Annotated in this window: 57 protein-coding genes (1 of these 57 running past the window's edge); 30 read left to right on the top strand and 27 right to left on the bottom strand. The window is 43.5% G+C overall.

Features of this window, described 5'->3' with window-relative positions:
* The 4 genes in view from dusB to purD are tightly spaced (at most 44 nt apart) and all read left to right on the top strand, a layout consistent with a single transcriptional unit that may run on beyond the window.
* Positions 1-556, top strand: partial view of a tRNA dihydrouridine synthase DusB gene (gene dusB / locus ABXT41_RS00285; protein WP_415390844.1) — the 3' portion only. The gene continues 434 nt to the left of window position 1, outside the view; 556 of the gene's 990 nt are visible here — the last part of the coding sequence; its start codon lies off the left edge, out of view; its stop codon occupies positions 554-556.
* On the top strand, positions 553-861 hold the full coding sequence (gene fis, locus ABXT41_RS00280; protein WP_415390843.1) for a DNA-binding transcriptional regulator Fis: 309 nt from the start codon (positions 553-555) through the stop codon (positions 859-861). The genes dusB and fis overlap by 4 nt, the downstream gene beginning before the upstream one ends.
* A gap of 44 nt (positions 862-905) precedes the next feature.
* Positions 906-2,480 (top strand): bifunctional phosphoribosylaminoimidazolecarboxamide formyltransferase/IMP cyclohydrolase, encoded by a 1,575-nt coding sequence (purH, locus tag ABXT41_RS00275; protein ID WP_415390842.1) that lies wholly within the window; start codon positions 906-908, stop codon positions 2,478-2,480.
* Between the two features lie 33 nt (positions 2,481-2,513).
* Positions 2,514-3,806 (top strand): phosphoribosylamine--glycine ligase, encoded by a 1,293-nt coding sequence (gene purD / locus ABXT41_RS00270; RefSeq protein ID WP_415390841.1) that lies wholly within the window; start codon positions 2,514-2,516, stop codon positions 3,804-3,806.
* 12 nt (positions 3,807-3,818) lie between these two features.
* Here the strand turns inward: purD and ABXT41_RS00265 are convergent, their stop codons facing one another.
* Positions 3,819-4,787 (bottom strand): MBL fold metallo-hydrolase, encoded by a 969-nt coding sequence (locus tag ABXT41_RS00265; RefSeq protein ID WP_415390840.1) that lies wholly within the window; start codon positions 4,785-4,787, stop codon positions 3,819-3,821.
* Between the two features lie 73 nt (positions 4,788-4,860).
* Between ABXT41_RS00265 and coq7 the strand changes: the two genes are divergently transcribed.
* Positions 4,861-5,505: a 2-polyprenyl-3-methyl-6-methoxy-1,4-benzoquinone monooxygenase gene (coq7, locus tag ABXT41_RS00260; protein ID WP_415390839.1), complete on the top strand. Its 645-nt coding sequence runs from the start codon at positions 4,861-4,863 to the stop codon at positions 5,503-5,505.
* Positions 5,506-5,526: 21 nt separating this feature from the next.
* Here coq7 and ABXT41_RS00255 read toward each other — a convergent pair whose 3' ends face one another.
* From ABXT41_RS00255 to rpe, 7 genes are all read right to left on the bottom strand, one after another.
* The gene (locus tag ABXT41_RS00255; protein WP_415390838.1) at positions 5,527-6,480 is read right to left on the bottom strand and encodes a LysR family transcriptional regulator; all 954 of its coding nucleotides are present in this window, start codon (positions 6,478-6,480) and stop codon (positions 5,527-5,529) included.
* Between the two features lie 337 nt (positions 6,481-6,817).
* Positions 6,818-7,243, bottom strand: a complete 426-nt coding sequence (locus tag ABXT41_RS00250; protein WP_415390837.1) for an OsmC family protein — start codon at positions 7,241-7,243, stop codon at positions 6,818-6,820.
* A gap of 65 nt (positions 7,244-7,308) precedes the next feature.
* Entirely contained in the window at positions 7,309-8,124 is an 816-nt protein-coding gene (gene trpC, locus ABXT41_RS00245; protein WP_415390836.1) for an indole-3-glycerol phosphate synthase TrpC, read from the bottom strand.
* A 35-nt stretch (positions 8,125-8,159) separates the two neighbouring features.
* The gene (gene trpD, locus ABXT41_RS00240) at positions 8,160-9,194 is read right to left on the bottom strand and encodes an anthranilate phosphoribosyltransferase (protein WP_415391483.1); all 1,035 of its coding nucleotides are present in this window, start codon (positions 9,192-9,194) and stop codon (positions 8,160-8,162) included.
* A gap of 11 nt (positions 9,195-9,205) precedes the next feature.
* Positions 9,206-9,784 carry an anthranilate synthase component II gene (locus ABXT41_RS00235; RefSeq protein WP_415390835.1) on the bottom strand — a complete coding sequence of 193 codons (579 nt, stop codon included), beginning with the start codon at positions 9,782-9,784 and terminating at the stop codon, positions 9,206-9,208.
* A 12-nt stretch (positions 9,785-9,796) separates the two neighbouring features.
* Positions 9,797-11,263, bottom strand: a complete 1,467-nt coding sequence (gene trpE, locus ABXT41_RS00230) for an anthranilate synthase component I (RefSeq protein ID WP_415390834.1) — start codon at positions 11,261-11,263, stop codon at positions 9,797-9,799.
* Positions 11,260-11,943: a ribulose-phosphate 3-epimerase gene (gene rpe / locus ABXT41_RS00225; protein WP_415390833.1), complete on the bottom strand. Its 684-nt coding sequence runs from the start codon at positions 11,941-11,943 to the stop codon at positions 11,260-11,262. Before rpe ends, trpE begins: the two co-directional genes overlap by 4 nt.
* A 172-nt stretch (positions 11,944-12,115) precedes the next feature.
* Between rpe and ubiD the strand changes: the two genes are divergently transcribed.
* The gene (gene ubiD, locus ABXT41_RS00220) at positions 12,116-13,585 is read left to right on the top strand and encodes a 4-hydroxy-3-polyprenylbenzoate decarboxylase (RefSeq protein WP_415391482.1); all 1,470 of its coding nucleotides are present in this window, start codon (positions 12,116-12,118) and stop codon (positions 13,583-13,585) included.
* 45 nt (positions 13,586-13,630) lie between these two features.
* Here the strand turns inward: ubiD and ABXT41_RS00215 are convergent, their stop codons facing one another.
* Entirely contained in the window at positions 13,631-15,532 is a 1,902-nt protein-coding gene (locus ABXT41_RS00215; protein WP_415390832.1) for a beta-ketoacyl synthase, read from the bottom strand.
* A gap of 91 nt (positions 15,533-15,623) precedes the next feature.
* Between ABXT41_RS00215 and ABXT41_RS00210 the strand changes: the two genes are divergently transcribed.
* On the top strand, positions 15,624-16,640 hold the full coding sequence (locus tag ABXT41_RS00210) for a GlxA family transcriptional regulator (protein ID WP_415390831.1): 1,017 nt from the start codon (positions 15,624-15,626) through the stop codon (positions 16,638-16,640).
* On the opposite strand, the gene ABXT41_RS00205 is transcribed toward ABXT41_RS00210, so the two are convergent.
* The 3 genes from ABXT41_RS00205 to ABXT41_RS00195 all read right to left on the bottom strand — a co-directional run bounded on the left by ABXT41_RS00205 (position 16,637) and on the right by ABXT41_RS00195 (position 18,537).
* Positions 16,637-16,762 carry a hypothetical protein gene (locus ABXT41_RS00205; protein WP_415390830.1) on the bottom strand — a complete coding sequence of 42 codons (126 nt, stop codon included), beginning with the start codon at positions 16,760-16,762 and terminating at the stop codon, positions 16,637-16,639. The genes ABXT41_RS00210 and ABXT41_RS00205 overlap by 4 nt on opposite strands.
* Positions 16,749-17,036, bottom strand: coding sequence for a MaoC/PaaZ C-terminal domain-containing protein (locus ABXT41_RS00200; protein ID WP_415391481.1), 288 nt, complete (start codon positions 17,034-17,036; stop codon positions 16,749-16,751). The genes ABXT41_RS00205 and ABXT41_RS00200 overlap by 14 nt, the downstream gene beginning before the upstream one ends.
* 130 nt (positions 17,037-17,166) lie before the next feature.
* On the bottom strand, positions 17,167-18,537 hold the full coding sequence (locus ABXT41_RS00195; protein ID WP_415390829.1) for a methyl-accepting chemotaxis protein: 1,371 nt from the start codon (positions 18,535-18,537) through the stop codon (positions 17,167-17,169).
* A 308-nt stretch (positions 18,538-18,845) separates the two neighbouring features.
* On the opposite strand from ABXT41_RS00195, the gene gshB reads away from it, so the two are divergent.
* The 5 genes from gshB to ABXT41_RS00170 all read left to right on the top strand — a co-directional run bounded on the left by gshB (position 18,846) and on the right by ABXT41_RS00170 (position 22,570).
* The gene (gene gshB / locus ABXT41_RS00190) at positions 18,846-19,790 is read left to right on the top strand and encodes a glutathione synthase (protein WP_415390828.1); all 945 of its coding nucleotides are present in this window, start codon (positions 18,846-18,848) and stop codon (positions 19,788-19,790) included.
* Between the two features lie 89 nt (positions 19,791-19,879).
* Positions 19,880-20,326: a Holliday junction resolvase RuvX gene (ruvX, locus tag ABXT41_RS00185; protein WP_415391480.1), complete on the top strand. Its 447-nt coding sequence runs from the start codon at positions 19,880-19,882 to the stop codon at positions 20,324-20,326.
* 47 nt (positions 20,327-20,373) lie between these two features.
* A complete protein-coding gene (locus ABXT41_RS00180) occupies positions 20,374-21,066 on the top strand; it encodes a YggS family pyridoxal phosphate-dependent enzyme (protein WP_415390827.1) in 693 nt (230 codons plus the stop codon).
* A 45-nt stretch (positions 21,067-21,111) separates the two neighbouring features.
* Positions 21,112-21,927 (top strand): pyrroline-5-carboxylate reductase, encoded by an 816-nt coding sequence (gene proC, locus ABXT41_RS00175; protein ID WP_415390826.1) that lies wholly within the window; start codon positions 21,112-21,114, stop codon positions 21,925-21,927.
* Between the two features lie 55 nt (positions 21,928-21,982).
* Positions 21,983-22,570: a YggT family protein gene (locus ABXT41_RS00170; RefSeq protein WP_415390825.1), complete on the top strand. Its 588-nt coding sequence runs from the start codon at positions 21,983-21,985 to the stop codon at positions 22,568-22,570.
* A 7-nt stretch (positions 22,571-22,577) separates the two neighbouring features.
* Here ABXT41_RS00170 and rph read toward each other — a convergent pair whose 3' ends face one another.
* The gene (rph, locus tag ABXT41_RS00165; RefSeq protein WP_415390824.1) at positions 22,578-23,300 is read right to left on the bottom strand and encodes a ribonuclease PH; all 723 of its coding nucleotides are present in this window, start codon (positions 23,298-23,300) and stop codon (positions 22,578-22,580) included.
* A gap of 107 nt (positions 23,301-23,407) precedes the next feature.
* Here rph and ABXT41_RS00160 point away from each other — a divergent pair, with 107 nt between their 5' ends.
* From ABXT41_RS00160 to ABXT41_RS00140, 5 genes are all read left to right on the top strand, one after another.
* Entirely contained in the window at positions 23,408-24,271 is an 864-nt protein-coding gene (locus tag ABXT41_RS00160) for a YicC/YloC family endoribonuclease (RefSeq protein WP_415390823.1), read from the top strand.
* A gap of 41 nt (positions 24,272-24,312) precedes the next feature.
* A complete protein-coding gene (gene gmk, locus ABXT41_RS00155; protein WP_415390822.1) occupies positions 24,313-24,930 on the top strand; it encodes a guanylate kinase in 618 nt (205 codons plus the stop codon).
* A gap of 88 nt (positions 24,931-25,018) precedes the next feature.
* Entirely contained in the window at positions 25,019-25,363 is a 345-nt protein-coding gene (rpoZ, locus tag ABXT41_RS00150) for a DNA-directed RNA polymerase subunit omega (RefSeq protein WP_415390821.1), read from the top strand.
* Between the two features lie 21 nt (positions 25,364-25,384).
* Positions 25,385-27,496 (top strand): RelA/SpoT family protein, encoded by a 2,112-nt coding sequence (locus tag ABXT41_RS00145; protein WP_415390820.1) that lies wholly within the window; start codon positions 25,385-25,387, stop codon positions 27,494-27,496.
* Between the two features lie 12 nt (positions 27,497-27,508).
* Positions 27,509-27,892: a RidA family protein gene (locus ABXT41_RS00140; RefSeq protein ID WP_415390819.1), complete on the top strand. Its 384-nt coding sequence runs from the start codon at positions 27,509-27,511 to the stop codon at positions 27,890-27,892.
* A gap of 6 nt (positions 27,893-27,898) precedes the next feature.
* On the opposite strand, the gene ABXT41_RS00135 is transcribed toward ABXT41_RS00140, so the two are convergent.
* A complete protein-coding gene (locus ABXT41_RS00135) occupies positions 27,899-28,804 on the bottom strand; it encodes an NAD-dependent epimerase/dehydratase family protein (protein ID WP_415390818.1) in 906 nt (301 codons plus the stop codon).
* Positions 28,805-28,858: 54 nt separating this feature from the next.
* On the opposite strand from ABXT41_RS00135, the gene ABXT41_RS00130 reads away from it, so the two are divergent.
* The 7 genes from ABXT41_RS00130 to ABXT41_RS00100 all read left to right on the top strand — a co-directional run bounded on the left by ABXT41_RS00130 (position 28,859) and on the right by ABXT41_RS00100 (position 36,708).
* On the top strand, positions 28,859-29,794 hold the full coding sequence (locus ABXT41_RS00130; RefSeq protein WP_415390817.1) for a LysR substrate-binding domain-containing protein: 936 nt from the start codon (positions 28,859-28,861) through the stop codon (positions 29,792-29,794).
* Positions 29,791-31,863 carry an ATP-dependent DNA helicase RecG gene (gene recG / locus ABXT41_RS00125; protein ID WP_415390816.1) on the top strand — a complete coding sequence of 691 codons (2,073 nt, stop codon included), beginning with the start codon at positions 29,791-29,793 and terminating at the stop codon, positions 31,861-31,863. Before ABXT41_RS00130 ends, recG begins: the two co-directional genes overlap by 4 nt.
* A gap of 64 nt (positions 31,864-31,927) precedes the next feature.
* The gene (locus ABXT41_RS00120; RefSeq protein ID WP_415390815.1) at positions 31,928-32,515 is read left to right on the top strand and encodes a chorismate--pyruvate lyase family protein; all 588 of its coding nucleotides are present in this window, start codon (positions 31,928-31,930) and stop codon (positions 32,513-32,515) included.
* Between the two features lie 51 nt (positions 32,516-32,566).
* Complete coding sequence (gene ubiA, locus ABXT41_RS00115) at positions 32,567-33,448, top strand: 4-hydroxybenzoate octaprenyltransferase (protein ID WP_415390814.1); 882 nt, start codon at positions 32,567-32,569, stop codon at positions 33,446-33,448.
* A 79-nt stretch (positions 33,449-33,527) separates the two neighbouring features.
* Positions 33,528-34,226: a phosphate regulon transcriptional regulator PhoB gene (gene phoB, locus ABXT41_RS00110; protein ID WP_415390813.1), complete on the top strand. Its 699-nt coding sequence runs from the start codon at positions 33,528-33,530 to the stop codon at positions 34,224-34,226.
* A gap of 14 nt (positions 34,227-34,240) precedes the next feature.
* Positions 34,241-35,548: a phosphate regulon sensor histidine kinase PhoR gene (gene phoR, locus ABXT41_RS00105; protein ID WP_415390812.1), complete on the top strand. Its 1,308-nt coding sequence runs from the start codon at positions 34,241-34,243 to the stop codon at positions 35,546-35,548.
* 11 nt (positions 35,549-35,559) lie between these two features.
* The gene (locus tag ABXT41_RS00100) at positions 35,560-36,708 is read left to right on the top strand and encodes a GNAT family N-acetyltransferase (protein ID WP_415390811.1); all 1,149 of its coding nucleotides are present in this window, start codon (positions 35,560-35,562) and stop codon (positions 36,706-36,708) included.
* A gap of 5 nt (positions 36,709-36,713) precedes the next feature.
* Here ABXT41_RS00100 and ABXT41_RS00095 read toward each other — a convergent pair whose 3' ends face one another.
* From ABXT41_RS00095 to ABXT41_RS00060, 8 genes are all read right to left on the bottom strand, one after another.
* Positions 36,714-37,319, bottom strand: coding sequence for a DUF938 domain-containing protein (locus tag ABXT41_RS00095; RefSeq protein ID WP_415390810.1), 606 nt, complete (start codon positions 37,317-37,319; stop codon positions 36,714-36,716).
* A gap of 6 nt (positions 37,320-37,325) precedes the next feature.
* Positions 37,326-38,102: a peroxide stress protein YaaA gene (yaaA, locus tag ABXT41_RS00090; protein ID WP_415390809.1), complete on the bottom strand. Its 777-nt coding sequence runs from the start codon at positions 38,100-38,102 to the stop codon at positions 37,326-37,328.
* 29 nt (positions 38,103-38,131) lie between these two features.
* Complete coding sequence (gene can, locus ABXT41_RS00085) at positions 38,132-38,788, bottom strand: carbonate dehydratase (protein ID WP_415390808.1); 657 nt, start codon at positions 38,786-38,788, stop codon at positions 38,132-38,134.
* A gap of 138 nt (positions 38,789-38,926) precedes the next feature.
* On the bottom strand, positions 38,927-39,601 hold the full coding sequence (phoU, locus tag ABXT41_RS00080) for a phosphate signaling complex protein PhoU (RefSeq protein WP_415390807.1): 675 nt from the start codon (positions 39,599-39,601) through the stop codon (positions 38,927-38,929).
* Between the two features lie 53 nt (positions 39,602-39,654).
* Positions 39,655-40,401: a phosphate ABC transporter ATP-binding protein PstB gene (gene pstB, locus ABXT41_RS00075; RefSeq protein ID WP_415391479.1), complete on the bottom strand. Its 747-nt coding sequence runs from the start codon at positions 40,399-40,401 to the stop codon at positions 39,655-39,657.
* Between the two features lie 147 nt (positions 40,402-40,548).
* On the bottom strand, positions 40,549-41,838 hold the full coding sequence (gene pstA, locus ABXT41_RS00070; RefSeq protein ID WP_415390806.1) for a phosphate ABC transporter permease PstA: 1,290 nt from the start codon (positions 41,836-41,838) through the stop codon (positions 40,549-40,551).
* Entirely contained in the window at positions 41,831-43,219 is a 1,389-nt protein-coding gene (gene pstC / locus ABXT41_RS00065) for a phosphate ABC transporter permease subunit PstC (protein WP_415391478.1), read from the bottom strand. Before pstC ends, pstA begins: the two co-directional genes overlap by 8 nt.
* A 159-nt stretch (positions 43,220-43,378) precedes the next feature.
* Entirely contained in the window at positions 43,379-44,458 is a 1,080-nt protein-coding gene (locus ABXT41_RS00060; RefSeq protein ID WP_415391477.1) for a substrate-binding domain-containing protein, read from the bottom strand.
* 229 nt (positions 44,459-44,687) lie between these two features.
* Here ABXT41_RS00060 and ABXT41_RS00055 point away from each other — a divergent pair, with 229 nt between their 5' ends.
* Both ABXT41_RS00055 and ABXT41_RS00050 read left to right on the top strand, forming a co-directional pair.
* Complete coding sequence (locus ABXT41_RS00055) at positions 44,688-45,239, top strand: TRAP transporter small permease subunit (protein WP_415390805.1); 552 nt, start codon at positions 44,688-44,690, stop codon at positions 45,237-45,239.
* On the top strand, positions 45,239-46,609 hold the full coding sequence (locus tag ABXT41_RS00050; protein ID WP_415390804.1) for a TRAP transporter large permease: 1,371 nt from the start codon (positions 45,239-45,241) through the stop codon (positions 46,607-46,609). Before ABXT41_RS00055 ends, ABXT41_RS00050 begins: the two co-directional genes overlap by 1 nt.
* 23 nt (positions 46,610-46,632) lie before the next feature.
* Here the strand turns inward: ABXT41_RS00050 and ABXT41_RS00045 are convergent, their stop codons facing one another.
* A complete protein-coding gene (locus tag ABXT41_RS00045; RefSeq protein WP_415390803.1) occupies positions 46,633-46,878 on the bottom strand; it encodes a glutaredoxin domain-containing protein in 246 nt (81 codons plus the stop codon).
* Between the two features lie 199 nt (positions 46,879-47,077).
* On the opposite strand from ABXT41_RS00045, the gene glyQ reads away from it, so the two are divergent.
* Genes glyQ through ABXT41_RS00025 form a run of 4 tightly spaced genes read left to right on the top strand, consistent with a single transcriptional unit; the run spans position 47,078 to position 51,432 of the window.
* A complete protein-coding gene (gene glyQ, locus ABXT41_RS00040; RefSeq protein ID WP_415390802.1) occupies positions 47,078-48,028 on the top strand; it encodes a glycine--tRNA ligase subunit alpha in 951 nt (316 codons plus the stop codon).
* On the top strand, positions 48,025-50,118 hold the full coding sequence (gene glyS, locus ABXT41_RS00035) for a glycine--tRNA ligase subunit beta (RefSeq protein ID WP_415390801.1): 2,094 nt from the start codon (positions 48,025-48,027) through the stop codon (positions 50,116-50,118). The genes glyQ and glyS overlap by 4 nt, the downstream gene beginning before the upstream one ends.
* A gap of 28 nt (positions 50,119-50,146) precedes the next feature.
* Entirely contained in the window at positions 50,147-50,710 is a 564-nt protein-coding gene (gene gmhB / locus ABXT41_RS00030; RefSeq protein WP_415390800.1) for a D-glycero-beta-D-manno-heptose 1,7-bisphosphate 7-phosphatase, read from the top strand.
* Complete coding sequence (locus ABXT41_RS00025) at positions 50,707-51,432, top strand: lysophospholipid acyltransferase family protein (protein WP_415390799.1); 726 nt, start codon at positions 50,707-50,709, stop codon at positions 51,430-51,432. Before gmhB ends, ABXT41_RS00025 begins: the two co-directional genes overlap by 4 nt.
* Before the next feature lie 14 nt (positions 51,433-51,446).
* On the opposite strand, the gene gyrB is transcribed toward ABXT41_RS00025, so the two are convergent.
* The 4 genes from gyrB to dnaA all read right to left on the bottom strand — a co-directional run bounded on the left by gyrB (position 51,447) and on the right by dnaA (position 57,571).
* Entirely contained in the window at positions 51,447-53,864 is a 2,418-nt protein-coding gene (gene gyrB / locus ABXT41_RS00020) for a DNA topoisomerase (ATP-hydrolyzing) subunit B (RefSeq protein ID WP_415390798.1), read from the bottom strand.
* Between the two features lie 37 nt (positions 53,865-53,901).
* Positions 53,902-54,990, bottom strand: a complete 1,089-nt coding sequence (gene recF, locus ABXT41_RS00015) for a DNA replication/repair protein RecF (protein ID WP_415390797.1) — start codon at positions 54,988-54,990, stop codon at positions 53,902-53,904.
* Positions 54,991-55,013: 23 nt separating this feature from the next.
* Positions 55,014-56,114, bottom strand: coding sequence for a DNA polymerase III subunit beta (gene dnaN / locus ABXT41_RS00010; protein WP_415390796.1), 1,101 nt, complete (start codon positions 56,112-56,114; stop codon positions 55,014-55,016).
* Between the two features lie 65 nt (positions 56,115-56,179).
* Positions 56,180-57,571, bottom strand: a complete 1,392-nt coding sequence (gene dnaA, locus ABXT41_RS00005; protein WP_415390795.1) for a chromosomal replication initiator protein DnaA — start codon at positions 57,569-57,571, stop codon at positions 56,180-56,182.
* Positions 57,572-57,671: the final 100 nt, after the last annotated feature.

Below are 57,671 nucleotides of genomic sequence, written 5' to 3'. Positions count from 1 at the left end.
GAATGAAGAAAACCGAAATGCTTTGAAAATTGCATTAATTGCAGAAGATTCAGGAATACAGGCATTAGCCATCCATGGTCGTACACGTGCATGCCGTTTTCTAGGCCATGCAGAATTTGATACTATCGCCTCTGTAGTAGAGGCCTTATCAATACCTGTTTTCGCAAATGGCGATATATGCACGCCACAAGATGCCAAAAAAGTACTAGACTATACTGGCGCAGCTGCAGTTATGATAGGTCGTGCTGCTCAAGGAAATCCTTGGATATTTAGAAAAATTAATCACTACCTTGAACAGGGAAAAATTCCAAAAGAACCCACAAATAGTGAAGTAGTAGGTATAATCAGTTCACATATAAAAGCCATTCATAACCACTATGGGGAATACTTGGGGGTTAGGATTGCCCGAAAACATGTGGGTTGGTATGTTAATGCCTTATCCGATTGTCAGCAATTTCGGCATCATTTTTGTCGATTAGAGGAGCCTGGGCAACAAATACAAAGCTTGCATGAGTTTTTTAAAGCAATAAAAATTACATGGAACGAAGCAGCATGAGCACTAGTAAAGCACTGAAAGTACAATTAGAAAAAAATTCTAAGCACATAAGGGCGCATAGGCATGGATCTATGCGCGAGTGTGTAGAGCATGCATTAGAAGAGTACTTTCATGATCTGGGTGATCAGGCTGCTCGTGATCTATATCATTTAGTTGTTAGCGAAGTCGAGTCTACTTTGCTTGAGGTAACGCTACAATATACCCTACAGAACCAAAGTAAGGCTTCTGAGATGCTTGGGCTCAACCGCGGAACGCTAAGAAAGAAGCTTAAACAATATAATCTCTTGCAGTTAAAACCTGTCTAGAACTAACTATTTTGCAATAAGAAAAAATTATTAATGAGAGTATTATGAGCGACCTACGTAAAGTTTCACGTGTTCTTATAAGCGTATCTGATAAAACTGGAATAGTTAAATTTGCCGAATCACTAAGCATGCTGGAAATTGAAATTCTATCTACTGGCGGAACCTATCGCTTGCTTAAAGAGAATGGCATTAACGTTCGAGAGGTTTCAGACTACACCGAATTTCCAGAAATGATGGATGGTCGGGTAAAAACACTTCATCCAAAAATTCATGGCGGCATACTGGGTCGTCGCGGTACTGATGAAACTGTCATGAGCGCACATGGAATCCTAGGGATTGATATGGTAGTGGTCAACCTCTATCCCTTTGCTGCTACTGTTGCCGATCCAGACTGTAGCTTGCCTGCCGCAATTGAAAATATAGATATCGGCGGTCCAGCTATGGTCAGGTCTGCAGCAAAAAATCATAAAGATGTGGCAATAATTGTTAACGCCCAAGACTATGATTTAGTGCTAAATGAGATGAACAGCAAAAATGGCTACACATGCTACAAGACTCGTTATGACCTAATGGTAAAAGCATTTGAACATACAGCCGCCTATGATGGCATGATTGCTAACCATTTTGGTGCTCGTAACACTAATAACGAAAAACTTGGCTTCCCTAACACCTTCAATATGCAATACATGAAAGCCCAAGAAATGCGCTACGGAGAAAATCCACATCAAAATGCAGCATTTTATGTAGAGAAGAATGTAACTGAAGCCAATATTGCAACTGCAAAACAACTACAAGGCAAAGAGCTTTCTTATAACAATATCGCTGATACAGATACTGCACTAGAGTGTGTCAAACAGTTCGATCAGCCTGCCTGTGTCATCGTAAAACACGCCAATCCTTGCGGTGTTGCAGTCGCGAAAAATATCAGTGCAGCCTATGATCTAGCTTTTAGCACCGATCCAGAGTCAGCTTTTGGTGGAATTATTGCCTTTAATCGAGAGCTCGATGAAAAAACTACTATGACTATATGCGATCGTCAGTTTGTAGAAGTCATCATAGCGCCAAGTATTTCTGAAAAAGCTAAACGCGTCATCAGCAGCAAACAGAATGTTCGCCTTTTAGAATGTGGAGAATGGAAACAAGAAAGACCTCAAGGTTTTGACTTTAAACGCGTCAATGGAGGCCTGCTCATTCAAGACAGAGACAACGAGATGATCACTCGAGAAGATTTGAGGGTGGTTACCCAGCGAAAGCCTACTGAAAAAGAACTTGATGAAATGATTTTTGCCTGGAAAGTCGCAAAAATGGTCAAGTCTAATGCTATAGTTTATACAAAAAATAATCGGACTATTGGCGTTGGTGCTGGCCAAATGAGCCGTATAAATTCGGCGCGAATTGCTGGTATAAAAGCAGAGCATGCAGGTCTTAAAATCAAAGACTCGGTTATGGCGTCTGATGCATTTTTTCCTTTTAGAGATGGTCTCGATAATGCTGGCAGCGAAGGTATTAGCTGTGTGATTCAACCAGGTGGCTCAATTAGAGATGAAGAGGTTATCGCTGCTGCAAATGAGTACGGCATGGCAATGGTCTTTACCGGGATCAGACATTTCCGCCACTAAGAATAGATCCTTCCTTTGCAAAGAGAAAAATCCATGAATATTTTAATAATTGGCTCTGGGGGACGAGAGCATGCCTTGGCATGGAAAGTCGCACAAAATCATGCCGTTAAAAAAGTTTTTGTGGCGCCAGGGAATGCCGGTACTCAGCTAGAACCAAAAGTAGCCAATTTAGCTATAGATCCAAGCAACTTCGAAGAGTTAGCTTTTTTTGCCGAAAGCAATGAGGTGAATTTAACTATCGTAGGCCCAGAGCAACCTTTAGTAGATGGTATTGTAGATTTTTTTTCAGACCGAAATCTACCCGTTTTTGGTCCAAACAAGAGGGCTGCGCAGCTAGAAGGCTCAAAAGCTTTTGCTAAGGATTTTCTTGTCAGGCACGGTATTCCTACTGCCGAATATCAGAAATTCACTGAAATAGAGCCGGCTATTGCTTATCTTCATACAAAAAATATGCCTATCGTAGTGAAGGCTGACGGATTAGCTGCAGGAAAGGGTGTAGTGGTTGCAATGACACTTGATGAAGCACAGCGAGCTGTCAATGACATGCTGGCTGGCAATGTTTTTGGTGAAGCGGGCCACCGAATTGTCATAGAAGAGTTCTTAGCAGGAGAAGAAGCAAGTTTTATTGTTATTGTTGACGGAAAAAATATACTGCCAATGGCAACCTCACAAGACCACAAGGCTCGAGATAATAATGACAAGGGTCCAAATACTGGAGGCATGGGCGCCTATTCTCCAGCACCTGTTATAACAACTAAAATCCATAATCGTATTATGAAGGAGGTAATCAGGCCAACCGTTTTGGGTATGGCGGCAGAGGGTAATCCTTACACAGGTTTTCTTTATGCCGGCCTAATGATCATGTCAGATGGCACGCCCAAAGTAATAGAGTACAACTGTCGCTTTGGCGACCCAGAAACACAACCCATCATGATGCGCCTTAAATCAGACCTAGTTTTCCTATGTGTTGCGGCGCTAAACAAAAAACTAGATCAGCATAGCCTTGAATGGGATCCCAGGTCAGCGCTGGGCGTTGTGCTTGCCGCAGGAGGCTATCCTTATGAATATGATACAGGCGATATAATATATGGATTGCCAGAAAAATCATCAGGCGCGGAAAAAGTGTTTCATGCGGGAACAAAGTGTATTGACGGCAAGACAGTAACCAATGGCGGCAGAGTGCTTTGTGTAGTTGGTTTAGGAGATAACGTCAGCGAGGCACAAAAAAAAGCCTATCAGCTCACTAATCAGATTTCTTGGAATAATGTTTTCTTTCGTGATGATATTGGATATCGGGCAGTAGGCAGAGAGAAATTAACTTTATAGTGTCTATTTTGTTCACACGTCTGACTTCTTTTTCTGCTCTTGTTTAGATGCCCATATGTTTATACCTTGAGCATTTAGGATAAAATCTAGTTCTAATAACTTTTCTACTGCCTTTAAGTCTAAGCTCGGTTGGGCAGAGGAGATTCTAGTTAACGTCATCTTCTTCACTGCAAGTAAAATTTTCTGCTCTCTATCCGGCTCATGGCAAAGCGAATAGGCAATCTCTCGATAGCATTCAATCTGCTCGCGCAGCAAATCAGCTTTTTTTCTTGGCTCCTCAACAACACTGTAGTGAGTTAAAAAAAACCTTTTAGGGCCATAGCTCATCAACAGATCTATAGAAGCTAATAATTTATCTGGATCAAACTGCACTGGCGACGTGGTAGGTATAATGAATCGATCTAGATCGCTCGCCATTGCTGCATATGAAATCCCAAATGTATCTCCGGAAAACCATCCTTGGCTAGCTTGATCCCAGATACAGAAATGATGCTCTGCATGCCCAGGAGTATGGCGAAACTCTAGAACTCTATTTTCCAAATAAAGCTTTTCTCCATCTTCGATGATCAAAACTCGATCCGCAGAGACTGGGATAATTTTTCCATAAAATTGGGTAAATTTTTCTTCCCCGTATACCGCTTTTGACCCCTCAATCAGCTTGTCTGGATTGATCATATGTCGCGCACCTCTAGGGTGAATAGCTAGCTGTGCATTAGGGTACCTTTGCATTAACACACCAGCTCCTCCCGCATGATCTAAATGCACATGAGTTGGAACAATATATCGAACTGATTCAATTCCGAATCCCAGTGATATCAGGGCCTCATGAATTCCCTCTGCTGTATAGGCTGTTCCCGTTTCTATTATGGCGACTTGATCGCCTTCGATCATCAAATAGCAGCACGCATTACCTGGACAGATATATCGAGCATCAACGCTATAAATTCCATTGCCCAGATTTACATGTTTGTTAACTTTCATTTTTAACGCCCAACTATATAGTTTATAATTTTGCTATAATCCTTTATCTTTACATAGTAATTTGGAAGCACTGATGAACTCAAGACGACTTTCATCCATTGATGGTTTTTTAGCTCAAGTGGACTTGGCTCTAAAAACAATAACATCCGAGAACCCTGTCCATAATCGACCCTCTCCAGCAAAAAATACTTCTGAAGAAGCACTAACTAGCGAAGAAAAACGCCAATCTGCAGCATTAATGCGAGTCAACCATACTGGAGAAGTTTGTGCTCAAGCCCTATATCAAGGGCAAGCCCTAACAGCAAAACTCACTACTGTTCGGCATGAAATGGAGCATGCAGCCAGTGAGGAGGTGGACCATCTGGCTTGGTGTCGAGAACGCGTGGTTCAACTTGGGGAGCAGCCCAGCACGCTAAACCCCCTATGGTATGTTATGTCTTTTGGTCTTGGCGCCATCACCGGTCTTGTTAGCGACAAACTTAGCCTAGGATTTGTTGCAGCCACAGAACATCAGGTTTGCGAACACCTAAGTATTCACCTACAAAAGTTACCCTCTAATGACATCAAGAGTCGGATAATTGTTGAGAGAATGCTCGAAGATGAAGCCCGTCACGCAGAGTCAGCCTTAAAGGCTGGAGGGGTAGCATTCCCCTCACCAGCCAAATCACTTATGACTACTGCGTCTAAAGCGATGACAAAAATTAGTTATTTTATCTAAGAGTCTAGATTTATCTTTACGTTATTTAGCGGTTAATAGTGGGCAAACCACTTCTATAATTTTCTGTTTAATCCAGTCATGTGCTGCAGACTTAACGCTCCTAGAATGCTGTACTAACACTATTGGTACAGAGCTATCAAAGTCTAATTCTTTTGGATAGGCCTTACGGACAATTCCATAAGTAGCGCCATCGCTTTTTAAATCATGCATAGTCCCCATCATCAAGCAATCTGTTACCCGCAAAACATTTAAGGCGGTCATCAGCTGATCGGTTACCATTGCTTTTTTTCGCTTCAGACCTTTCTCTTTTAATTGTGAGTCAAAGCGTGTTTGTTGGGCCGTATCGCCAGATGGTGACCGAAGCAGGGCATACTGAACAAAGGGGTAATTTAGCATTTCATTCAGTTTAAGCTGCCTTTTCTCTGCCAAAGGGTGCCCAGTGTTCATCCATACAGCCGGCGTAAAACTCCCTAGCGAGGTCTCGTGGTAGTCTTCAGTGTATGGGCGTGCAATTTCAATAGCAAAATCCAAATCACCTTTTTCTAGGCCTGATACCTTGGTGTTAGAGTCTTCACCCACCAGCCGGATGGTCATTAACGGTGCCTCCTTAACTAGCTTTTGAGTTAAGGCTGGCATCACTTGAACGGCAATAAATTCAGCAGCCATAATAAATATCTCTCCCTCAAAGGTTAGGGGATCAAACTCTTCTTTTAGCATCATGGTTGCTATAGCTGCTAAAACTGCTGGCAATTGTTTTTTTAGCTCGATCGCTCTTGGGGTAGGAGACAATCCTCGCCCACATCTGACAAACAAGGGATCATTAAATGTTTCTCGCAAACGTTGTAATGTTTTGCTCATAGCCGGTTGTGTGATAAACAGCCTTTCGGCAGCCTTAGTCACACTCTCTTCCTCTAAGAGTCGCTGTAGTGCTACTAATAAATTAAGGTCTACGCGAGATAACAGTTTTGCATCCAAGATCATACTCCAAACTAGATAGCACTAAAGAGGTAAACTGCCATCTTAGATAGCAGCAGATGAATGCTGGCAACAGCATTATATAAGCATGGTAGGCGCACTCTATATCTATAGAGTAACCCATTAATTGTTATTCCTAAAAATTATAGATAACATAATATATATACATTTTAAGAATGTGTGTCAAGTGCTGTATATTTATTTTGTTGATGAGTAGATTATTGAATCGCTTTCCAGGACCGATTCCACCAAATTGAAAATCTTGTTTGTTCTTCTCCCTCAGTATTCTTTTATAGGCGGCATAAGCTGCCTTTTTTTAATTGCTAATTTTTGACAATCAGACTTTAGGGCTATTAATCTCGAATGTGTGAGTAACCTCGACGCCACCCTTGGTGAGCATAATAGAAGCGGAGCAATATTTTTCAGCGGACAGCTTAACTGCGTTACGCACTATGCTTTCTTTTAGATTGTCGCCTGACACCAGAAAATGTAGATGTATTTTAGTAAATACTGCAGGAACCTCTTTGGCTCTGACTGCAGTAATTTCTGCCACGCAAGTCGCTACGCTTTGATGGCTTTTCTGCAAAATATGAACCACATCAAAAGCTGAGCAACCTCCCATCCCCATCAGCATCATCTCCATAGGTCGAGGTCCTGCATTTCCACCGCCATAATCTGGAGGACCATCCATGATAATCCTGTGTCCAGACTCAGACTCGGCTATAAATTTAACCTCTCCACCCCATGTAATCTTTGCTTTCATAAAAATAAAAGGCCTCAAGAAATTTAAAAAATTCATGTACTTATAGCTAAGCTAAAAATCCTAGTCTACATAAACATTTCAGATAATTTTAATCCTGGATCATCTGCACGCATAAATGTTTCACCCACCAAAAAAGCATTTACATCATGATCTTTCATGGTGGCAACATCGTCTGAATTGAGTATGCCGCTTTCAGTAATAATAATTCTATTTTTTGGAATCTTATTCAAGAGCTGAATAGTTGTATCAAGACTTGTTTCAAAAGTATGCAGATTACGATTATTGATTCCAATCATTGGATTATCAATCAACAGGGCTCTATCAAGCTCTTCTTCATTGTGAACCTCCATCAACACATCCAGGCCAAGCTGTCGGGCAACTCCATGCAGCTCCTCTATGTCTATCTGGCTCAAAGCTGCAACAATCAATAAAATACAATCTGCGCCTAGCGCATAAGACTCATAGACTTGATAAGGATCAACTATGAAATCCTTTCTTAAAACTGGCAAACAGGTGGCGTTTCTGGCTATTTTTAAATAATCATCTGAGCCTTGGAAAAAAGCACTTTCCGTCAAAACAGACAAGCAAGCTGCGCCGCCTTTCTGATAACTTATAGCAATTTTTTCAGGGTCAAAATTTTCTCTGATCACCCCTTTGCTAGGTGATGCCTTTTTAATTTCGGCAATAACTGCAGATACTCCTGTATTTATTTTTGCAGAAAGGGCGCCTGAAAAACTTCTTACTTCTCTGTTTTTTAGCTCTCCGCAACATTGCTGCTCTAACTCGGCCAGCGACACATTTCGCCGTCGACTAGCGACCTCTGCTATCTTTTTAGTTAGAATTTTTTTTAAAACTGTTGGAGTATCCAATGCTGCATCCATGATATTTTGACTACGATTTGTAATATTTTTCTTGCCTAAAAACAACGAGTAAACGCAGCAAGCTCAGAAATTTTTTCCTTAGCTAAGCCACTACCAATAGCGTCTTGCGCTAAAATAACACCTTCTGCTAAATTATTCGCGACGCCGGAAACATAAAGTGCTGCTCCAGCATTTAACGCAATTATATCAGATGCAGACTCAACCTTAGAAGAAAAGACGCGCTGCTTAGACAGCGCTAACTTTATCAAATCCAAGCTTTCTTTTGCATCAGAAATCTTCAGGTCGTCAAGATTACCTTTGCTCATTCCAAAATCTTCTGGCATTAAAGTGTATTCGCTAATTTCGCCGTCTTTGAGTTCTACAATCCAGGTATCAGACGAAATACTAATCTCGTCCAATCCATCCTGAGAATGAACAACAAGTACATGTTCGCAGCCTAGTGCCCTCATTACTTCTGCAAGCGGGATTAACCATTTGCGATCATAAACGCCCAGCAGCATATTGGGAACTTTGGCTGGATTGGTGAGCGGACCCAGCAGATTAAAAATAGTACGTACGCCAAGCTCTTTGCGTGCACCAACAGCATGCTTCATTGCGCCATGATGATTAATGGCAAACATAAAACCAACCCCAACCTCTTCTACGCAAAGGCCTATCTGTTCTGCTGATAAATCTAAATTTACCCCCGCATACTCTAGCAAATCTGCGCTACCACTGCTGCTACTAACCCCTCTATTGCCATGTTTGGCAATGTTCGCACCTGCTGCTGCCGCAACAAAAATACTTGCTGTAGACACATTAAAGATCCCTGCGCTATCGCCACCTGTTCCAACGATATCCACCAAATGCTCATTTGTTAAGTGTAATGGCACTGATAGTTCACGCATTATTTGGGCCGCACCAGTAATCTCTTCGACCGTTTCACCCTTCATGCGCAGTCCGATCAAAAATCCACCTATCTGAGCATCGGTAGCTTTTCCCGTCATAATCTGCATCATTGCTTCACGCATGTCACTGATCGAAAGATTATGGCCATTCAAAATTTTGTTAATTGCCTGCTGAATGTCCATCATAGCCTTTTTTAGTTTTTCAAAAAATTTTCGAGCAAGTCGTGCCCATTTTCAGTAAGAATCGATTCTGGATGGAATTGTACGCCTTCTACTGCAAAATCGCGGTGACGAAAACCCATAATTTCATCAATCTCTCCTGTCGATTTTTTAGTCCAGGCAGTCTCTTCAAGACAACGCGGCAAACTTTCCCTTTCGACAATTAAGGAATGATAGCGAGTTGCCTCAAAAGGATTGGGCAAGCCTTTAAATACTCCCTTGTTGTTATGATAAATAAAGGACGTTTTCCCATGCATTACATTTCTGGCTCGTATAATTTTTCCACCAAAAGCTTGGCCAATACTTTGATGGCCCAGACAAATGCCTAGGATAGGGATTTTTCCAGAAAAATGTTCAATCGCCGCAACAGAAATGCCTGCTTCGTTAGGGGTACATGGTCCAGGGGAGATAACAATTTTTTCTGGGGCTATTGATTGGATTTGGTCTAATGTCAGCTCATCATTACGGATGACGCGCACCTCAGCCTTGAGTTCTCCCAAGTACTGCACTACGTTATAGGTAAACGAATCATAATTGTCAATCATTAAAATCATAGCCAGGGTGCCTTAGACGACTAAATCAACAGCACGAAAAATAGCGCGTGCTTTATTTATAGTTTCTTTCCATTCCAGTTCTGGAACCGAATCTGCTACTACTCCGGCGCCAGCTTGCACATAAAGCTTACCGTCTTTAATTACTGCGGTTCTGATGGCAATAGCAGTATCCATATTGCCATTCCAGCCAATATAGCCTACAGCTCCCCCATACACCCCGCGCTTCACTGGCTCAAGCTCGTCAATTATTTCCATAGCACGAATTTTTGGAGCTCCGCTCAAAGTACCAGCCGGTAACGTTGCTCGCAGCACGTCCATAGCCGTAGTGCCTGGCTTCACCTGACCAGTCACATTAGATGTAATGTGCATAACATGCGAATAACGCTCTACTAGCATCTGATCAGTGACTTCTACTGTTCCTATTTGGGCAACTCTTCCCACATCGTTGCGACCCAAATCAATGAGCATCAAATGCTCTGCAATTTCTTTGGGGTCACTTAGCAGCTCTTTTTCTAGGGATAGGTCTTCCTCGGAGGTGTGTCCGCGACGACGAGTTCCGGCGATAGGTCTCACTGTTACCGCTCCATCCTCTAGACGAGCTAAAATTTCTGGCGATGACCCTGCTATATGAAAGGAGTCTAGATCCAGAAAGTACATATAAGGGGATGGATTAAGGCAGCGTAATGCCCTATAAAGATTCAAGGGTTCGGCATTAAAGTCTAGAGATAACCGCTGCGATGGAACAACCTGCATTGCATCGCCGGCTAACACGTAGTCTTTTATCTTGCTGACTGCTTCCAGAAAATTCTCTTCGCCAAAACTAGACACAAAAGCAGATTCACTTTGTTCTTTACTATCTAAGTTCAATGATGGCAGATCCGGAACAGAATTTTTGAGTTTAGCTTCAAGCTCATCTAGTCGTTGCTGGGCCTTACCCCAGGCGTTTATATCACAAGCATCCTGGTGAACAACAAAAATTAGTTTTCCCAGCAGATTATCAAAAATTACCACTTCATCAGACACCATCAATAAGATATCTGGATTGCCTAAATCATCTTTGGGTGCCGATTGCTTTAATCTTTCCTCAACATAACGTACGGTATCGTAGCTAAAATAACCTACAAGTCCTCCTGTGAAGCGAGGCAACTCAGGTAACTCAGGTATCTGGTATCTGGACTGAAAAGCTTCAATATCACTTAGAGGATCTATCGTAGTCTTAGATTCTATAATTTGATTATTTTTTTCTATCACCAATTGATCGCCGAAGACCTTTATAATGGTACTTGATGGCAGGCCTATGAGGGAATAACGCCCCCATTTTTCGCCACCATGAACAGATTCAAATAAATACGAGTATGGCCCTCTTGCTAGCTTTAAATAACAAGACAATGGTGTTTCTAGATCGGCCAGAACTTCTCGTATCACTGGGATTCGACTGTAATTTTGCTTAGCTAGCTCGGCAAAATGCTCAGGGGTCATGACTGCTCAAACTCCAATTTGGATAATTCTGCACGCATACAATTAATGGCTTGACGATAATCATCAGAACCATAGATGGCTGAACCGGCAACAAAAGTATCTGCCCCTGCTTCAGCAATTGCTCTAATATTTTTAGTGGTAACACCCCCATCGATCTCCAGGCGAATGTCTAGCCCACTGTTATCAATAAGGGTACGAGCTTCACGCAACTTACCTAATGTCGCTGGAATAAATTTTTGTCCCCCAAAGCCAGGGTTTACAGACATTAGTAGAATTATATCCACTTTTTTTAAAAAGTGTTTTATCTCATCAAGCCCCGTTTCGGGATTTAACGCTAAACCACCTTTACATCCTGCATCTCTTATCAGTTGCAGGGAGCGATCAACATCCTGAGAAGCCTCCGGATGAAAGGTTATCCAGTTAGCGCCGGCAGCAGAAAAACTGTTAATAAGCTGGTCTACGGGGTCAACCATGAGGTGCACATCAATAGAGGCTACTATCCCATGGTCACGCAACGCCTTGCAAACCATGGGGCCAATAGTCAAATTAGGCACATAATGATTATCCATTACATCGAAATGGACTAGGTTAGCACCTGCATCAATAACAGCCTCTACCTCCTCTCCCAATCGAGCAAAGTCTGCGGACAGGATTGATGGTGCTATAAGAAAATTATTCATGTATTTCTCTTTTTGGAGCTCAGAATATACTTATAAATCGATTATTTAGCGCTACGATCTAGAATTTCAGATACAATTTTAGCTTACTTAACAACTTGTAAGAAGTTGCAATTACAAGTTTTTATCGTAACACTTGGAGTATACCTATTTCTAACTATTATCTAACATGACAATAAAACACTCAGATCTTAGGGAGTTTATTAAATTCCTAGAAAAGCGCGGCGAATTAAAGCGCATTAAAGTCGAAGTTGATCCTGTTCTAGAGATGACGGAAATTTGTGACCGTACCCTTCGCGCTGGCGGCCCAGCTCTATTATTTGAAAATCCCAAAGGATTCGATATTCCTGTGTTAGGCAATCTTTTTGGTACGCCAGAAAGAGTTGCGATGGGCATGGGAAAAGAAACTCTTCTTGCCCTGCGAGAAGTAGGAGAGTTGCTCGCTTTTCTAAAAGAGCCAGAACCGCCGAAAGGAATAAAAGACCTCTGGGGAAATCGTGATAAGTTTAAACAAATTCTAAACATGCCAGCACAGGTTGTAAAAAAAGCTGCCTGCCAAGATTTTATCATTGAAGGTGCAGATGTTGATTTAAACAAACTACCAATTCAGACCTGCTGGCCAGGTGATGCGGGGCCACTGATTACTTGGCCGCTAGTTATCACCCGAGGTCCAGAGAAAGAAAGACAAAATCTAGGTATTTATCGCCAGCAGGTAATAGGGAAAAATAAACTAATCATGCGATGGTTGTCTCATCGAGGAGGGGCGCTTGATTTTCAAGACTGGCAACTAGCCCATCCTGGAGAACCATTCCCAATTGCTGTAGCTTTAGGTGCTGACCCCGCAACTATACTAGGTGCAGTCACACCTGTGCCAGATACTCTCTCAGAATATGCTTTTGCAGGACTACTAAGGGGTGAAAAAACAAAGGTGGTGGGCTGTTTGGGCAGCGACCTTCAAGTGCCAGCAAGCGCTGAATTTATCCTAGAAGGCTTTCTTTATCCAGACGAAATGGCGACTGAAGGCCCTTTTGGAGACCATACTGGCTACTATAATGAAGTGGATCAATTTCCAGTTTTTACGGTGGAAAGAATCACTCATCGCAAAAACCCGATCTATCATAGTACTTATACTGGCAGACCTCCTGACGAGCCAGCCATTCTGGGGGTAGCACTGAACGAAATATTCGTTCCTATTCTACAAAAACAATTTCCAGAAATTATTGATTTTTATCTTCCACCTGAAGGTTGCTCCTATCGCATGGCTGTTGTTTCGATGAAGAAAAAGTATCCTGGCCACGCCAAGCGAGTGATGATGGGAGTTTGGTCTTTTTTACGACAATTCATGTACACGAAATTTGTAGTTGTTGTAGATGACGATGTGAATCCTCGCGAGTGGAGTGATGTAATATGGGCCATTACAACTCGAATGGACCCTAAGCGAGATATGGTGATAATTGATAACACCCCCATTGATTATTTAGACTTTGCTTCTCCTGTCTCTGGATTGGGCTCAAAGGTAGGGTTTGACGCCACTAATAAATGGCCGAGTGAAACAGATAGAGAGTGGGGGAAACCAATCGAAATGGATACCAAAATAAAAGAAAAAATTGACAGGCTGTGGGAATCCTTAGGCATCGAAAAATAAACTTATTCTCTGCGCAAAATAGACTGATTTAGCTTTGCATGCCTTTCAATCCATGTCCGCCCATGGATTTAATTTATCAAATATTACGTCCTGTTTATGCCCAGGCATATGTATGCCATCACAAGAAATATCAATATCTTGTTCTTGAACTAGAGCTTCCCCGAAGCGATAGACAACTGGAATATTGCCTTTATCTGCTTTTTCGGCATAATTTTTTGCTGCTTGACGAGTTTCTTCTCGACGGCTTTGGTAATCTGCCATCACTGATCCATACCTAGCAGACAGCATATTCTCCACTTTGCGCGGAGAAAGGACTACTGCTGTAGCATTATTACCACCAAATCCTTTTGAATTTACAAATGCTACATCCATTTTTCGATTAACAAGATCCATGTCCTGTAAAGGGAAAAACAAGCGTTTTTGAGCAACATCGTCAGCAATCTTATCGACTGTTTTAATGCCAGGAAGTATGTCGTACTTAAATGTCCCCAGTGCAAAGGCGAGTTGATCGCCACTAGCTGCTGCCAAAGAGTGCCCTACGAAAGCTTTTGCAGCCGTAATAGGCCAATCCTTGATAGAAAAAGCTTCTGCTACACGATCAAATATTCTAGATTCTGTAACTCTATTTGCAGGGGTACTAGAGCCGTGTGCATGAATGAAACTGTGTTTGCGAACGGTTGATTCACCTACAATTGCAATTGCTGATGCTACCGCTTTAGAAAAAGAAACATAATTGCCAGCACCAGGCGCTGATATAGATCTCTTGATGCCGTCTGCATTGATAAACACATCAGAAACAGCACCATGTACGTCTGCCGCAAGATCTATAGCAAGGGCGTCATCCATAAGAACTATGTATTGGGTAGCCTCACCAATTGTAAATCCACAATTTTCTCCAAATGGTCTGCTAGCTTTTCGCCAATTTGGTGTTTTCGATGAATCCAACTTACAAAGATTAATATCAGTGCCTAGAGCGCCCATACTGGTAAAACCCTCCATGATTTCTGGAGTCAACCCGGCCTCAGCGCTGCCAACTATCGCCACCCTTCTTCGCCCGCTTCTGATATCTTGAATTGCTGCCTGCAAAACATAAAGAAAAGATGCGCAAGCTCCTGTTATTGCAGCCGTGTGGCCCACACTGCCTATTACGTAAGCGTTCACAAAATCTGCAGGCATTGTATTCAGGCCCATGGCATAATGCTTTGAGGTCGCCCGCTCTCCCAAAAGTCTTGCCTGTAGTAACCCGCCCAGCCCCTCTTTAGTGACTTGTCCCATAATGCTAGTGCAATAAACACCAACTTCATCAGGGCGAATGCTGGCTGCTATTTTGTCCCATGGAATCCCGATAGAAGCTAGCGCATCACTGGCCCCCAGTAGCGCCAACTGAAGTCCTCTGGGATGAAAACGCGAGCTATATTGCGCAGCAGGATCAAAGCCTGAGGGGAGCTGTCCTGCAGCTTTGGCTGCCTGTTCAGAATATGTCGGTACTAAAAAATCTGCAGCGCCTTTAATGCTGACCTCGCAAAAAGCTTCATCCAAATATGTAATATTCCAGTGCTCAGGAATCGATGCAGGTATATCTTTTTTGGCTAGCCTGAAAACTACAGCTTCTCCATTTTGAGGCTCTATTTTTATTCGTTTGTGGCCGTATATTTTTTTGGGATCAAATAAAGAATCCTCCAGACGACGGATTAAGGTGCCTTTAAGCACTAAATTACCAAAGGCCTCTACCACCTGCTTCGGGGTACACTGTTTGTTTTCTGCATCGACATAAAGCTCCCCGTCCCATGAGACCAGCTTCATCAGGCAAGCCAAGCCAACTATGGTTTGCTCTTGCTGATACTCCGAAAGAGACTCAATAACTATGCGGCGAAAAGCCTGATGAGACGAACTTCTTCCAGCAGCATTATAACCACCAAAACCTACTATAATTGGCAAAGCTTGCATCGGCTGACACTCTTGTTTATATAGATATAAGTAAGTTTATCAGGCTACAGTTCATTGACTTTTGTCATTTATAGCCATATATTTTGTCATTATGGCCATAGAAGTAACATCAAAAGAACCCCCTCTACGGATAGCAACGCTGCTCTATGATAATATCCTTGGCACTAGCGCTACACTTCCAGTGGAAATGCTACGAACAGCAGAGGCCACCGTTCGGCCTAAATACCCAAACACTAGAAGAATTGAAGCACTTACTCTGTCTATTGATGAATGTTCCATTACATCGCCGTCTGGTTTTGATATTCGGCCATCCGCAACTATTGATGACTCACAAAATTTTGACATTATTAACTTACCTGCGTTATGGCGAAATCCAAGACCAGCTCTAATAAAATACAAAGATTACATACCTTGGCTGCAACAACAAGTTGCTCAAGGGGCCATAGTGATAGCAGTAGGAACTGGTGTCTGTTTTCTTGCCAAATCTGGTCTCCTCGACAAACAGCCGGCAACAACACATTGGCACTATTTCGATCAATTCCAAAAAGATTATCCAAACGTTCTATTAAAACGACAGTACTTTATTACTCAGGCAGGGAACCTTTATTGTGCTGCAAGCGTTAATTCTATGGCTGAACTAATGGTTCATCTTTCAGCTAGGCTCTATGGCCGAAATGCTGCAAAGCAAGTGGAAAGGAACTTTTTCCATGAAATTCGCAGCTCTTTTAAGCCTACTAGTTATTTTTCTGATGATGTACAGCGGCATCCAGACGAACAAGTGGTTCAAGCGCAGATTTGGCTGGAAGATAATTACAATAGGACTATCTTGATAAGTGAGGTGGCAAAAAAATTTGAATTTAGCACTAGAAACTTCAACCGACGATTCAAGAGCGCCTTAGGAAAAACACCTCTAGAATATTTACAGTCTATCCGGTTGAACAACGCAGGAGAGTTACTACAAAAATCCAATCTTCCTATTTTCGAAGTAGCCCTCCATAGTGGGTATCAGGACACTGCTTCATTCAGTAAAATTTTTAGTCAGCACTTTGGTGCTTCGCCAACAAAATATAGGGAAACTGTACGAGCTAAATTATTTAGTGCACATTAAACATGTTCGATGGAGGTCAACCCTAAAGAGGGAATATTTAGTCGATGATATACAAGCCATTCGGCTGCTAGTGCTGGTTTTTCCTCACCTTTAGCCTCGATGACTGCGTCAACAGTCAGCAACAGGCCATTTTTTCTGCCCAGTACATGCAATATTCCAATTAAGGCGAATAAAGTTACATGGACGAATAAGCAAAATAAATCGCAATCGATTCACCCCATAATTTAGCACCGTAGACGGCCCAATCTGATCAACTAGTGCCTCCATCATCAGATGAGGTATCAGCGAAAGCGATAGAAATCCGTGTACTGTCGGACCACCAAATTTTTTTGCTGCGCGCTCTGGGCTAACATGTATGTATTGATGGTCTCCTGTCACATTTGCAAATTGATTGATCTATTCTTGAGAAATTTTAATCCATTCTGATTGTCCGCTTATCTGCTCTGCCATATCAATACTCTTATGAATTTAAATGGTGGTTGCATACCTCCTATCTTGGACCTAGAATCAATGATTGGCACAGTTATTATTTGCCTAAATCAATCTGATTTTCTCTGGCGCTAAAACTAAAATCTGGGGTTGAAATTGATTGCGATTGGTCATCGGTCAGATCTTCACAAACAGCAGGCCGCCTAAATCCAGACACAGCATTACTCAGACCCAAAGATACATCAGCAAGCTCATTCATAATTTCAGCCGTATTATTTGTACCGAAGAGCAGCTGGGATGATATATCCTGTATCACATCCATCGTTTTTGAACACTTAATAGTCAGCGTCCTCTGGGCTGTTAAGGCTATAGCTGCATCGTTGATCTGTTTGGCCAAACCCAACACAACCCCCTCAATATCTGTCACGACATGATTTGCATCGTCTGACACCTTTTTGCCCTTGGTTGCCGTGAGCACAGCCTTATCCATAGAGCTAATAGTTTCATTGGTGCCCACATGAACAATACGGATCAATGCAGTTATTTGTTTGGTGGCAACCCCAGAACGTTCTGCTAGTCTTTGAATCTCTTCAGCAATTACGCCAAATCCTTTTCCTGCATCTCCAGCCGTGGAAGCTTGAATAGCTGCATTAAGACCAAAAATATGTGCTTGATCCGCCATATCATTGAGAGCTAAAACCAAGCTTCCAATTTCCTTAAAATTTTCACTCAACCGATTAACATGTTTGGAGGTTTCGTTGATTTGATCTTGTGTGCTGTCAATATCAAAAGCAGTATTTTTGATAATTGTAGTCCCTTTTTTGGCAAGGGAAGATATTTTCTCTGTCTCAGCAACAGTTCCCTTCAGTTGAACAGACAGTCCATCGATGGCCCCCTCTAATTCTTTAATAACTTTAGTTGCAGCAGCTATTTCATCTGATTGGTGTTCGGACACTTCGGCTAACTGGGATGAAATTACTCGGGTCTCATTTACTGTTGCTGACAAATTTTCTGATGACCCCTGTATTTGATCAGCGAGGGTCTGCAGTTGCTCAATAGAAAACTTTATTGCTTCCGAAATAGTGCCGTTAAAATCTTGAATTTCCTCAGTATCGCCGTGCAAATCAACGTCATTGAGCGAGGATATTTGATCTAATAGCAAAAAAATAGCCTGCTGATTATTGTTCTCTATAGCAAATCTTTCGCGTGATCTTCGATATATCTCTACGCTAACAAGCATCAATAAAACAACGCATAGTGCTCCAGCACAGAACACAGGATAAGAAAATTTTTGATATTCATCTAATAACAGAATAACGAAGTATAGCTGTCTTAGCTCTTCCTGGATTAAGGGCAATGAAGCAACTAACCACACTATGTAGCCAATAAACCCTAGTGCAGCTATTAAGGCCAGTGTAATCAAGAAAAGAGCTGGATTCTTATGTGACTGATATAGTTTTCTATTCATGTTGATGCGTCTCCAAGCAACCAAAGCTAGCTTATTTTATCTTATTATTCTACTTGAGGCTGTAATTCTGAAAATTAACCCGTCCGGCAATCTGATTGACCGATTACGACTACATGTCTAGTAGATGATTCTTTAAAACTGCTCGCAAAAATGAGCTTAATCACAGTATAAAAGTCATTCAAAAAATAAACTGCAAACATTAAGCGGATCTACATGGTTTTAAAAACTAAGGAATGATTTATAGTAACAAACATGTTTCAAGCGTTAAAAAATAACAAATACAGCCGGCTATCTTATAGGATGCACGCATGACCAGAACTCTGGGCGTTGTAATGGACTCAATTGAATCAATTAATCCATACAAAGACACCACACTGCTATTACTTCTTGCCGCGCAAAACAGAGGCTGGGAGATTATGTATATGCAGCAACATGACCTATCTCTTGAGAATGAAAATCCAGTCGCTAGTATGTCTCAGCTACGAGTCAAGGATCATCAGACAGACTGGTTTTCTTTAGGGCAGCCAAAACTTACATCACTGTCAGACCTGAATGTCATTCTTATGCGCAAAGACCCTCCTTTTGATACTGAATACATATATACAACCTACATACTTGAAGCAGCAGAGAAGCTAGGTGTAATGGTTCTTAACAAGCCTCAAAGCCTTAGGGGCTGCAATGAAAAAATTTTTGCAGCTTCTTTTCCTCAATGTACGCCACCCCTCTTGGTTAGTAGGGATGTCGGTCAAATTAAAAATTTTTACAAAAAACATCATGACATTGTCCTTAAGCCTCTTGATGGAATGGGAGGAGCATCTATCTTTAAAATTGGGAAAAATGATCTCAACTTAAATGTCATCATAGAAACACTGACCGATAATGGGCGGAGAACCATCATGGCGCAAAAATTTATCCCAGAAATAAAATTAGGGGATAAGCGTATTTTGATGATTGAAGGAGAGCCCGTTCCCTATTGCTTGGCAAGGATTCCGCCGGAGGGAGACATTCGAGGAAATCTGGCGGCGGGCGGCAAAGGTATTGTGCAACCGCTAAGCAAGAATGATCTTTGGATCGCCAGCCAAGTAGGGCCAGTATTAAAAGAAAAAGGCATCCTGTTTGCCGGGCTAGATGTCATTGGCTGCCACTTAACGGAGATCAACATTACTAGCCCCACATGTGCCAGAGAAATTGATCGCGAACAACACACAGATATTGGAGCACAACTACTGGCCGCCATTGAAAAAAACCTATAGTTTTAGTTTTGTGCAGGTAGAGACTAAGATGCTACTAAAAAATTTGTTATGCCTAGAACTAGAATAGGAATAAAATTATCACTAAAGAAATCCTCACTGTCCTAGCTTTTGATTTTGGTACACGCCAAATTGGAGTTGCTATTGGCCAAAACTTTTTAGGGACAGCAAACACACTAGCTGTGTTACAGGCAAAAAACGGAATGCCTGATTGGGACAAGATCAAACTACTACTAGATGACTGGAAACCAAATCAAGTAATTGTGGGGTTGCCTCTGAATATGGATGGAAGTGAGAGTGATTTTTGTATCAGAGCGCGTAAATTTGCTCGCAGAATACATGGTAAATTTGGAATAAAAGTAGAGATGGTCGATGAACGACTTTCTACATTTGAAGCAAAGCATCAAAATCAGCTTAAGCATGAAAAAAACAAAAAACATAGTTCAACAAACTATCGCGACAATCCTGTGGATGATCTTGCAGCTGTACTTATCTTACAAACTTGGCTATCAGACCCAACCATAGCAGTTTTACCGTAATGCTATACTTGCCCCTACAATAAATCTTAATTTTTAGTCGGCCTTATATGATTAATATACCTATCAATTTGAACAATATTAACTGCCGCATTCAGCAAGCTCTGGCAACTACAGATCGCTGCATAAAAGATATAATCCTTGTCGCGGCCAGCAAAGGCCAGCCTTCAGAGGCTATAAGAATTGCATACGCATTAGGACAAAAACACTTTGGAGAAAATTATTTACAAGAGGCTCTTAAAAAACAACAGGAACTTTCCGACCTATCGGATATATGCTGGCACTTTATTGGTCCCTTGCAATCCAATAAAGCACGAAAAATAGCAGAAAATTTTGACTGGGTGCACACAATTGATAAAGCAAAAATTGCCAAAAAACTAAATATATCACGACAAGATAATCAGCCGCCACTAAATGTCTGCATACAGGTAAACATTAGTGAAGAAGAAAGCAAATCAGGACTATCGGTTCAAGAGTGTTCTGAAGTTTCTACTGCAGTTAAGGCCCTTCCTCGTTTAAACCTTAGAGGCTTAATGACAATACCTCAACACAATGCAACAGAGATAGAGCAAAGGAAAACATTCAAGGCTATGTCAAAACTACTCCTGAGAGTCAGGGATAGCTCCCCTCAACTGACAACACTAGATACGCTTTCCATGGGGATGTCGTCTGACCTTGAAGCTGCACTCCAAGAAGGTGCAACAATTATCAGGGTGGGCTCAGCTATTTTTGGTCCCAGGTAGTTATTATAGCAACATACAACGGATTTAATTATTAAGGAGGTTCTTGTGAGCAAGCCAAAAATAGCATTTATAGGTGGTGGCAATATGGCAACTAGCTTAATAGGTGGGATCTTAGACAAAGGACATCCCTCAAGCCATATTACTGTTAGCGGTCCCACAGAAGAGAAGCTTTTTCGCCTAAACCAAAAATTTGGAATCAGTACGACGAAAGATAACTCTATTGCAGCTACCGGCGCAGAAGTAATACTGCTTTCAGTCAAACCTAAAATGGTAAAATCAGTCTCTCTAGAACTATCTGCCTCTTTAAAACATCGACCACTGGTAATTTCCGTTGCTGCAGGTATCCCCTTGTCCTCCTTACAAAAATGGCTAGGGAAGGACGCTCCTATCGTTAGATGCATGCCTAATACTCCAGCGCTGGTTCAAGCTGGTGCAACGGGATTATTTGCTAATACGGTTGTCAGCCGTGAACAGTGTGGCTTAGCCACTGAAATTTTTAATGCTGTTGGAGTCTGCTGTTGGCTCGAAAAGGAAGAAGATATTGATGCGGTTACGGCAGTTTCTGGAAGCGCCCCCGCTTATTTCTTTCTTTTTATGGAGGCTATGGAGAAAACCGGTATAGAGCTCGGCCTAAGTCAGAAAGTTGCTCGAAAATTAATCTTGCAAACTGCTTTAGGTGCGGCAAAAATGGCAATGGAGAATGACATAGAACCAGCAGAGTTGCGTAGACGTGTTACTTCTCCAGCTGGTACTACTGAAGCAGCTATTAACACATTTCTTGAAGGGGATATTTTAGGATTATTCAACAAAGCAATGACTAGCTGCGTTAAACGAGCAAAAGAGCTGGCAAAAGAAGCATGAGACTAAATCGATAAGCACTAAAAATCTATCAATATAACTAACGGATAAGCAGGCCATGACCACACTGACCCCATACGCAACATATTTAGTCCAAACCCTAGGTAGTTTTTATTTAACTTTAATAATATTTCGTTTTTTGCTGCAGCTGGTTAAGGCAGATTTTTATAACCCTATTTCTTTATTTATCATTAAAGCCACTCGACTACCAAGTAGTGCGATACGCGTCTTTTTGCCACCATTTCGCTCATGTGACCTTGCCAGCCTAGTACTGGCTTTACTGGTTCAGTGGTTAATCATACAGCTAACATTTACAATTAATGGTGCCGGCATGGTCAGTATCTTTATGGCTCTTGCTTGGGGTTTAGTGGGCACGCTGTCTGTATTTCTAAATATTTACCTCTACGGGTTGCTGGCCACGATTATTATCAGCTGGATAGCCCCACAGAGTCAGCATCCGGCTATAGTGCTAATTCAGCAAATTATTTCCCCAGTAATGGAGCCATTTAGGCGCATTCTTCCATCTTTTGGGGCTATAGACTTGTCGCCGATGCTTTTATTTTTAGTCCTTAATATGCTAGAGTTTTTTCTTCATGGGATAGCTGGCTCGCTCCTGCTCGACACACGAGTAGTTGCCGGCATATAACCATTGATTAGCCTTCAGATAGTGCGGCTTGTTGTAGCTCCAGCAACTCATTGATGCCACTTTTAGCCAAAGCTAGCATTTTATCAAGCTGGTCTTGAGCAAAGGGAGCGCCTTCTGCAGTTCCCTGAATCTCAATAAACCCTCCATCACTGTTCATCACAACATTCATGTCAGTTTCAGCCGTAGAGTCTTCAGCATAGTCTAAGTCCAATACGGGCGTTCCGTTGTAAACACCAACTGATACAGATGCAATCATCCCAATCAAAGGGCTTTCTTGAATCTTTCCTGTCTTTTTTAGGTAATTAACGGCATCCATTAATGCAACACAGGCGCCAGTAATCGAGGCTGTTCGTGTGCCACCATCAGCCTGAATAACATCACAATCTATCTTAATGGTATTTTCGCCCAAAATTTTGAGATCAACAACTGCTCTTAATGAGCGGCCAATCAACCTTTGAATTTCTTGGGTTCTTCCGGACTGCTTGCCTCGACTGGACTCTCTACTCATTCTTGAATTTGTTGAGCGAGGAAGCATGCCATACTCTGCTGTAATCCAGCCTTGGCCTTTTCCTCGAAGGAAGTGTGGAACAGAATTCTCAACACTAGCCGTACAAATGACTTTAGTGTCGCCAAACTCAACCAACACAGACCCTTCAGCGTGCTTAGTATAGTTACGAGTAATAGTTACATTGCGTAGTTGATCTGTAGAGCGGCCACTAGGTCGAGACATATTGTTTGCTTCCTGAGAAAATAGGATGTCATTTTAGCTGATTTATTCAGCTTATGTGACAGCATGTTAATATATATACCAATATTTTATTTTTATGGGCGCCAAATATGACAAACAGCATGACTGCTTTTGCACGCAAGTCCATCCAATGCGAATGGGGGACAGCTGTTTGGGAATTACGCTCTGTTAACCACCGCTATTTAGACGCACATTTCCATACACCTGACTCAGTCCGAGAGCTTGAAATGACATTGCGAGCACTTTGCAAAAAACATCTTGAGAGAGGAAAAATAGATTGCATACTACAAATAAACACCACCCAAACGCCTGATAAGCTAGCTATAAATCAACCAATAGTAGAAGAATGCATATCTGTATGCGAGGCCCTAGCAACCCAAATAAATAGCCCTGCAAAAATTTCCCCTTTTGATATTCTGCGGTGGCCGGGGGTAATCAAAAAAATAGAGGCAGACAACAGCGGTATAAATAAAACATTGGTGGCTCTTTTTGAAGAGACTTTAATAGAACTCAAAGAGGGTCGACGGAGAGAGGGGAGCAGGCTCCAGCTTCTTATTGAACAACGCCTTAGGGCTATTGCAGGTGAGATTAGCAGTGTGCGTCAAAAACTTCCGCTCCTATTAGAGACACGAAGACAAAAAATTATAGACAAATTTCATGATATGTCGCTAAATCTTGACAAAGAACGTCTTGAGCAAGAATTAGTGCTGCTTGCGCAAAAAGCTGATGTAGAGGAAGAGCTCGATAGGCTCGATACACATCTGATAGAGATAGATCATATTTTTAAACGCCAAGAGCCTATTGGAAGAAGGCTGGATTTTTTGATGCAAGAGTTGAACCGCGAAGCCAATACGCTTGGCTCAAAATCTATTGGAAGCGATACAACACAGTCTTCGGTAGAGCTAAAAGTTCTAATAGAGCAAATGCGAGAGCAAATTCAAAATATTGAATAGCCTAATTTATAAAAATTAAAGAATAAAAGGAAATACACTCAATGCCTAAAAAAGGGACCCTCTATACAGTTTCTGCCCCTTCTGGGGCTGGAAAAACAAGCCTGGTAAACGCCTTGTTGAAAAAGACTTCTGGTTTGCATGCTTCCGTTTCTCATACAACTCGTGCAATGAGGCCCGGAGAAAAAGAGGGTGTAGACTATTATTTTGTCAATCAAGCGGCTTTTCTTTCCCTAGTTGATGAGCAAGCTTTTCTTGAGCACGCTCAAGTGTTCAATCATTTTTATGGCACCTCTCAAAAGTGGGTACAACAGACCCTCTTGAGCGGAGCAGATGTTATTCTCGAGATTGACTGGCAAGGGGCTGCACAGATTCGTCGGCTTCTGTCTGACTGCATCAGTATTTTCGTTTTACCTCCATCACTGAATGCGCTTGAGGAAAGACTAACAAGTCGTGGGCAAGATGCCTCAGCTGTCATAAAACGACGTTTATCGGCTGCTAAGGAAGAAATTTCTCATTTCAAAGAAGCTGATTATTTAATCATTAATGATGGTTTTAGTGAGGCGCTTGATGACATTGGCTCTATTATTTTAAGCAAACGACTGAAACTTCCGCGTCAAGAACAAAAATATCTCTCGTTGCTCAAGGATTTGTTGTCCTGAAACCAGCAATTTTGTACACTAGGCGGCCCTGTATGCAATACAGAACTTCTTGGTTGCTCAAGAAGTAACCAACCAAACGGAACCGCACATGGCCAGAATTACTGTAGAAGACTGCCTGAAGAATGTAGACAACCGCTTTGAGCTTGTTATGGTTAGCTCTAAACGGGCCCGTCAGTTAGCTCTGGGCTCTAAAGAAGCCCTAGTTCCCTGGGAAAACGACAAGCCTACCGTAGTGGCTTTGCGAGAAATTGAAGAAGGTTTTATAACAGCAGACATTCTAATAGAAAGAAAGAAGCCTGATGATTTTATAATAGAACCTGTAGATACAGAAGAAGCAGAAATAATAACTGAAGGCGAAAGTATCTCTGAGGTTGGAGTGTCGCCTTCACTAGAAGACCCTGCTGCAATTTTACAAAGTGCAGCAGAAGAATAGCTTCATACGGGAGGAGAAATCTTGGTAGCCTTTTTGGTCGCCGAGGCGCTAGGCAATAAACTTTCCTCTTATCTCGCAGAAAATCAAGTCCAAAGTGTTCTGAAAGCTTACGAGTTTGCTGAGCAGTGCCATAAAGGCCAGCTAAGGCAAAGTGGTGAGCCATACATTACTCATCCTCTTGCTGTAGCTATAATTCTCGCAGACATGCATCTTGACCACGAAGGGCTTATGGCGGCCTTATTGCATGATGTACTTGAAGATACCCATATCAACAAAAAAGAACTCATAGGTCATTTTGGAAGCACTGTTGCCGAGCTAGTAGATGGTGTCAGCAAACTAAGTGAAATTGAATTTACCTCGAAGGCCGAAAGACAAGCCGAAAGTTTTCAAAAAATGACCTTGGCTATGTCGAAAGATATTCGCGTATTGCTAATAAAGCTAGCTGATCGGCTGCATAACATGAGAACTATTCATGGCTTAAGTCCAGAAAAGCGTCGCAGAATTGCCAGAGAAACATTAGATATTTATGCTCCTATTGCTCAACGATTAGGAATTAACAACCTCAGGCTTGAGTTTGAAGAGCTAGGATTTTCCTCCATGTATCCGGTTAGGTACAAACGGATGCTGGAGGCTCGTAAAACTGCGCGCGGTCCTCGCCGAGAGATTGTTAAAGAAATTCAAGATGGGATTGAGGTGAGACTAGATAAGGAGTCTATTGGGGCAGAGGTGACCGGTCGTGAAAAGCACCTCTGGAGCATCTACCAAAAGATGAAATCCAAAAAAAAATCCTTTCGCGACATCATGGACGTCTTTGCGTTTCGCATTGTGGTTGACTCTGTAGATAATTGTTACCGTACGTTAGGGGTTATACACAATCTATTTAAACCAGTAGCAGGTGAGTTTAAGGACTATATTGCCATTCCTAAGGTCAATGGATACCAGTCTCTCCATAACGTTCTAATAGGAACGCATGGTGTACTTATTGAAATCCAAATAAGAACACGGGACATGGATGCTATGGCAAATTTTGGTGTTGCTGCGCATTGGCTTTACAAGTCTCAGCAAGAAGGAAATCCAAGGGCTTATCGATGGATTCAAGGGCTGCTTGAAATACAAAAACAAGCTGGTAATTCTCTAGAATTTATTGAGCATGTAAAAACTGATTTATTCCCAGACGAGGTTTATGTATTCACAACCAAGGGTGATATTATCTCCCTTCCTCATGGGGCAACACCGGTCGATTTTGCCTATGCGGTGCATACGGGCTTAGGCAATACTTGTGTTGCCTGCAAAAGTAATGGTGACTTGATTCCACTTTCGACACGACTAGACAGCGGGGCTAAGCTTCAAATCATCACCACTAAAGATGCGCAACCTAACCCATCTTGGCTCAATTTTGTTATGACAGCCAAGGCCAGAAGCGCTATTCGTCATTTCCTTAAGCACCAACAGCACGCAGAATCTATAGTCTTGGGGAAAAATCTTCTCAATAGGGCACTTGGCAGTTTCGGCACAAACTACAAAAGTATTCGTAAATCTTGGATAAAAAGAGCGTTGGCGGAAACAGGTTGCGCTTCATTTGAAGAGATTCTGCAGCAAATTGGTTTGGGAGACCGCATGGCCTATGCTTTGGCTAACCTTATGGCCCCGCCATCTATGCGAAAAGACAGCATTCCTGAAGAATTCGAATCACCAATTATGATTGACACTAGAGAAGGATTGATTATAAATTATGCGAGGTGTTGCCATCCTATACCTGGAGATTCTATTTTAGGCCACCTTAGTCCCGGCAAAGGACTTGTAGTCCACCTTGATAGCTGTAAAAATCTTAATGAAATTCGTACTAACATTGAAAAATGCATTTCGCTCAATTGGTCGCTTAAAGTAAAAGGCGATTTTGCTGTAGCATTTAAAGTTCAACTGGTTTCTGAGAGGGGGGTTATTGCCACACTCGCATCACGCATTTCAGCATGTGAAGCAGTAATACTTAAAATCCAAGCAGATGAAAGAGACGGGGATTCTAGTATTGTCGATTTGTTAATTGAGGTTAAAGGTCGAATACATCTCGCTCAGGTTATTAGGCGTATAAGACTATTGAAGCAAGTACAGCGGGTCTACCGCACTAAAAATTGAAGAGGCAATCCGATGATCAATAAGGCCACAATTAACACAGAAAAAGCCCCTGCAGCCATTGGCACATACTCACAGGCGATCAAGGTAAACAATACTGTCTACCTGTCTGGGCAAATACCACTGGATCCTAAAACTATGGTTATTGTCAAGGGTGGCATACAGGCTGAAATAGAACAGGTTTTTGTAAACCTTACTGCCGTTTGTGAAGCAGCGGGTGGGTCTCTAAAAAATATTGTAAAATTAAATATTTATCTCACCAACCTAAATGATTTCTCCGCGGTGAACAACATTATGGCTCGCTATTTTGACCAACCTTACCCGGCCAGAGCAGCAATTGGAGTAAGCGCCTTACCCAAAAATTCTGCTGTTGAGATGGATGCCATCATGGTGATTTAGCTGCCTCTATTCATTTTTTAAAAGAGAAAGATAGCCCTCCCTAAAGCTAGGAAAAGCCAATTTATAACCAGTTTTGGTCAACAATTTATTACTACATCTTCGATTTGACAATCCAGCACTCTGTCTATTTTTCTTATTGTCGCTGTCACCTAAAATACAAACCCCCATCTGTTTTGCTAACCAGTGCTGCATCTCATGTGCAGAAACCGGCTCATCGTCTGTAGCCAGATATAAGCTTTCTAAGGGTTTGTTTTGCGCATATCTTTTTAGCAAATGAACAATAACTCTAGCGCAATCTTCTGAATGGATTCTGTTGGTCCAGACGGTGGGTTCTTTGGCAGCGATTTTGCCCTGTTTTATCTGATGAATTAGTCTGTTTCTACCGGGGCCATATATTCCAGAAAATCTCACCACTAAAGGCTTAATCGGTCGACCGTTACATAATAGGGGCTCTGTTGATAAAGAGCCTATTATCTTCTCTGCTTCCAGCAATCGCTTGCCTCGGAACGATATTGGAATTACCTCCGAAAGCTCGTCGACCCATTCACCATTAGTTTGACTATATACTCCTGAACTTGAGGCCCACACTACTAAGCGAGGAGGATTTTCTGTTTTAGACAAGGCTAATTTCAAAGCTCTTGCTCCAGCAACATAGCTGTCAAGGTAGCCCTGATCACTCATATGATCCGGGGTCAAAGTGATCACTATTGCATCAACACTAGACTTGTCTAATACAGCCAAAAGGTCTCCTGTGTTGCAAAGATCCCCCCTTATTGCATCAATATCTGCCGGCAAAGCCAAAGGGTTTCGTCGCATAGCCTGCGCTTGCCAAGCAAACTCTAGGCTGCCGCTTGGTAGCGCTCGGATTGCTCGAAGACCAATATCTCCACAACCTATAAATAAAATTTTCAATTAGCTTTCCCTTTGTGATTTATTATAGCTATGATTATAAACGGAGAAACAATTATGACTTTAACTGAATTACGCTATATCGTCACTCTTGCAGAATCACGACATTTTGGCGAAGCGGCTAAGCGATGCAACGTCAGTCAACCGACGCTCAGTATTGCTGTCAAGAAATTAGAAACAGAACTTAGCGTTGAACTATTTGAGCGTTCAAAAAATAGAGTTTTTATCACCCCTCTAGGTGAAAAAATTATCGCTCAATCGCATCTTGTGCTGGAAGAAGTAGAAAAAATAAAGGATGTAGCGTCTGCAGGGAAAGATCAGCTTGCCACCCCTCTTCATGTGGGTGCTATTTTTACTATTGGCCCCTATCTTTTCCCTCACTTTATTCCCAACCTGCAAGAGTTTGTCCCACAGATGCCACTCATTGTGGAAGAAGGCTTTACTTCGACCTTGAGAGAACGCTTAAGATGCGGGGTCCTAGATGTTATCATTGTTGCATTGCCCTTCGATGCCCCTGATGTCGTTGTGCAGCCCCTATATTCTGAGCCGTTTGTGCTATTGCTTCCAAAAACACACCCTCTTGCCAAACAAGCTTCTATAAAATCAACCGACCTAGATAATGAAAATGTTTTATTGCTAGGCGAAGGGCATTGCTTTGGGGATCAAGTCCGACTAGCCCTTCCAAATCTCAACAAGCATCCAGGGAAAATTCGCACAGAATCTGAAGGCAGCTCGCTAGAAACGCTTCGCCATATGGTGGCCTCAGGGCTTGGGATCACGATTTTACCGTTTTCTGCTGCGACAGGATCAGGCTATAGCGACAGCTTTCTAACTACCCGCCCATTTGAAGAACTTTCTCTTCGCAGATCAACCGCATTAGCGTGGAGAGCAAGTTTTCCTAGACACAAAGCTATTGATGCGCTTCGAGAAGCCATTAAACGCAATCCTTTGCCTGGCTGTAGATCAGGCCCAACAAGTCCTTCATATAAATGACTAGTCAGTCTCTTAATCAAATTTCTGTAATAAAACTCAATGGGGTCGGGGCTCAGCTTGCCTTAAGGTTGTCCAAATTGGGGATAGAGACAACACAAGATTTACTTTTCCATTTGCCTCTACGCTATATCGACAGAACACGTGTATCGGCAATTGGAGGCGCGCAACCAAACACAGAGGTTGTTATCGAGGGGACAATCCGTGGATGTGACGTCGTATTTGGTCGTCGTCGCAGTCTGCTATGTCGGCTTCAGGACAACACAGGGATTATCAGTCTACGTTTTTTTCATTTTAGTAGCGCCCTACGAAACAATCTAAAAGTAGGCTCTCATCTTAGGTGTTATGGTGAAGTAAAAATCGGCAGCTCGGGGCTCGAGGTTTACCATCCAGAATGTCAATTTTTGGATCCAGCCCATCCTTTGCCCCTCCAGCAATATCTGACTGCGGTATATCCCACAACTGAAGGTATATCTCAACAAAGGATGCGGGGCATTATCTTGCAAGTTCTGAGCTTAATGAACGAACATCAGTTAATAGAGCTTCTTCCAGAAAAATTAAAAAAATCGTCTCTTACTACTGTATTAAAATTTATTCATCAACCACCAAACACCGCGGCCATCGAACAATTAAATAAAGGGGAGCATCCCTCCCAGCAGCGCCTGGCCTTTGAAGAACTGCTAGCTCATAATTTAAGCCTGCTTAAGCTTAGACAAGCAGTTCAAAGTCATAAGGCCCCACCTCTTTGCAATAAAGATCACCTGAGAGGGCGGTTTTTAGATGCTTTGCCATTTGAGCTCACAGGTGCACAGAAACGAGTAAGTTTTGAGATTCAAAAAGATTTATATAATTCATATCCTATGCTGAGGTTAGTGCAAGGGGATGTTGGCTCAGGAAAAACTGTCGTTGCCGCGTTAGCGGCGATTCAATGTGTAGCCGCGGGGAAACAGGCCGCCCTCATGGCACCAACTGAAATTTTGGCAGAGCAGCATCGCCAGTCTTTTGAGGCGTGGCTCAATCCACTAGGAATTCAAATTGGATGGATTACAGGAAAAGTAAAAGGACAGGCTCGAACACAACAACTTGGCGCAATCAAAGATGGTTCTGCGCAAATAGTAATTGGGACCCACGCCTTATTTCAAGAAGAGGTTTCTTTTCGAGATCTAGCGTTAACCATAATTGATGAGCAACATCGCTTTGGGGTTCATCAGCGTCTAGCCTTGAAGGAAAAAGGTAGGAATGACGACCAAATTCCCCACCAGCTTACAATGACTGCGACGCCGATTCCCAGAACGCTGGCTATGAGCGCGTATGCTGACCTCGATTGCTCTGTCATCGACCAAAGCCCGCCTGGGCGCTCCCCTGTTAATACAGTCGTTATCGCGGACTGCAATCGACAGAAAGTAATTGATCGGGTACAAAAAGCTTGTACTAATGGTCGCCAAGCATACTGGGTATGCACGCTTATTGAAGAATCTGATCTGCTGGAAGCGCAAGCCGCAGAAGCGACTGCAGCAGAACTGCATCTTTTGCTTCCACAGCTAAAAATTGGCTTGGCGCACGGCAAACAAAAAACAGGAGAAAAGTCTGCTACTATTGCTCAGTTTAAGGCGGGGAAAACTCAACTTTTGGTGGCCACAACTGTGGTTGAAGTGGGTGTTGATGTCCCAAATGCAAGCTTGATGGTGATTGAAAACCCTGAGCGTCTTGGCCTAGCGCAGCTCCATCAACTTCGAGGAAGAGTGGGGCGAGGAAAAGAAGAAAGTCACTGCGTGTTGTTGTATGGCCCGTCCTTATCACAACAAGGGGCTGAGCGACTTAAAATTATGCGCCAGACGAACGACGGATTTAAAATAGCTGAAATGGACTTAAAGCTTCGTGGTGCCGGAGAAGTTCTGGGGACCAGGCAAACGGGTGAAATGGCATTCAGGATTGCAGACTTACAAAGAGACGGTCATTTGTTGCCAGAAATCAAACTATCAGCAGAGTTACTATTGGACCAACATCCATTAAACGCCCAAGCAATTATCCGAAGATGGCTTGGGGACGGCGAGCGTTATGGCCAAGTATAGGATGCAACATTAATGTCTTTACAGGTTAGAATACACCGCTATCAGACGACCTACAGGTAGAAACTTGTTCGCTTATCATAACCCTAATCAAATATTTCTTTCCGAGCCCAACTGGAAAAGCTATGTGCGGGCACCCTATACTGCAACGCCAACGGGGTTGCGTAGCTGGCTTCTTGACAGGGGGTCTCTAACGCAGCGTCTCATGAAGCTAAGTCGGGGAGAATTTAAAGTCGAAGTGCTAACACAACAAATGGCTTCACCAATGCTGTCAGAAATTCGAGCGCTCGGAATGCCTTTGCGGCAGAAAGCATTGATCCGACAAGTCATTCTGTATGGTTGCAATATACCATTAGTGTATGCGCGCAGTGTTATTCCTGTCAAAACTCTTACTGGCCGCTTAAAAAATTTACGAAAACTAAATAATAAGCCTTTAGGGGCTCTTTTGTTCAGAGACATTGCCATGCAGCGCGGTGATATTGAGATAGGCTGCCTGCAAAATAATGGTTATCTGCATCAAGGGTTTGCCAATAATTATGACGCGGCTGTTTGGGGTCGCCGCTCATTGTTTTATCTAGATAAAAAGCCGCTTCTTGTGAGTGAACTATTTATACCAGGATTTAACAAAAAATTGCTTTCAAGTAGTTTTCATTGAAAAGTTTTCAGTCCAAATTTCATTTAAAATTAATCACGTGTTAGCAACCATATGTATAGCTTTAAGATAAAGAACCTAAAACAACGCCTGCCTGTCTTCTTGAGACTCATGCGTTTTGATCGGCCAGCAGGAACCTTGTTGTTGCTTTGGCCTACCCTGTGGGCCCTATGGCTATCTAGCGGAGGTCCGCCAACTCTGAAAAACTTTATAATTTTTACTTTTGGTGTAGTGTTGATGCGAGCCGCAGGTTGCGTTATTAACGACATTGCTGACCGAAAAATTGATGGTCATGTAGAGAGGACTCGTGATCGACCAATTCCTAGCGGCTCTATCAGCACCCAAGAAGGACTCATAATTTTTTTTATACTGTGCGCTGGCGCACTTACCTTGGTCATGTTTACTAACAACTTGACGCTTAAGCTTTCTTGCATAGGCGCTGCCTTAACTGCCAGCTACCCTTTTATGAAAAGGTACACTCATCTACCACAAGTATTTTTGGGCGCGGCTTTTGCCTGGAGCGTTCCTATGGTTTTTGCTGCCGTAACCAATCAAATCGATAGTATGTTGTGGTGGCTGTATAGCGCCATAGTCATGTGGACTATTGCATATGATACTTTTTATGCCATGGTTGACAGGGCCGATGATTTAAAAATTGGCGTTAAATCCACGGCTATTTTGTTTGGCAAAATGGATCGGGCTATTACCGCATGCTTGCAGGTAGCAGTTTTGGTGCTGCTAACCATAACTGGTGTTTTCTTTGAGCGAGGAGAATGGTTTTATTGCTCGCTGATAGCTGCCGCGGCTCTATTTGTTTACCAGCAGTACATAATACGCAATAGTGACAAAAGGGGGTGTTTTAAGGCTTTTTTAAACAACAACTACGTGGGAGCAGTAATTTTTATTGGTCTAGCATTAGACTACTGCGCAATCTAATGGAGAACAGCACAGCTGTCATATTTTTGTTATGTAAATGTCATGTAATAATGGTTTCAACTTTTGATTGGTGTGCGCTATGAAAAAACAAACTATTTTAATAGTTGATGACGAAGCCCCTATACGCGAAATGATAGCTTCGGCTCTGGAGCCTGCTGGCTACAAAATTTTACAGGCCGAAAACGCCTCCAAAGCTCACAGCCTGATAATAGACGAAGAGCCAGATTTAATGTTGCTGGACTGGATGATGCCAGGCACTAGCGGTGTGGAATTAATGAGACGCTTAAAGCGTGATGAGCAAACGAATTCTCTTCCTATTATTATGTTGACGGCTAAAGTTGCAGAAGACAACATGGTGCAGGGCTTGGAATCAGGAGCCGACGACTACGTCTCTAAACCATTTTCTCCCAAAAACTTGATCGCTCGTATCAAAGCAGTGTTGAGGCGTTCGGATGGGGAAGCGCCGCAAGAGCCCTTTAAGGTAGATCAGCTAATATTTGATCCTGTCAGCCATCGTGTCAGCATCTCTGGTACACCTGTTAATCTTGGGCCTACTGAGTTTAGGCTCTTAAATTTTTTTTTATCACATCCAGAAAGAGTGTACTCGCGGAACCAAATATTAGACTATGTTTGGGGTGGGAATGTGTACATGGACGAGCGTACAATTGACGTGCATATTCTACGTCTACGGAAAGCATTATTGCTTGAAGGTCATGATCGCTTGATACAAACTGTTAGGGGGGCAGGTTATCGGTTCTCTGCTAAAATTTCTGACTAAATAGGATTTAAATTTTGCATAGAGGCCTAGCATCAGAAGCACAGTTGATCCTCCTGTTGTTGTTCTTGTCGACAATTGTCGGCTTAACAAACGATCATCTGGTTCTTACCTGGCTAATAGCGGTCCTCCTGTATTTGATATGGGCCTCTTTAGGCATCCTAAAGCTATATCGGTGGCTAGAAAGAGGCTGCGTGGGCCATCCTCCTGATATTTCTGGTATTCCGGCAGATATGGCAGATCATCTATATCGTATGCAACAGCGCAATGAACGAGCTAAGCGAAGTCGCAAAGAACTATCGGGCCGCGTGGGTCAGGTTACCGCGGCTCTACCAGATGCGGTTCTTACTCTTTCTGCTGAAAGAATATTAGAGTGGTGGAATCCCTCGGCAGTAAAAATATTAGGCCTAAAAGAAAGCGATAGAGGGCAGTCCATAGTTAATATAGTTCGTGATCCAAGATTTGTCGCTTTTATTGAAGACCCCATACAATTAACACAGCTAGAACTAGCTGCATCAGAGAACCCCAACCGAACTGTTCTCTTCAGTGCCGCTATGTTTGGTCAAGGTGAAATCCTTTTGGTAGTTAGGGATATTTCTCGATTAAAGCATTTAGAACAAGTACGTCAAGACTTCTTAGGGAATATTTCTCACGAACTACGTACGCCATTGACAGTGCTATCCGGCTATACCGAAACACTGCTAGCCGCTCAAGAGGGCCTGCCTCAGGCTTGGAAAAAAGCACTGGGGCAAATGCAAGAACAAACTAGCCGGATGACCTGTCTGGCTAATGATTTAGTTATGCTGTCTCAGTTAGAGTCCACAGCAGCGCCGGCACCAAAAACTCCAATAGCTACAGAACAACTACTACAAGATATTGTTAAAGATGCTCTTGTTATCAGTGAAAGTATTTCTGTGGGTCAGCCGGACAAAGTAAGCTTAGAGTACGCTGACGCAGTCTGCCTGTCGGGGGACCACAAAGAGCTATATAGCGCCTTTTCTAATTTAGTTTTGAATGCCCTCAGACACAATCCAGCTGAAACAAAAATTAAAGTTAAAGCCTATATCGAAAATAATTTTCAAGTTATTGAGGTATCTGATAATGGTAGCGGCATAGATTCCACTCACATTTCTCGGCTTACAGAGAGGTTTTACCGTGTTGACGCAAGCCGCTCCTCTGCAACAGGCGGAACTGGGCTGGGCCTTGCAATCGTTAAGCATGTTCTAATTCGCCACTCTGGCTTACTAGAAATAAAGAGCACGCTAGGAAAAGGCAGCGCGTTTAGGTGCAGGTTTCCTATGGGCTCAGTCAAAATCGACACCTAAAAGGCTAAAGCTTGAAAACTCGAATATTGGAATCTATTGATCAGTGTCCTCCATCGCTATGGGACTCTCTTTTTGAATCAAAATATCCTTTTCTTAGGCATAGCTTTCTGTCTCTGTTGGAGTCCTCTGGTAGTGTATGCGCAGAAACTGGCTGGACTCCTAAGCATTTATTATTAGAATCTAATGACAAAATAATAGCCGCTATGCCGCTGTACTTAAAACATCATTCGTGGGGAGAGTATGTGTTTGACCATTCTTGGGCTGATGCTTATGCTCAACATGGAGTCCCGTATTACCCTAAGCTTATCTCTGCAATACCTTTTACGCCTTCAACTGGGCCGCGCATAGGTATACTGCCTAATATTGATAGCCAGCTAGTGGCTAAAAAAATACTGGCCTCAATCAGGCTCTTAGCAGAAGAGTGCGGGGCCTCAGGATGGCATTTATTATTCCCACAACACGAATTAGCCCAAACGCTGGTCCCAGAATTAGCAATGCAGCGTACTGGGGTTCAGTATCATTGGCATAACGACCATTATGTTAATTTCGACGATTTTATCGGCACACTGACTTCAAGAAAAAGAAAAAATCTCCTTAAGGAGCGCCGCTTAGCAAACGAACAACTACATATCACCCGCTTGGTGGGTGCAGAAATTACTCCTATTTGGTGGGAATTTATGCATGCCATGTATCAACAAACATACTCAAAACGCAATGGAACAAACGGATACTTAACAAAAGACTTTTTCCAAAACTTGGGTAATGCCATAGGAAATCAAGCAATGATGTGTGTAGCAGAAGGGAGAGATGAAAAAGCAGGCGAGAAGGTTGCTGCCGCACTATTCTTTTTTGATAATAACAACCTCTACGGTCGCTACTGGGGATGCCAAAAAGAATTCGAATTTCTGCACTTTGAGCTCTGTTATCACCAAGGTATAGAGTTTGCTATTGAAAAAAATTTGTTTTGTTTTGATGCAGGGGCTCAAGGAGAGCACAAAATTTCTAGAGGATTTAAGCCGGTAGAGGTGCATTCATCACACTGGATTAGACACTCTGGCTTTGCAGAAGCAATACAGAAATTTTTAGACCAGGAAGACAAGCACACTAAAGACTACATAGCGCATGCTTCTAAACGACTGCCCTACAAAAAAGCGCTATAAGCAGGCTAAGTGTTTTTTCTTTGCCAAACTAATAATCGATTGTTTGCAGGCATGGGTAGGTCTTCCTGCAAGACTAGCCCAGCAGAAGACGCTAGCCCATTAATCGCTTCAAAGTCTCGTATACCCTGATGAGGGTTATGCATCTTTAGTCGACAATCAAAGTCTGCGTTACTTGCGCTAGTAAACCGCCCTCCGTACTTAAAGGGCCCATATATAACTATGGTGGCCTCCGAGGCAAGCAGCGAAGGCAGTCCTGCAAATAAACTGACTACAGTAGGCCATGGCATAATATGACAGGTGTTGGCTGTAAAAAGCCCGTCCATCAAACGACATGACCAGCTTGAGGAGCTTGCATCAAAGACTAATGGGCGACGAATGTTGCTTGATGGGTAGTCATTAATCCAGGCATTAATAGCTGTGTGGTTTATCGCTAGATCTGACGTCTGCCAAACAAGATGGGGGAGGCGAGGGGCAAAAAAAGCTGCATGCTGGCCGGTGCCACTACCAATCTCCAAGACAGATCTGGTTTTAGCAAAAAAACGCAACAATAAGTCTAAGATTGGCTGACGATTATTTTCACAAGCCTGAGAAAATATTTTTGGTATCGACACTCGGCGCTATTCCATTGTCTTTCTTGTGAACACCCATTCGTTTGGTGTCGACATAGCCTGATCAAAGAGGTATCCGCCTGAGATGAAAGATTTTATTTTCTCAGGGTCATCAATTTGATTTTCAATAATGAATCGACTCATCATTCCTCTAGCTTTTTTGGCAAAAAAACTAATAATCTTATAATTGTCGTTCTTCCAGTCCTTAAATACAGGGGTGATTATGTTGGCTTTAAGTGACTGTGTTCTTATCACCTTAAAATATTCATTAGAGGCCAAATTAATAATCAATTGAGATTTTTCAGCATCAAGAATTTGGTTCAACCCCTCTGTAATTTTATTGCCCCAAAACTCATATAAGTTACTACCACGACTCGTGGGAAATTTTGTGCCCATTTCTAACCGATAGGGCTGCATTAAGTCTAACGGACGCAGCAATCCATAAAGGCCAGATAGTATTCTTAAATGATTCTGTGCCCACTGCAGGTCTAGACTTGATAGGCTTGCAGCATCCAGCCCAGCATAAACGTCTCCCTTAAAGGCCAGAATAGATTGCTTAGCATTGTCTGTATTAAATTCTGGGCGCCAATCTAGGTACCGACCAAAATTAAGGCTCCCCAGCTTGTCGCTAATATGCATCAGGCTAGACACCTCGGAAGGAGAAAGGCGCCTAAGTTGTCGAATTAATTCCACAGAATCGTCAAGATAGCCTGGCAGGCTGTAGTTGTCGGTTGATGCCGGCGTACTGTAGTCTAATGTTTTTGCAGGAGAAATAACTACTAACATAAAAACACCTCAATATTGATCCTGTGAAATCAACCGCCAGAGTAACGCCTATTGATGTCCTCAATTGCTGAGTTATATTGAGATCTCATTTCCTCAGCATTTGAAATATTTACCCCTAGGTCTTTTAATAGCCCGTCGGTCATGCTGTAAATCCAGCCATGAATCACCAGCTTCTGCCCGCGAGCCCAGGCGTCTAAAACAATACTAGTCATGGAAACGTTGACTGCCTGCTCTATCACATTAAGCTCGCAGACTTGGTTAATGGTCCTTTCTTCTTGGCCGCTATAATCTATAGCCGCCCTGTGCAGATACTCGACATCTTGGACATTAAGTAGCCAGTTATCAATCAAACCGCCAAACTTTTGGTTTGAAACCGAAGCTGTTACGCCGCCACAGCCGTAATGACCACAAATAATAACATGCTTAACTTTTAGCTTTTCAACAGCCAGCTGAATCACTGATAAGCAATTAAGGTCACTATGGACTACCAAATTAGCAACATTTCGATGAACAAAAAGCTCCCCTGGCATTAAGCCAATAATTTCATTTGCAGGAACTCGGCTGTCTGAACAGCCAATCCAGAGATATTCTGGAGCATGCTCTTCAGACAAGTCCTGAAAAAAGTCAGGATTGTCTTCTTCAACCTTTTCTGCCCACTTTTGGTTATTTAAAAATAATTCTTTCACTAAATCAGAACTCCATAAATTTATTATGTCGCGCACATGCTAGCTCAAACCAACAAATGCTGTTACAAAAAAACCGGATAATTTATCCGGTTCCTGAAGAACATGCCACATGCAAAGATCAGCATGATTTGATGCTAATCAGCGGATGTCTCTTCCTTGAACAAGATATACAACCTGTTCACAGATATTTTTAGCATGGTCGCCAACACGCTCTAACGATTTAAGCACCCAAAGAACGTTCATGGAACGAGATATGCTGCGAGGATCCTCCATCATAAAAGTAATTGTTTCACGAAGGGCTGTCCTGTAGTCCACGTCTACCTGTTCATCTTGCAGCATAGTGGCGATAGCAGATTCAGCATCAAATCTTGAAAATGCATCCAGACAGTCACGCAACATTGATCGAACACAGCTTCCAATATGACGCACCTCTACGTATCCGCGCGGATGACTACCGTCTTCCGTCAAAAGAATGGCCATCTTAGCGATCTTCTGAGCCTCGTCTCCGATGCGCTCTAAATCTCTTATGGTTTTACTCACCGCCATTACTAGCCGTAGGTCGGTGGCCGCAGGTTGACGTCGAGCAATCAGCGTAATGCAGGTTTCGTCAATGTCTTTTTCCATCTCATCGATCTGCGCCTCGGTATTTATAATATGCTCAGCTAGCTTACTGTCTGCTTCTGTAACCGCCGTTATGGCATCCTCTAGCTGCTTCTCTACCAGCCCTCCCATCGCCAGCATAGCCGTTTTAATGTCTTCAAGGTCTTCATTAAACTGTCTTGATATATGCTGATCTAGCTGTAACTTGTCCATTGGTGACCCCTACATACAATTTATTACCATTAAACTAACCGATTTATTATTTTTTATCCAATACGCCCAGTAATATAAGCTTCTGTGAGCTGATGTGTAGGCGCAGTAAACACTTTTTCGGTATCATTAACCTCAACCAAATGGCCCAAATGAAAATACGCTGTTCGGTTAGACACTCGTGCCGCTTGCTGCATTGAATGCGTCACAATCGCTATAGTGTAATTCTGTGACAATTCCGCAATGAGCTCTTCGATCTTAGCCGAAGCAATCGGGTCTAGAGCAGAGCACGGCTCGTCCATCAAAATAACCTCTGGACTAATAGCAATGGCTCTTGCTATGCATAGTCTTTGCTGTTGGCCGCCTGAAAACCCTGTGCCGGGCTGATCAAGCCGATCTTTTACTTCGTTCCATAACCCAGCTCGGGTAAGGCTCACCTCAACAATTTCATCTATCTCGGCTCTCGTGGCAGCAAGGCCGTGCAGTCGAGGACCATAAGCCACGTTGTCATAAATTGATTTAGGAAAAGGATTGGGTTTCTGGAAAACAATGCCCACTTTTGCGCGTAGCGCCACAGGATCCATATCTGAAGCGTAAATATCTTCATCATCTAGCGTGATTAAACCGGACACCTTACAGCTGTCAATCGTATCGTTCATTCGGTTAAGACACCTAAGAAACGTAGACTTGCCACAGCCAGACGGCCCAATCATAGCAATCACTTCGTGTTTCCCAACATCTAAATTGACATTATATATGGCCTGCTTGTCGCTATAGGAAACATCGACATTGCGGATAGACATTTTTGGGCTATCTATCAGTGGTTTTCCTACGGTTTCCTCTGGATGCTGCTCTTCGCTGTCTTTTACGCTACTGCCTTCCTGTAGGCCAGCAGTAATACCTGTAGTGTGTTTTTCTATCGTGTTCATCATTTATCCTTTTGGCCTCTACTACCATCTTCGTTCAAGACGTTTTCGCAGAACTACGGCGAAAGTATTCATTACTATCAAAAAGGCCAACAACACCATAATTGCCGCCGATGTTTTTTCTACGAAAGCTCTTTCTGGGCTATCCGCCCAAAGAAAAATTTGAACGGGTAGCGCGGTGGATGGATCATGAAAGCCGCTGGGGATGTCCACGATAAATGCCACCATTCCTATCATTAAAAGTGGCGCTGTTTCGCCCAGCGCTCTCGCCATACCAATAATGGCGCCGGTCAGCATTCCGGGCATAGCAAGGGGAAGCACGTGATGCAAAACCACCTGCATCGGAGACGCACCAACGCCAATAGCGGCCTCACGAATTGACGGAGGCACAGACTTGATGGCGGCCCTGCTTGAAATAATTATTGTCGGCAAAGTCATCAAGGTTAACACCAACCCTCCCACCAGTGGCACTGATCGAGGCACATGGAAAAAATTAATGAAAACCGCCAAGCCTAGTAGCCCAAAGATGATCGACGGTACAGCAGCGAGGTTATTAATATTAACTTCAATAAAGCCCGTCCAACGATTGCGAGGAGCGAACTCTTCTAAATATACTGCCGCCGCAACACCCAAAGGAAAAGCAAGCAGTATAGTAATAATCAACGTGTAGAAGGAGCCCATTGCCGCTCCTCGTATGCCTGCCAGCTCTGGTTCTCGAGAATCACCTTCCGTGAAAAAATTAAAATTAAATCGTTTCTCTATATCTCCAGCCTTTATAAGCTCTTTCAACCAACCTTCTTTTTGTTCGCTCGTTCGCCCCGTAAACGGTCCATCGCTTTCGCCTATAGACTTATAGTAAGTGTCAACGTCATCATCGGCGATCACCCATATTTTTATTGTCTTGCCCAATAACACTGGGTTTTCAATTAGGCGATCACGCAGATTATATCCTGCGCCATTGCTGACTAAGCTGTATAGTTCCCGTTTATTTTTTCGTCCGGTCGCTTCTGGAAAACGGTTTTTTAGTCCAGCCTTAATCGCTCCATGAAAGTTTCCTAGGGACACTTGCCTAGCATCAGTTGGATCGTTTACACCTAAAATGTCCTGGTCGTAAGTTACTTCAAGATTAATATAGGTTAGCTGAAAGGCTTTATGTCCTTTGCTAACGATGTCGCCAAACAACAAAAAAACGCAGGCCAAACCAAATACAATAGCCAGAGCACCATAAAATTTAAACTGTCTTTCTGCTCTATGTCGTTTCTTTAGACCCAGTCTAACTCTTTGCTCTCGGGAGGCCGCAGTTAGGTTAATCATATTGCTCCCTATATTTGTTCACGACACGCAGCGCAAAGAAATTAAGCGCTAACGTAACCACAAACAACATTAAACCCAAAGCAAAAGCTGCTAACGTTTTAGGGCTATCAAACTCTTGGTCTCCAACAAGCAAAGTAACAATTTGCACCGTCACTGTAGTTACTGTTTCTAATGGATTAATAGTCATTTTTGCTGCTAGGCCGGCCGCCATAACCACAATCATGGTTTCTCCAACAGCGCGCGAGACTGCCAGCATGACCCCTCCAACTATCCCAGGCAGCGCAGCAGGAAAAATAACTTTTTTAATTGTCTCTGATTTGGTTGCACCAAGCCCCAAGGAGCCATCCCGCAAACTTTGAGGGACTGCAGTAATTACATCGTCTGCCAACGAAGACACAAACGGTATGATCATTACGCCCATCACAAGTCCTGCGGACAAAGCGCTTTCTGATGATACGTCTAATCCTATATTTGCTCCAGCCTGTCGAAGAAAGGGGGTAACCGTTAGTGCGGCAAAAAAGCCATACACAACGGTGGGAATTCCTGCCAAAATTTCTAGCACTGGCTTAGCAAAGTTACGTACCCCAGGTTCGGCATATTCAGCCAAATATATAGCTGACATTAGTCCTGCTGGCACTGCTATCACCATCGCTATGAAAGAAATTAACAACGTTCCCACAAAAAGCGGAATGGCGCCGAAACTACCAGATGAGCCTATCTGGTCCGCACGAATAGCCATTTGCGGGCTCCACTCTGTGCCCAACAAAAATTCTGAGGCTGGCACCATCTGAAAAAATCTTATAGATTCAAATAATACCGACAGAACAATGCCAAGAGTGGCAAAAATCGCCACACAAGCTGCTGCAAGCAGAGCTGTTTTGAACGCCTTCTCTACTGCTTGGCGCGCTCGCAATTGAGGGGAAAGCTTGATCCAGGCCAACGCGCTGCAAAAAATAGCCGTTGATAATACAACTATCGTGACTAAATTTGCAGCCATAGCGTTTAGGTCGTCTAATACTTTTGCAGCAGACACCAGGTGTGGGTCTGACGCTACAGAGCTTAGCGCGCCGCTCGCTATATTCTCTATACTGTTTATAAGCAAGCTGTGCTCAGTGGCTGAAGCGGGCCTCATGCTTTCTGGCAAACTATTTAACACCAAGGTGCTGATTATATGATCATCAAACAACGACCATATGATCAACAATCCAAGCGCTGGGACTGCGCACCAAATTGCAGAACGCATGCCATAAAAAAATGGCAGAGAGTGCAGGTGGCTTATTCCACCAAGCGGTTTTGCTAGGCTGATGGCTCGAGAGCGGGCCGTAGAATAAACCACAAAAGCCAACACCAGTAAAATTAAAACTAAAGAGGTTAATCCCATTGCTGTTCCAGTTGCTGTTAATGGCACTATTTTTACTTTTTCACAACGCAATCATTATACTGAAAAATTCATCCTTAAACAGAAAAGGGCCCGACAAATTGCCAAGCCCTTATCCTTTTATGATATTCCAGAGAGATGAACACCATAGGGAGAAAACTTTTATAGGCCAGATATTGGCACTGTGTTTTTTATATCGCTTGCATACTTAGCGCGCAGCTCTACTGGCATAGAAATCATGCCTTTGTCAGCAAGATATCCTTCTGGGCCCCAAGCGCGATCGCTGCTGAATTCTGCGGCATATTCCGTAATACCAGGAACAACCCCTATGTGAGCCTTTTTAATGTAGAAGTACAGCGGACGTGAGATTGGGTAGCTCTTATCCGCAATATTATCGAATGAAGGCATGTTGCCTTCGACTAATGAGCCCTGAACCTTGTCGCTATTTTGATCCAAGAAAGAGAATCCAAAAATACCCAACGCCTCAGGATTAGCTTCAAGTTTCTGAATAATCAGATTATCGTTCTCGCCGGCTTCAATATAAACGCCGTCTTCACGAAGCGCATGGGTAACAGCCTTGAATACTTTTTTGCCCTTCTTGTTGTAGGCGCTTGGAGGGATTCCAAGCTTGTCCATCATTTCCATGATGCTGTCAGACTTTTCCTCCTTTCTTAAGGCTCTTAAAGCTTCAAATTTTTTGGCGCCGCCTTCCATTGCTAGCTCAGAAAAAGCATCGCGTGTTCCAGAAGTAGGTGGTGGTCCAATAACCTCAATTTTAACTGCTGGTAACTCAGCGTTAACGTCTTTCCAGGTTTTATTTGGGTTTGTGATCAACTTGCCATCAGGGCCAGGAATTTTAGCCGCCAAGGCTAAGTACAGGTCTTTGCGAGTCAGGCTCATTTGTTTGGCTTTTTTGGAATTGGCTACCACGATACCGTCATAACCAATAAGAACCTCTATGATGTCCGTTACACCATTGCCTTGGCATTTTTCAAACTCAGATGCCTTCATACGACGCGAAGAATTGGTTACATCTGGATGAGCTGTTCCAACGCCCGCACAAAAAAGCTTCATGCCGCCGCCTGATCCTGTAGATTCAATTTTCGGTGTTGGGCTACCAGTGTTTTTTCCGAAACGCTCTGCTACAACTGTAGCAAAAGGATACACTGTTGATGAGCCAACAACGCTAACATAATCACGCGCGCCCGCTAATACCGAACCACTTGACATGAGTAGCGCCATCGCAGCGCCGGTAAGTGCTATTTTGAATGTTTTTTTCACTATTGCCTCCGAGGCCTGTTTAATTTACTGAGGTCATACTATAAGTTTTTAATGACAGTACTATGACAAGATTATTGCTCTCTAGAGGTGTCAGAAAAACAACAATTTTTTTAAAATAACTAATATCAGATGATTGGCTTTCCTTGTGCAAGTATAATTCACCAAACCCCCATCAGGTGCAAGACATTCCATGGCTTATAAGCTCGCCCATCCTTTTAAATTGCTAGCTCTCGGTATTGACCATTTTACTGAGTGGACTGGCCGCATTGTTGCTTGGCTAACTCTGGCAATGGTAGCGCTAACGTGCGCTATAGTGTTAATGCGATATTTTTTTGAAACTGGCTCGATAGCCCTACAAGAAGCGGTAACATACCTGCATGCGGCTGTATTCTTAGCTGGCGCTGCTTTTACCCTTAAACGAAAAGGTCATGTTAGTGTCGATATTTTTTATCAAAACTTTAACCCTCGAACACAGGCTGTAATTGAAATATTAGGGGCCTTGTTTTTTCTACTGCCCGTGTGTCTCTTGATTCTAATCGTTAGCTGGGACTATGTTGCTAGCAGCTGGGCCATCAATGAGGCATCACGGGAGGCGGGCGGCCTACCTTGGTTGTATCTACTAAAAACTTTATTATTATTAATGCCTGTAACAATTATGCTGCAAGGCCTATCAGAAATCATAAAAAATATTTTATTCTTGTTGTATAGCAAAATGCCTGCCTCGCCACAAGGAGAGGCGTAGTGGTGGAACATATTTCTATCATTATGTTTATTGCGGTCTGTGTGGTTCTGATGGCTGGCTATCCTGTGGCTTTTTCGTTAGCTGGCACTGCCCTGATATTTGCACTAATTGGTAATTTTAGCGGCAACTTCGATATGTCGTTTTTGTATGCCTTACCTAATCGCCTCTATGGCATAATTGACAACACCACCTTGATAGCCGTGCCGTTATTTATCTTCATGGGCGTCATGCTAGAAAAATCTAACCTAGCAGAAAATCTGCTGAGCAGCATGTCCTTATTATTCAGTAGGCTGCAAGGCGGCTTAGGAATATCTGTTGTTCTAGTTGGAATGTTGCTAGCAGCAAGCACGGGGATTGTTGGCGCTACAGTGGTCACCCTAGGCCTCATGTCTTTGCCGACCATGCTGAAGCAAGGCTATTCTTCGTCTTTAGCGGCGGGCTCTATTTGCGCTACAGGCACCCTGGGCCAGATCATCCCGCCTTCTATTGCCCTGGTATTGCTAGGAGACGTTCTGTCCAGCGCCTATCAACAGTCTCAGCTCGCTCTAGGTATCTTTGCCCCCAAAACAGTTTCCGTCGGGGATCTTTTTTTGGGGGCCGTCATTCCGGGCCTCATGCTGGTAGCAATGTATATTATCTACTTGCTAATCATCACACACTTTAGGCCCCATCTTGCTCCAAGGCTTCCGCCAAGAGAGCAAAGCAAGGTTGCTGTTTTACAGCTCCTGCAGGGCTTATTGGCGCCGATAGTTTTAATTGTTGCTGTCTTGGGGTCTATTTTGGCCGGCATAGCTACACCAACTGAGGCTGCCGGTGTTGGTGCGTTTGGCGCAGCCTTGTTGGCCCTCGGCTCGAGGCGGCTATCTATTGATCGACTAAAAGAGGTGGCACAAACTACCACTGAGGTGACCTCTATGGTTTTTCTTATTTTAGTTGGCGCCGCGGTATTTTCTTTAGTGTTTCGTGGCTTTGGCGGCGAAGCGCTGGTTGAAGACCTGTTGAGTAATATTCCCGGAGGGTTGTTTGGTGCCACTTTTGCGGTAATGGTGATGATATTCTTTCTCGGATTTATTCTCGACTTTATAGAAATAACTTACATTGTGGTTCCAATTATAGGCCCAGCTCTTCTTGGTATGGGACTAGACCCGATATGGCTGGGAGTCATGATCGCTATTAACTTACAGACTTCATTTTTAACGCCCCCTTTTGGTTTTGCCTTATTCTACCTTCGCGGTGTTGCGCCAAAAACCGTAAAAACAAAAGATATTTATCAAGGAGTTGTGCCTTTTATCGGCATACAGCTTTTCTTAATGATTCTTCTTTGTTTCTGGCCATCTGTAGCCACGTGGCTGCCGTCTTTAAAATACTAGCTGGGGCAGAATCAGCGGTGTCTCTACATCAACTGCTCTTTAACTAAATATTTCATTAGCTCTTGATACCCGCCCACATAAAAATCACCATGAAAAATTTGTGGCACCGTACCCACAGGACGGCCTATTGTTTTTTCTAAAGCCGCAGGGCTTATGCCTTCTTCGTGAATGTCCACATACTTAAACTCTAAGTTTTTAGCCTCCAGCACAGACTTTGCTTGGCGACAAAAACCACATGCTTGATGGCCAAAAACAGTAAATTTATGCACCTTGCCGGCCTCCTATTGGGTCGTCTAATATGATTAAAAATCACTATAATGCTTTAATCATTAAGAGTTAAACTCTATTTTTTTATGCCTCCAATAGCTTACCTCAATAACCCCTTCTAATATTTGCGCAACCAGCCTCTTACTATTCGTGGTTTGCGGCCTTATAATCGTATGCTTTCGACTCTAAAGGACGATCTAGGTGTCACAAGCTGAACAAGATATTTCCACCTTCCAGGGGCTGATCTTAGCCTTACAGCAATTTTGGTCTCGTCACGGCTGCGTTATCTTGCAACCACTAGACATGGAGGTTGGGGCAGGCACGTTCCATCCTGCTACTTTTTTGCGCGCTATTGGCCCCGAAACGTGGAACGGGGCCTATATACAACCGTGTAGAAGGCCTTCGGACGGGCGCTATGGTGAAAACCCCAACCGGCTGCAACATTATTACCAATTTCAAGTAGTCCTGAAGCCTTCGCCAGACAACCTCCAAGACTTATATCTTGATTCGCTGCAAATGCTAGGCATCAATACAACCATTCATGATGTTCGTTTTGTTGAAGACAACTGGGAGTCGCCGTCACTGGGGGCCTGGGGTCTCGGCTGGGAGGTCTGGCTAAACGGAATGGAGGTCACTCAGTTTACTTACTTCCAGCAAGTAGGCGGGCTCGAATGTTTTCCTGTTGCTGGTGAAATCACCTATGGTCTTGAGCGTATTGCCATGCACCTGCAGGGTGTTGATAGTGTCTATGACCTAGTTTGGACAGACGGCCCGGCAGGAAAAGTAACTTATGGCGACGTATTTCACCAGAATGAAGTAGAAATGTCAGCTTATAACTACGAGGAGGCTGATGTAGACTTTATGCTCAAAAGCTTTGATGCCCTGGAGCATGAATGCAAAAGACTCGTAGAAAAAGGCCTGCCTTTGCCTGGCTACGAAATGGTTATTAAGGCCTCTCATGCATTCAATCTTCTGGATGCCCGTCACGCAATATCTGTCACAGAGCGGCAACGGTATATTTTGCGAATTCGGGCTTTAGCTAAAGCCGTAGCAAAGGCTTATTTTAATTCTAGGCTTGCCCTTGGTTTCCCTCTAGCCCCTACAAAACTAGCAAACGAAGTTATCCAACAAGCCAAAGGGGCTGAAAAATGAGCGCAGATTTTTTAGTTGAGGTTGGCACAGAAGAGCTGCCCCCCAAAGCACTGTTGTCGTTGTCGCGGGCATTTCGCGACGAGCTGGTTTCTCAATTTAGCTCGTATTCTCTGCACTTTAAAGAGGCAGAGATTTTCGCCACGCCCCGCAGGCTAGCCGTTCTTCTAAAAGAACTTGATGAGCAGACTCCAAACAAAAATATAGTTATATGGGGGCCTCCTGCAAAAATTGCATTTGACGCCAAGGGTCGCCCAACTGCTGCAGCTCAAGCTTTTGCTGCCAAAAACCACATCCCCATAGAGGCCCTGTCTGGCAAGGTTGAAAGTGACGGCACCCAAGACAAGTTGTGTCATCGCGCCAATAAGCCCGGGCAGAAAACAAGCGAGCTAGCAGGCTCAATTATTGAGGCTGCTCTTTCCGCTCTACCTATTCCAAAAAAAATGCGCTGGGGAGCAAACCCTTATGAGTTTGTTCGCCCTGTGCACTGGGTGTTGGTTTTGTTCGGTGAAAATGTTATCACAACTAAAATTATGGGGCTAACCTCAAGCAACACAACTCAAGGGCATCGCTTTCACAGCAGCGGTAGTGTTGTTGTCTCTTCCCCCGCAAACTACAAAGAAGTGCTTCGCAGTGCTTTTGTTATTGCTGATTTTTCTGAACGAAAGGAGCTTATTCGATCTGGTGTAACCTGCACTGCTTCGCAGGCTGGCGGGATAGCTGTTATTGACGAGCCGCTTTTGGATGAAGTGGTCGCCCTAACCGAATGGCCTGTGCCGCTTCTGGGGCGGTTTGAAGAACACTTTCTTGTTGTCCCCTCTGAGGCATTAATTTCCTCAATGGCTGAGCATCAAAAGTATTTTCATGTAAAAAATAAAACTGGGGAATTGCTTCCTTTGTTTATTACGGTCTCGAACATTAATAGCGCAAACCCCCTAGAAATTATCAACGGAAACGAGAGAGTCATCCGCCCGCGTCTAGCAGACGCTGCTTTTTTTTATGATGCTGACAAAAAAACCACCCTTGCCGAGAAGCGCAATTTTCTTAAGCCTGTTATCTTTCAAGAAAAACTTGGCTCTGTCTATGATAAGACGGAGCGCTTAGCTGGTCTTGCGCAGTTTTTGGCGCCAATTGTGGGGGCAAAAGCAGCCTTATCCGTCAGAGCCGCCGAACTATCCAAGTCGGACCTGGTGAGTGAAATGGTTGGTGAATTTGAAGACCTACAGGGCGTCATGGGGCGTTATTGCGCCATTAATGACGGAGAGCACCCCGAAGTTGCTGAAGCATTATTAGAGCAATATCTGCCTCGTTTTGCAGGCGACACGCTTCCGCTGACAGCAACAGGGGCTGTTTTAGCTTTAGCTGATCGACTAGACACGCTGGTCGGTATATTTGGTATCGGGCAGTCGCCTTCTGGCTCCAAGGACCCCTTTGCTCTTCGTCGCGCAAGTCTTGGCTTGTTAAAAATAATTATTGAGCGAAAAATTGATATAGATCTTTATGAGGCGCTTTCGGTTGCGGCATCTCAGCATGTCTGCCTAACAGGCAAGCTGGCTGCTAACGATGATGTAATAAAGCAAGTGCTTACTTACGTTACTGACCGTTTTAGATCTTGGTACGAGGATGAAAAAATTCCCACTGAAGTTTTTCTATCTGTCGCCGCAAGAAAGCTTAGAAACCCTCTTGAAATTCATCTTCGAGTAAGCGCAGTGCATTTTTTTAGCACCCTGCCTGAAGCGGTATCGCTAGCTGCTGCCAATAAACGAGTTTCAAACATTCTTGCTAAGCAAGGAGGGGCAGCTCTATCAAAAGAGGTGAAGGCGCACCTCTTAGTGGAGCCGTCGGAAGTGGCCCTTGCTGAACTACTGGTAACGCTTGAGGAAAAAATTCGCCCGCTCCTTAATAAAAGGTCTTATGCTGAGGCACTAAAGCTTTTGTCGCAGCTCAAGCAGCCTGTAGATAATTTTTTTGATAATGTTATGGTGATGGTTGACGATCAAGAAATACGAAACAACCGTCTTGTTTTGTTGCGCCAACTGCGAAACCTGTTTCTTGAGGTAGCTGACATTTCATTGTTGGTGCCATCAAAATAAAAGCCTTCATAGTGAGCACTACCCCCTTATGATCAAACTCATTATTCTTGATCGAGATGGCGTTATCAATCAAGATTCTAATGCTTATGTTAAAACGCCTGAAGAGTGGGTGCCCCTTCCGGGAAGCATTAATGCAATTGTCCGGCTTTGCCGGGCTGGCTATACCGTGGTTATCGCGACCAATCAGTCAGGGCTAGGTCGTGGCTTGTTTGACACAAACACTCTTGATGCAATGCACTCAAAACTAGCCGACCTGCTTCTGCCTTTCAATGTCGGCGTCGCTGGAATTTTTTATTGTCCACACAGCCCCGAAGATCAGTGCGGGTGCAGAAAACCAGCCTCTGGTCTGCTGGACCAAATAGCAAAAAAATGGGCCGTAAGCTTAGCCGGGGTTCCTCTAGTTGGAGACAGCCTTCGTGATTTGCAAGCAGGTCTAACGCACCAATGTATGCCTATCTTGGTGCGCACGGGCAAAGGAGCAGAAACTGAAAAAATACTGCGCCAGCAAGAAGAGGTTATTTTGCGGCAAGCCAATATTTTTGACGATTTAGCACAAGCAGCGGACTATCTCTGCGCTAGAGCTCGCCTGTGAACACCTTGATTCTTTTTACACGATCGCTACTATTTTACGTTATTTATGCCTTAATTTTAGCATTTTTCGGCACATTTACCTGCACTATTGGTATTTTTCTCCCCTGCAGGGCAAGACATAATATTGTTACTCTAGCTAACGCCTTGATCATTAAGTGGCTGGGTGTCAGCTGCGGGGTAACATTACGAGTTGATGGCCTAAAGAACATCCCAGAGGCCCCTTGCGTAATACTAAGCAATCATCAGTCTGGCTGGGAGACCTTTTATCTCCAGCGGCTTCTAAGGCCTGTAAGCACCATCCTTAAGAAAGAGTTATTTTGGATTCCTTTCTTTGGCTGGGCTTTATATTTTATGCACCCCATTGCTATCAACAGAAGCAGTCCGAGGGGGGCCTTAAAGCAAATTTTATCCCAAGGCCTGCAGCGCCTGGCCTCTGGGAACAACGTACTGATTTATCCTGAGGGCACAAGGATGCCGCTTGGAAAAATAGGTCGTTATGGACGAAGTGGTGCAGCGCTAGCAATTGCGGCCGGAGCTCAAATTATTCCTGTCTCCCACAATGCTGGCCACTGCTGGCCGCCGCACGCTTTTATCAAGCGGCCTGGACAAATACATGTTTCTATTGGCAAGGCAATAGAAACAAACAGCGACGATGATAGTCGGCTGCTAACAGAGCATGTAAAAAACGTGATCGAAGCTACGCAGAAAACCCTAAAACATTGACATTTCAGCTTAACTTAAATATCTAAATTTGTTACTGATAAGGCATTTTTTTCAATAAAGTCACGGCGCGGCTCAACCAAATCACCCATGAGGGTAGTAAACATTTGATCGGCGGCTATTGCGTCTTCAACGGTAACCTTAAGCATCCGCCTGGTCTCTGGGTTCATGGTTGTGTCCCATAGCTGAATTGGATTCATTTCTCCCAGCCCCTTATAGCGTGAAATACTGTACCCACGACGCGATTCCCCCATCAACCAGTCAAGGCCTTCGCCAAAGCTGGCTATTGCTTTTTTCGTGTCACCAGACATTATATAAGCGTCTTCTTCTAGCAGGCCCTGCAGTTGGGCGCCAAGAGAGACGATGGCTGCGTACTCCCTGGAGGCAAAAAAATCCTGCCCCAGAAAATAACCTGAAGGCACGCCATGAGCCGTAACTTCTACTTTGGGGACAAAACTCTGGCTCTCTTCCTGTGGCTCAACAGTTATGCTGTACAGCTTGCTGCCTGATATCCTGTCTTTCTCTAGTGCCGTAAGCAGTAGCTGGCTCCAGCCTTCTACTGAAGGCCTATCTTTTAGTTTTTCTGCATCTAGAGGGGGAAGAAAAACCAATGCTTTTAAAATTTCTACTGGGTATACTCGAGACATACCCTCTATAGTCCCCATGACATGACGATAGTCTTGCACTAATGCCTCAAGAACGCCCCCACTAATTCCCGGCGCACCATTAGTAACATGCAGGCTGGAGCCCTCTAGGGCTGACTGAGTCAAAAACCTAGTAAGCTCTTCATCGTCCTTCAGGTACTGTTCTTGTTTTCCTTTGCTGAGCTTATACAAAGGTGGCTGCGCTATATAGATATGGCCGCGCTCTACGAGCTCACGCATCTGTCTAAAGAAAAAAGTCAACAATAGTGTGCGTATATGCGATCCATCGACATCAGCATCTGTCATTATCAAAACCGTATGGTAACGAAGCTTTTCCGGATTAAACTCTGCGGCACCTATGCCGCAACCTAGAGCTGTTATGAGCGTTCCAACCTCGACACTAGAAAGCATCTTATCAAATCTAGCTTTTTCAACGTTAAGAATTTTCCCTTTTAGCGGCAAGATAGCTTGAGTTCTACGGTCTCTGCCTTGTTTGGCCGAGCCGCCAGCTGAATCGCCCTCTACAAGATATAACTCTGATAGAGCGGGGTCCTTTTCCTGACAATCTGAAAGCTTCCCGGGTAGCCCGGCAATGTCAAGAGCCCCTTTCCTGCGAGTCATATCTCTAGCCTTGCGCGCTGCTTCACGCGCTCTTGCGGCTTCAACCATTTTGAGAACTATGCTTTTAGCCTCCTGGGGGCTTTCCAGCAAGTAATCTGTAAAGTGTCCTCCCATTTCTTGCTCAACCGCTGATTTAACTTCAGAGCTCACTAATTTTTCTTTGGTTTGAGAAGAAAACTTAGGATCAGGAACCTTGACAGAAACAATTGCGGTTAGGCCCTCTCTGGCATCGTCTCCTGTCGTGCTGACCTTGTTGGTCTTTCCCATGCCTTCTTTTTCTATATAGGTATTCAAGCTTCTTGTGAGGGCCGACCTAAAGCCGGCTAAATGCGTCCCGCCGTCTCTCTGTGGAATATTGTTGGTATAACACAGTATGTTTTCTTGATAAGTGTCATTCCACTGTAAGGCAGCCTCTACACCGACCCCGTCATCCCGAAACACAGAAAAATGCATGATGTTATTTATAGTTGTTTTATTAGTGTTGAGATACTCAACAAAGGCCCTTAAGCCCCCCTCATATTCAAAAACGTCTTCTTTTTCTGTTCTTTCGTCTTTTAGAATAATTCGAACACCCGAATTTAGAAAAGAAAGCTCCCGGAGCCTTTTTACGAAGATTTCATAGTGAAATTTAATATTAGTAAACGTTTCAGTTGAGGGCACAAAATGAATAGCGGTCCCGGTTTCTTTTGTTTCGCCAACAACTTTTAGTGGGGCTAGAGGAACGCCATGACTATACTGCTGTTGATGTATCTTGCCGCCCCGCTTAATGGTCAGCGTAAGCTCCTTTGATAGCGCGTTGACCACAGAAACGCCCACACCATGAAGCCCGCCAGAAATTTTATAGCTATCTTCATCAAATTTTCCGCCAGCATGAAGCACTGTCATGATCACTTCAGCGCCAGAAACGCCCTCTTCATGCATTTCTGTTGGTACTCCTCGGCCATTATCAGAAACTGTTACTGACTCGTCCTGATGGATCACGACGACGACTTCTGAGCAGAACCCCTCCAAGGCCTCGTCAATGGAGTTATCAACTATTTCAAACACCATGTGGTGGAGGCCCGTACCATCATCTGTGTCTCCGATATACATGCCCGGGCGCTTTCTGACCGCATCGAGGCCTTTGAGCACCTTGATGCTGTCTGAGTCATAAGTTTTATTTTCAGTCATACAAACATCCTAAATTAAGGTCATGTAGTATTGAGGTTTATTCTTGGATAATATGGCCATGTTCCACGTGAAACATACTTACATTTTCATCCTCGATGGGCCAGGAGCTCATTAGGTCTTCTTTGATGACCCCGGTAACAAAAGTTTGTGCGCCCAGCCTAAACAACAAGCCCCCCACTCGCTTCCTGTGAGACAGGTCAAGCTCGGAAGGCAGGTCGTCTAACAAATAAAGGCATTGCTGTCCTGTCATTTCGTGATACAAGTAGCCTTGTGCGACCTGCATTGCGGTAACAACTATCTTAGTTTGCCCGCGGGATAACACTTCGTTTGCCGGACGCATATTAAACCTTACTCTCAGGTCTGCTCTTTGGGGGCCGTGAGTTGTGGCCTTCATCTGCACGTCTCTTTGGCGGTCTGCATACAATACGTCTGACAAGTTTTTTGCGGCGTCCCAACCAGGAAAATACTTAAACTCAAAGCCGTCTAATTCAGTAATTTCACCTATAACCCATTGAATTTTTTCAATTAATTTCTCTAAGTATTGTTTGCGGTACTGGTTGATCTGATCTGCTAATTCAACAAACTCGATATCCCATACGCTCAAAGAACTCATATCTATTCTATCACATCGCAGCAATGAATTCCGCTGCTTAAGAGCGCGCTTAAACTTTTGTAACAGAGACCTGTAAGCACGTTCCACGTGAAACACACCCCAGTCTATGTATTGCCTGCGATATTGCGGGCCAGCATCCAAAAGCCGAAAAGTGTCGGCGCTGAGAACTAAAAGTGGCATAGTGTCAGCAAGCAAGGATGCGCTGTTCACTTTTTGGCCATTCATCTTAAACTCAAACTCTTTTGCTCGAGATCGCGTTACGCCCAAGGATACAGAAGAGCGCTCGGCTTGCACCACTCCATACACGGTGCATGCTTGTTCTTCTTCGTTAATTATCGGCTCTAGGGTTCGAGAGCGGAATGAGCGGCCTCGGCCTAGCACGTGAATTGCCTCTAAGAGGCTTGTTTTTCCGCTGCCGTTGACCCCATAAAAAAAGTTAGAGGTTGGGGACAAATATACTTCATTATGAGAAAGATTTCGCAAGCCATGTATACCAAGCTTTTTTAGAAACATAAAAGAAAATCTTTTTTTAAAAATTATAACCGCATTGGCATAACAACGTACACGGCGCTTTGGTCTGCAGGATCTTCAATCAAAACACTGCTGTTTGCATCAGAAAAAGTAAAACATACATCTTGTCCAGATAAAATATTAAGAATATCAATAATATAGCTAACGTTGAAACCAAGATCTAGCTCTGTGGCGTCATAAGTCACAACAACCTCCTCTCTAGCCTCTTCTTGCTCTGGATTATTAGCCACTAGCGTTAAAAGGCCTGTTGCTAAAACAAGTCTGACTCCACGATATTTTTCGTTGGACAGTATAGAGGCACGACTAAAGCTGCTTCGCAGGTCTTCACGCAGTCCTACCATTTGCTTGTCGCCCTCCTTGGGAACCACTCGATCATAATCTGGATAAGCCCCGTCAACTAGCTTAGAAATAAATCGAAAGTCCTCAGCAACCACCTTCATGTGATTGTCGCCCAAAACAATGGTGACCTCTCCGTCATCAAGAAGAAGCCGGGAAAGCTCAATCACTGCTTTTCGAGGGATAATTGCTTGGATCTTTTCACCCTCAATCTCTAGTTTGCTCGAATCCATCATGGCCAAGCGATGGCCATCTGTTGCTACCGCTCTAACTCGATTGTCGCTCACCTCTAAGAGCATCCCGTTTAGATAATAGCGTACATCTTGCTGAGCCATTGCAAATGACGTACGACCAATTAATTGCTTTAGTTCTAGATGGCCGATAACAAAGGTCTGGCCGGTATCGCCAGTATCTACGCTCGGAAACTCACTTGCGGGGAGAGACGACAATGTAAACCGGCTGCGGCCGCCAACAATCTGTATACGGCCATCTTTTTCATTAAATGTGATATCAGTTGACTCTGGCAGAGACCGACATATGTCCATCAGCTTGCGGGCTGGGACAGTAATTTCGCCATCTTCTGCGGCCGTCTTTAGGGTGGCATGGCCAACAATCTCAACCTCCAAATCGGTTCCAGTGAGAGACAGGCGGTTGCCCTTAAGAACGATTAATACATTAGAAAGTATCGGTAGGGTTTGGCGCCTCTCTACAACCCCGACAACTAGTTGTAACGGCTTTAGAAGCTCTTCTCGCAATATTTTAAATTTCATTTATCGGCGGCTCCAATTCAAATTAGTTAAGCGCTCCCCGCTATAGTTTGCAGGCTACACAAAAATTAGGTTGTTAGTGTACGCAACAAGTGCTTCATGTCGTCTTGCATGTCACGGCTTTCTTCTTGAAGCTCTTTAACCTTCTTGCAGGCATGCATAACGGTTGTGTGATCTCTGCCACCAAAGGCCTCTCCTATTTCTGGTAAGCTATGGTTCGTTAGCGTCTTGGCGAGAGCCATTGCAACCTGCCTGGGGCGGGCAATCGATCGACTGCGTCTTTTGGATAACAATTCGGACATCTTTAATTTATAGTATTCTGAAACTACCCGTTGAATGTTATCAATAGTGACCAACCTGTCCTGTATCGCAAGCAAATCTTTTAAGGATTCACGTATTAAATCAACATTGATTGGGCGTCCAGTAAAGTGAGCGCTTGCTATCACTCTTTTTAGTGCGCCCTCTAGCTCCCTTACGTTGGAGCGAACCCGCTGAGCAATGAAAAAAGCCGCTTCAGTGGGCAGGGCCACCTTTGCTTGCGTTGCTTTGTTCATTAAGATGGCGACCCTGGTCTCAAGCTCTGGTGGCTCTACAGAAACAGTTAGACCCCAACCAAAACGGGATTTAAGTCGCTCCTCTAAACCGTCAATTTCCTTTGGATACCGATCGCAAGTTAATATCATCTGCTTGCCGCCCTCTAGCAGGGCGTTAAATGTATGAAAAAACTCCTCTTGTGATCTCTCTTTGCCAGCAAAAAACTGCATATCATCGATCAAAAGAGCATCAACAGACCGATAAAAACGCTTAAAATCGTTAATTGCATTAAGCTGTAAGGCTTTTACCATATCTGCGACAAAACGTTCTGAATGCAAATAAACGATCTTTGCATTTGGTTTTTGTCGGCGTAGTTCGTTGCCCACCGCGTGCATTAGGTGGGTTTTTCCCAGACCAACCGCACCATAAATAAACAAGGGGTTATATGACCCGCCCGGGTTGTCTGCGATTTGACGCGAAGCGGCCAAAGCGAGCTGGTTTGATTTTCCTTCCACAAAAGAATTAAACGTGAACGTTGAGTTGAGATAGGTCTTATGATTTAAGCCGCCCTCAACGTTGACGGGCGGGCGGGTAGCAGGAACCTCTATAGCCGTGGTCGCTGGCAGCGACCTGCCGGTTAGCACTTGGGGCTGTAGTATTGCCTGCTTTGGCGCACTGGTTGTGCTCTCTGACGCAACAACCTTTATTTCGCAGCGCGTACTGCTAAGCTGTTGATAAATTTCTGTAATGCGTGATAAAAATTTATCTAACACCCAGTCTCTTATAAAACGATTAGGCGCCAATAAGACGATGCTGCTACTAGGCAGCGGATCTAGCTTTAAGGGTTTAATCCAGGTATTAAACTGTTGTGAAGGAAGCTCCTCTTCAAGACGACCTAAACACTGATCCCACAACACTTGAGCCAAGTTGCAATACCCCAAAAAATACTAATTATTGTTGCTAGTTACGATTCTGGAACCAGCTTCTTTGCCGAGACTCTAGTCTAGCCAGAAAGAGTCGGGTTAT

The sequence above is a fragment of the Porticoccus sp. Uisw_050_02 genome (genome assembly GCF_047729555.1).
GTDB lineage: Bacteria > Pseudomonadota > Gammaproteobacteria > Pseudomonadales > Porticoccaceae > Porticoccus.
The sequence above is the reverse complement of the archived record's forward strand: the minus strand, read 5'-3'. Positions and strand labels throughout refer to the sequence as shown.

Coding starts and splice junctions, on each gene's coding strand:
- ABXT41_RS00170 (WP_415390825.1), top strand. CDS start 21,983: ATGACCACACTGACCCCATACGCAACATATTTAGTCCAAACCCTAGGT.
- recG (WP_415390816.1), top strand. CDS start 29,791: ATGACTAGTCAGTCTCTTAATCAAATTTCTGTAATAAAACTCAATGGG.
- gmhB (WP_415390800.1), top strand. CDS start 50,147: ATGATCAAACTCATTATTCTTGATCGAGATGGCGTTATCAATCAAGAT.
- ABXT41_RS00195 (WP_415390829.1), bottom strand. CDS start 18,537: ATGAATAGAAAACTATATCAGTCACATAAGAATCCAGCTCTTTTCTTG.
- pstC (WP_415391478.1), bottom strand. CDS start 43,219: ATGGGATTAACCTCTTTAGTTTTAATTTTACTGGTGTTGGCTTTTGTG.
- rpoZ (WP_415390821.1), top strand. CDS start 25,019: ATGGCCAGAATTACTGTAGAAGACTGCCTGAAGAATGTAGACAACCGC.
- glyS (WP_415390801.1), top strand. CDS start 48,025: ATGAGCGCAGATTTTTTAGTTGAGGTTGGCACAGAAGAGCTGCCCCCC.
- ABXT41_RS00235 (WP_415390835.1), bottom strand. CDS start 9,784: ATGATTTTAATGATTGACAATTATGATTCGTTTACCTATAACGTAGTG.
- gshB (WP_415390828.1), top strand. CDS start 18,846: ATGACCAGAACTCTGGGCGTTGTAATGGACTCAATTGAATCAATTAAT.
- ABXT41_RS00055 (WP_415390805.1), top strand. CDS start 44,688: ATGGCTTATAAGCTCGCCCATCCTTTTAAATTGCTAGCTCTCGGTATT.
- rph (WP_415390824.1), bottom strand. CDS start 23,300: ATGTCTCGACCTAGTGGCCGCTCTACAGATCAACTACGCAATGTAACT.
- ABXT41_RS00250 (WP_415390837.1), bottom strand. CDS start 7,243: ATGAAAGCAAAGATTACATGGGGTGGAGAGGTTAAATTTATAGCCGAG.
- pstB (WP_415391479.1), bottom strand. CDS start 40,401: ATGTCTATCCGCAATGTCGATGTTTCCTATAGCGACAAGCAGGCCATA.
- ABXT41_RS00160 (WP_415390823.1), top strand. CDS start 23,408: ATGACAAACAGCATGACTGCTTTTGCACGCAAGTCCATCCAATGCGAA.
- pstA (WP_415390806.1), bottom strand. CDS start 41,838: ATGATTAACCTAACTGCGGCCTCCCGAGAGCAAAGAGTTAGACTGGGT.
- gyrB (WP_415390798.1), bottom strand. CDS start 53,864: ATGACTGAAAATAAAACTTATGACTCAGACAGCATCAAGGTGCTCAAA.
- purH (WP_415390842.1), top strand. CDS start 906: ATGAGCGACCTACGTAAAGTTTCACGTGTTCTTATAAGCGTATCTGAT.
- phoB (WP_415390813.1), top strand. CDS start 33,528: ATGAAAAAACAAACTATTTTAATAGTTGATGACGAAGCCCCTATACGC.
- coq7 (WP_415390839.1), top strand. CDS start 4,861: ATGAACTCAAGACGACTTTCATCCATTGATGGTTTTTTAGCTCAAGTG.
- trpE (WP_415390834.1), bottom strand. CDS start 11,263: ATGACCCCTGAGCATTTTGCCGAGCTAGCTAAGCAAAATTACAGTCGA.
- recF (WP_415390797.1), bottom strand. CDS start 54,990: ATGTTTCTAAAAAAGCTTGGTATACATGGCTTGCGAAATCTTTCTCAT.
- ubiA (WP_415390814.1), top strand. CDS start 32,567: ATGTATAGCTTTAAGATAAAGAACCTAAAACAACGCCTGCCTGTCTTC.
- phoU (WP_415390807.1), bottom strand. CDS start 39,601: ATGGACAAGTTACAGCTAGATCAGCATATATCAAGACAGTTTAATGAA.
- yaaA (WP_415390809.1), bottom strand. CDS start 38,102: ATGTTAGTAGTTATTTCTCCTGCAAAAACATTAGACTACAGTACGCCG.
- ABXT41_RS00210 (WP_415390831.1), top strand. CDS start 15,624: ATGGCCATAGAAGTAACATCAAAAGAACCCCCTCTACGGATAGCAACG.
- ABXT41_RS00180 (WP_415390827.1), top strand. CDS start 20,374: ATGATTAATATACCTATCAATTTGAACAATATTAACTGCCGCATTCAG.
- ABXT41_RS00060 (WP_415391477.1), bottom strand. CDS start 44,458: ATGGCGCTACTCATGTCAAGTGGTTCGGTATTAGCGGGCGCGCGTGAT.
- ABXT41_RS00140 (WP_415390819.1), top strand. CDS start 27,509: ATGATCAATAAGGCCACAATTAACACAGAAAAAGCCCCTGCAGCCATT.
- rpe (WP_415390833.1), bottom strand. CDS start 11,943: ATGAATAATTTTCTTATAGCACCATCAATCCTGTCCGCAGACTTTGCT.
- fis (WP_415390843.1), top strand. CDS start 553: ATGAGCACTAGTAAAGCACTGAAAGTACAATTAGAAAAAAATTCTAAG.
- ABXT41_RS00215 (WP_415390832.1), bottom strand. CDS start 15,532: ATGCAAGCTTTGCCAATTATAGTAGGTTTTGGTGGTTATAATGCTGCT.
- purD (WP_415390841.1), top strand. CDS start 2,514: ATGAATATTTTAATAATTGGCTCTGGGGGACGAGAGCATGCCTTGGCA.
- trpC (WP_415390836.1), bottom strand. CDS start 8,124: ATGGATGCAGCATTGGATACTCCAACAGTTTTAAAAAAAATTCTAACT.
- ABXT41_RS00130 (WP_415390817.1), top strand. CDS start 28,859: ATGACTTTAACTGAATTACGCTATATCGTCACTCTTGCAGAATCACGA.
- ABXT41_RS00265 (WP_415390840.1), bottom strand. CDS start 4,787: ATGAAAGTTAACAAACATGTAAATCTGGGCAATGGAATTTATAGCGTT.
- dnaN (WP_415390796.1), bottom strand. CDS start 56,114: ATGAAATTTAAAATATTGCGAGAAGAGCTTCTAAAGCCGTTACAACTA.
- gmk (WP_415390822.1), top strand. CDS start 24,313: ATGCCTAAAAAAGGGACCCTCTATACAGTTTCTGCCCCTTCTGGGGCT.
- trpD (WP_415391483.1), bottom strand. CDS start 9,194: ATGGACATTCAGCAGGCAATTAACAAAATTTTGAATGGCCATAATCTT.